Source organism: Prevotella sp. P5-64, from assembly GCF_002251285.1.
Lineage (GTDB): Bacteria > Bacteroidota > Bacteroidia > Bacteroidales > Bacteroidaceae > Prevotella.
This window is the reverse complement of record NZ_NPJK01000042.1, coordinates 57,672-115,342: the sequence shown is the minus strand read 5'-3', so window position 1 is coordinate 115,342 and position 57,671 is coordinate 57,672. Positions and strand designations below refer to the sequence as shown.

General features: G+C 58.6%; 52 protein-coding genes and 1 tRNA gene (2 of these 53 cut by a window edge). 22 read left to right on the top strand and 31 right to left on the bottom strand.

What is annotated here, in order from left to right; all coding sequences use genetic code 11:
- The 3 genes from CIK87_RS08375 to CIK87_RS14480 form a co-directional block, all read right to left on the bottom strand.
- Nucleotides 1-457: the 5' portion of an RNase H family protein gene (locus CIK87_RS08375; protein ID WP_094386808.1), read on the bottom strand. The gene continues 11 nt to the left of window position 1, outside the view; the window shows 457 of its 468 coding nt (coding positions 1-457); its start codon is at nucleotides 455-457; its stop codon lies beyond the left edge, outside the window.
- Between the two features lie 19 nt (nucleotides 458-476).
- Nucleotides 477-2,294, bottom strand: a complete 1,818-nt coding sequence (argS, locus tag CIK87_RS08370) for an arginine--tRNA ligase (protein WP_094386807.1) — start codon at nucleotides 2,292-2,294, stop codon at nucleotides 477-479.
- 297 nt (nucleotides 2,295-2,591) lie between these two features.
- Entirely contained in the window at nucleotides 2,592-2,828 is a 237-nt protein-coding gene (locus CIK87_RS14480; RefSeq protein ID WP_173823495.1) for a hypothetical protein, read from the bottom strand.
- 49 nt (nucleotides 2,829-2,877) lie between these two features.
- Between CIK87_RS14480 and CIK87_RS08360 the strand changes: the two genes are divergently transcribed.
- The 7 genes from CIK87_RS08360 (at nucleotide 2,878) to CIK87_RS08330 (ending at nucleotide 8,906) form a co-directional block, all read left to right on the top strand.
- On the top strand, nucleotides 2,878-3,576 hold the full coding sequence (locus tag CIK87_RS08360) for a DNA alkylation repair protein (RefSeq protein ID WP_173823494.1): 699 nt from the start codon (nucleotides 2,878-2,880) through the stop codon (nucleotides 3,574-3,576).
- Nucleotides 3,563-4,009, top strand: a complete 447-nt coding sequence (locus CIK87_RS08355; RefSeq protein WP_094386805.1) for a GNAT family N-acetyltransferase — start codon at nucleotides 3,563-3,565, stop codon at nucleotides 4,007-4,009. Before CIK87_RS08360 ends, CIK87_RS08355 begins: the two co-directional genes overlap by 14 nt.
- Before the next feature lie 138 nt (nucleotides 4,010-4,147).
- Nucleotides 4,148-5,194, top strand: coding sequence for a carbohydrate porin (locus CIK87_RS08350; protein WP_254046535.1), 1,047 nt, complete (start codon nucleotides 4,148-4,150; stop codon nucleotides 5,192-5,194).
- Between the two features lie 181 nt (nucleotides 5,195-5,375).
- A complete protein-coding gene (locus CIK87_RS08345; RefSeq protein ID WP_094386804.1) occupies nucleotides 5,376-6,641 on the top strand; it encodes a peptidase U32 family protein in 1,266 nt (421 codons plus the stop codon).
- 3 nt (nucleotides 6,642-6,644) lie between these two features.
- On the top strand, nucleotides 6,645-7,067 hold the full coding sequence (locus tag CIK87_RS08340; RefSeq protein WP_022309881.1) for a SufE family protein: 423 nt from the start codon (nucleotides 6,645-6,647) through the stop codon (nucleotides 7,065-7,067).
- Entirely contained in the window at nucleotides 7,064-8,356 is a 1,293-nt protein-coding gene (locus CIK87_RS08335) for a retropepsin-like aspartic protease (protein ID WP_094386803.1), read from the top strand. Before CIK87_RS08340 ends, CIK87_RS08335 begins: the two co-directional genes overlap by 4 nt.
- 10 nt (nucleotides 8,357-8,366) lie before the next feature.
- Complete coding sequence (locus CIK87_RS08330) at nucleotides 8,367-8,906, top strand: RNA methyltransferase (RefSeq protein WP_094386802.1); 540 nt, start codon at nucleotides 8,367-8,369, stop codon at nucleotides 8,904-8,906.
- 42 nt (nucleotides 8,907-8,948) lie between these two features.
- Here the strand turns inward: CIK87_RS08330 and CIK87_RS14025 are convergent, their stop codons facing one another.
- From CIK87_RS14025 to CIK87_RS08310, 5 genes are all read right to left on the bottom strand, one after another.
- A complete protein-coding gene (locus tag CIK87_RS14025; RefSeq protein ID WP_144008154.1) occupies nucleotides 8,949-9,158 on the bottom strand; it encodes a hypothetical protein in 210 nt (69 codons plus the stop codon).
- Between the two features lie 882 nt (nucleotides 9,159-10,040).
- Nucleotides 10,041-10,646 carry a YiiX/YebB-like N1pC/P60 family cysteine hydrolase gene (locus tag CIK87_RS08325; RefSeq protein ID WP_094386801.1) on the bottom strand — a complete coding sequence of 202 codons (606 nt, stop codon included), beginning with the start codon at nucleotides 10,644-10,646 and terminating at the stop codon, nucleotides 10,041-10,043.
- 9 nt (nucleotides 10,647-10,655) lie between these two features.
- Nucleotides 10,656-11,075, bottom strand: a complete 420-nt coding sequence (locus CIK87_RS08320) for a hypothetical protein (protein ID WP_094386800.1) — start codon at nucleotides 11,073-11,075, stop codon at nucleotides 10,656-10,658.
- 67 nt (nucleotides 11,076-11,142) lie between these two features.
- On the bottom strand, nucleotides 11,143-11,781 hold the full coding sequence (locus tag CIK87_RS08315; RefSeq protein ID WP_022310501.1) for a hypothetical protein: 639 nt from the start codon (nucleotides 11,779-11,781) through the stop codon (nucleotides 11,143-11,145).
- Nucleotides 11,782-11,972: 191 nt separating this feature from the next.
- Nucleotides 11,973-13,010 (bottom strand): AraC family transcriptional regulator, encoded by a 1,038-nt coding sequence (locus tag CIK87_RS08310; protein ID WP_158214777.1) that lies wholly within the window; start codon nucleotides 13,008-13,010, stop codon nucleotides 11,973-11,975.
- Between the two features lie 224 nt (nucleotides 13,011-13,234).
- Here CIK87_RS08310 and CIK87_RS08305 point away from each other — a divergent pair, with 224 nt between their 5' ends.
- The 7 genes from CIK87_RS08305 (at nucleotide 13,235) to CIK87_RS08275 (ending at nucleotide 23,094) form a co-directional block, all read left to right on the top strand.
- On the top strand, nucleotides 13,235-15,160 hold the full coding sequence (locus CIK87_RS08305) for an AAA domain-containing protein (RefSeq protein WP_094386798.1): 1,926 nt from the start codon (nucleotides 13,235-13,237) through the stop codon (nucleotides 15,158-15,160).
- The gene (locus tag CIK87_RS08300) at nucleotides 15,157-15,558 is read left to right on the top strand and encodes a hypothetical protein (protein ID WP_094386797.1); all 402 of its coding nucleotides are present in this window, start codon (nucleotides 15,157-15,159) and stop codon (nucleotides 15,556-15,558) included. Before CIK87_RS08305 ends, CIK87_RS08300 begins: the two co-directional genes overlap by 4 nt.
- Nucleotides 15,559-15,565: 7 nt before the next feature.
- Nucleotides 15,566-16,924, top strand: a complete 1,359-nt coding sequence (locus tag CIK87_RS08295) for an MATE family efflux transporter (protein ID WP_094386796.1) — start codon at nucleotides 15,566-15,568, stop codon at nucleotides 16,922-16,924.
- A 145-nt stretch (nucleotides 16,925-17,069) separates the two neighbouring features.
- Nucleotides 17,070-17,822, top strand: a complete 753-nt coding sequence (locus CIK87_RS08290) for a copper homeostasis protein CutC (protein WP_094386795.1) — start codon at nucleotides 17,070-17,072, stop codon at nucleotides 17,820-17,822.
- A 10-nt stretch (nucleotides 17,823-17,832) separates the two neighbouring features.
- The gene (locus tag CIK87_RS08285; RefSeq protein ID WP_094386794.1) at nucleotides 17,833-20,400 is read left to right on the top strand and encodes a transglutaminase family protein; all 2,568 of its coding nucleotides are present in this window, start codon (nucleotides 17,833-17,835) and stop codon (nucleotides 20,398-20,400) included.
- Nucleotides 20,401-20,430: 30 nt separating this feature from the next.
- Nucleotides 20,431-21,714, top strand: a complete 1,284-nt coding sequence (locus CIK87_RS08280; RefSeq protein WP_094386793.1) for a serine dehydratase subunit alpha family protein — start codon at nucleotides 20,431-20,433, stop codon at nucleotides 21,712-21,714.
- Between the two features lie 81 nt (nucleotides 21,715-21,795).
- Complete coding sequence (locus tag CIK87_RS08275) at nucleotides 21,796-23,094, top strand: sialidase family protein (RefSeq protein WP_094386792.1); 1,299 nt, start codon at nucleotides 21,796-21,798, stop codon at nucleotides 23,092-23,094.
- A 147-nt stretch (nucleotides 23,095-23,241) separates the two neighbouring features.
- Here CIK87_RS08275 and CIK87_RS08270 read toward each other — a convergent pair whose 3' ends face one another.
- Nucleotides 23,242-24,216 (bottom strand): alpha/beta hydrolase, encoded by a 975-nt coding sequence (locus tag CIK87_RS08270; protein WP_022310491.1) that lies wholly within the window; start codon nucleotides 24,214-24,216, stop codon nucleotides 23,242-23,244.
- 405 nt (nucleotides 24,217-24,621) lie between these two features.
- On the opposite strand from CIK87_RS08270, the gene CIK87_RS08265 reads away from it, so the two are divergent.
- The 4 genes from CIK87_RS08265 to CIK87_RS08250 are packed head-to-tail and all read left to right on the top strand — an operon-like array spanning nucleotide 24,622 to nucleotide 27,793.
- Nucleotides 24,622-25,227, top strand: coding sequence for an FKBP-type peptidyl-prolyl cis-trans isomerase (locus tag CIK87_RS08265; RefSeq protein ID WP_022310490.1), 606 nt, complete (start codon nucleotides 24,622-24,624; stop codon nucleotides 25,225-25,227).
- Nucleotides 25,228-25,264: 37 nt separating this feature from the next.
- Nucleotides 25,265-26,137: an FKBP-type peptidyl-prolyl cis-trans isomerase gene (locus tag CIK87_RS08260; protein ID WP_022310489.1), complete on the top strand. Its 873-nt coding sequence runs from the start codon at nucleotides 25,265-25,267 to the stop codon at nucleotides 26,135-26,137.
- A gap of 11 nt (nucleotides 26,138-26,148) precedes the next feature.
- The gene (locus tag CIK87_RS08255; RefSeq protein ID WP_094386791.1) at nucleotides 26,149-27,066 is read left to right on the top strand and encodes an FKBP-type peptidyl-prolyl cis-trans isomerase; all 918 of its coding nucleotides are present in this window, start codon (nucleotides 26,149-26,151) and stop codon (nucleotides 27,064-27,066) included.
- A gap of 37 nt (nucleotides 27,067-27,103) precedes the next feature.
- Nucleotides 27,104-27,793, top strand: coding sequence for an NAD-dependent deacylase (locus CIK87_RS08250; protein WP_094386790.1), 690 nt, complete (start codon nucleotides 27,104-27,106; stop codon nucleotides 27,791-27,793).
- Nucleotides 27,794-27,953: 160 nt separating this feature from the next.
- On the opposite strand, the gene CIK87_RS08245 is transcribed toward CIK87_RS08250, so the two are convergent.
- The 22 genes from CIK87_RS08245 to CIK87_RS08140 form a co-directional block, all read right to left on the bottom strand.
- Nucleotides 27,954-28,700 (bottom strand): RDD family protein, encoded by a 747-nt coding sequence (locus CIK87_RS08245; RefSeq protein WP_158216223.1) that lies wholly within the window; start codon nucleotides 28,698-28,700, stop codon nucleotides 27,954-27,956.
- 1 nt (nucleotide 28,701) lies between these two features.
- Nucleotides 28,702-30,009 (bottom strand): DUF58 domain-containing protein, encoded by a 1,308-nt coding sequence (locus CIK87_RS08240; protein WP_094386788.1) that lies wholly within the window; start codon nucleotides 30,007-30,009, stop codon nucleotides 28,702-28,704.
- A gap of 11 nt (nucleotides 30,010-30,020) precedes the next feature.
- Nucleotides 30,021-30,986 (bottom strand): MoxR family ATPase, encoded by a 966-nt coding sequence (locus tag CIK87_RS08235; RefSeq protein ID WP_094386787.1) that lies wholly within the window; start codon nucleotides 30,984-30,986, stop codon nucleotides 30,021-30,023.
- A gap of 13 nt (nucleotides 30,987-30,999) precedes the next feature.
- Nucleotides 31,000-32,328, bottom strand: coding sequence for a DUF4350 domain-containing protein (locus CIK87_RS08230; RefSeq protein ID WP_094386786.1), 1,329 nt, complete (start codon nucleotides 32,326-32,328; stop codon nucleotides 31,000-31,002).
- Nucleotides 32,325-32,957, bottom strand: coding sequence for a DUF4129 domain-containing protein (locus tag CIK87_RS08225; protein WP_094386785.1), 633 nt, complete (start codon nucleotides 32,955-32,957; stop codon nucleotides 32,325-32,327). The genes CIK87_RS08230 and CIK87_RS08225 overlap by 4 nt, the downstream gene beginning before the upstream one ends.
- Nucleotides 32,958-32,982: 25 nt before the next feature.
- Complete coding sequence (locus CIK87_RS08220; protein ID WP_094386784.1) at nucleotides 32,983-34,005, bottom strand: hypothetical protein; 1,023 nt, start codon at nucleotides 34,003-34,005, stop codon at nucleotides 32,983-32,985.
- Nucleotides 34,002-34,970 carry a stage II sporulation protein M gene (locus CIK87_RS08215; protein ID WP_022310480.1) on the bottom strand — a complete coding sequence of 323 codons (969 nt, stop codon included), beginning with the start codon at nucleotides 34,968-34,970 and terminating at the stop codon, nucleotides 34,002-34,004. Before CIK87_RS08215 ends, CIK87_RS08220 begins: the two co-directional genes overlap by 4 nt.
- 87 nt (nucleotides 34,971-35,057) lie before the next feature.
- Nucleotides 35,058-36,389: a serine hydrolase gene (locus tag CIK87_RS08210; protein WP_254046534.1), complete on the bottom strand. Its 1,332-nt coding sequence runs from the start codon at nucleotides 36,387-36,389 to the stop codon at nucleotides 35,058-35,060.
- Between the two features lie 61 nt (nucleotides 36,390-36,450).
- Complete coding sequence (locus CIK87_RS08205; RefSeq protein ID WP_094386783.1) at nucleotides 36,451-37,074, bottom strand: flavodoxin family protein; 624 nt, start codon at nucleotides 37,072-37,074, stop codon at nucleotides 36,451-36,453.
- A gap of 148 nt (nucleotides 37,075-37,222) precedes the next feature.
- Entirely contained in the window at nucleotides 37,223-37,624 is a 402-nt protein-coding gene (locus CIK87_RS08200; RefSeq protein ID WP_094386782.1) for a helix-turn-helix domain-containing protein, read from the bottom strand.
- Between the two features lie 4 nt (nucleotides 37,625-37,628).
- Nucleotides 37,629-38,003, bottom strand: a complete 375-nt coding sequence (locus CIK87_RS08195; protein ID WP_094386781.1) for a cupin domain-containing protein — start codon at nucleotides 38,001-38,003, stop codon at nucleotides 37,629-37,631.
- 194 nt (nucleotides 38,004-38,197) lie between these two features.
- On the bottom strand, nucleotides 38,198-39,088 hold the full coding sequence (locus CIK87_RS08190; protein ID WP_094386780.1) for an AraC family transcriptional regulator: 891 nt from the start codon (nucleotides 39,086-39,088) through the stop codon (nucleotides 38,198-38,200).
- Nucleotides 39,088-40,848, bottom strand: a complete 1,761-nt coding sequence (locus tag CIK87_RS08185) for a 1-deoxy-D-xylulose-5-phosphate synthase (RefSeq protein ID WP_094386779.1) — start codon at nucleotides 40,846-40,848, stop codon at nucleotides 39,088-39,090. The genes CIK87_RS08190 and CIK87_RS08185 overlap by 1 nt, the downstream gene beginning before the upstream one ends.
- 170 nt (nucleotides 40,849-41,018) lie before the next feature.
- Nucleotides 41,019-41,089, bottom strand: a tRNA-Gln gene (locus CIK87_RS08180).
- A gap of 446 nt (nucleotides 41,090-41,535) precedes the next feature.
- Nucleotides 41,536-41,892: a DUF1893 domain-containing protein gene (locus tag CIK87_RS08175; protein WP_094386778.1), complete on the bottom strand. Its 357-nt coding sequence runs from the start codon at nucleotides 41,890-41,892 to the stop codon at nucleotides 41,536-41,538.
- Nucleotides 41,893-42,199: 307 nt separating this feature from the next.
- A complete protein-coding gene (locus CIK87_RS08170; RefSeq protein ID WP_254046533.1) occupies nucleotides 42,200-43,489 on the bottom strand; it encodes a phosphatase PAP2 family protein in 1,290 nt (429 codons plus the stop codon).
- A 200-nt stretch (nucleotides 43,490-43,689) separates the two neighbouring features.
- Entirely contained in the window at nucleotides 43,690-44,499 is an 810-nt protein-coding gene (locus CIK87_RS08165) for a DUF4886 domain-containing protein (protein WP_094386777.1), read from the bottom strand.
- A gap of 1 nt (nucleotide 44,500) precedes the next feature.
- The gene (locus tag CIK87_RS08160; protein ID WP_094386776.1) at nucleotides 44,501-46,372 is read right to left on the bottom strand and encodes a 4-hydroxy-3-methylbut-2-en-1-yl diphosphate synthase; all 1,872 of its coding nucleotides are present in this window, start codon (nucleotides 46,370-46,372) and stop codon (nucleotides 44,501-44,503) included.
- Nucleotides 46,353-46,862, bottom strand: coding sequence for a 5-(carboxyamino)imidazole ribonucleotide mutase (purE, locus tag CIK87_RS08155; RefSeq protein ID WP_094386775.1), 510 nt, complete (start codon nucleotides 46,860-46,862; stop codon nucleotides 46,353-46,355). Before purE ends, CIK87_RS08160 begins: the two co-directional genes overlap by 20 nt.
- Before the next feature lie 25 nt (nucleotides 46,863-46,887).
- Nucleotides 46,888-47,499, bottom strand: a complete 612-nt coding sequence (locus CIK87_RS08150) for a phosphatase PAP2 family protein (protein WP_022310468.1) — start codon at nucleotides 47,497-47,499, stop codon at nucleotides 46,888-46,890.
- The gene (gene rpoN, locus CIK87_RS08145; protein ID WP_094386774.1) at nucleotides 47,496-48,995 is read right to left on the bottom strand and encodes an RNA polymerase factor sigma-54; all 1,500 of its coding nucleotides are present in this window, start codon (nucleotides 48,993-48,995) and stop codon (nucleotides 47,496-47,498) included. Before rpoN ends, CIK87_RS08150 begins: the two co-directional genes overlap by 4 nt.
- A gap of 15 nt (nucleotides 48,996-49,010) precedes the next feature.
- On the bottom strand, nucleotides 49,011-49,658 hold the full coding sequence (locus CIK87_RS08140) for a hypothetical protein (RefSeq protein ID WP_094386773.1): 648 nt from the start codon (nucleotides 49,656-49,658) through the stop codon (nucleotides 49,011-49,013).
- 250 nt (nucleotides 49,659-49,908) lie between these two features.
- On the opposite strand from CIK87_RS08140, the gene CIK87_RS08135 reads away from it, so the two are divergent.
- From CIK87_RS08135 to CIK87_RS08120, 4 genes are all read left to right on the top strand, one after another.
- Nucleotides 49,909-52,143, top strand: a complete 2,235-nt coding sequence (locus CIK87_RS08135) for a GH92 family glycosyl hydrolase (RefSeq protein WP_254046062.1) — start codon at nucleotides 49,909-49,911, stop codon at nucleotides 52,141-52,143.
- Between the two features lie 94 nt (nucleotides 52,144-52,237).
- Entirely contained in the window at nucleotides 52,238-54,745 is a 2,508-nt protein-coding gene (locus CIK87_RS08130) for a glutaminase domain-containing protein (protein WP_094386771.1), read from the top strand.
- Nucleotides 54,742-57,441 (top strand): alpha-L-rhamnosidase, encoded by a 2,700-nt coding sequence (locus CIK87_RS08125; RefSeq protein WP_094386770.1) that lies wholly within the window; start codon nucleotides 54,742-54,744, stop codon nucleotides 57,439-57,441. The genes CIK87_RS08130 and CIK87_RS08125 overlap by 4 nt, the downstream gene beginning before the upstream one ends.
- A gap of 119 nt (nucleotides 57,442-57,560) precedes the next feature.
- Nucleotides 57,561-57,671 carry the 5' portion of a Bro-N domain-containing protein gene (locus CIK87_RS08120; RefSeq protein WP_094386769.1) on the top strand. The gene runs 726 nt beyond the window's last position, so 111 of the gene's 837 nt are visible here — the first part of the coding sequence; its start codon is at nucleotides 57,561-57,563; the stop codon falls past the right edge of the window.

Sequence of the window (57,671 nt, the reverse complement as noted above, 5' to 3'; positions counted from 1 at the left end):
CGAAATCGGCAGGAATGTCGCCCCACTTGCGGGTCTCCCACTGCATGATGGGCACGGTGACGGTGTGGGTGCGGAGCCAGTTCTCGGCACGCTGGATGATGCGGTAGAGCCCCTCGGTCTGCGCGTTGCGCTCGAGCTTGGTCTTGCACTGCTTCTTGCGCACCCAGAGTATGGCGTTGTAGGAGTCGCTGTAGATTACCCTGTCGCGGATGCCCCGCTGCTCCATCAGCGCCAGGGCGTGTACGATGGCGAGAAACTCTCCGATGTTGTTGGTGCCGTGCATGGGACCGAAGTGGAACACCTGGGCGCCTGTGGCGAGGTCGATGGCCTGGTACTCCATGGGTCCGGGGTTGCCCGAGCAGGCGGCGTCTACCGCCCACGCGTTGGCCACCACTTCGGGCGGAAGCGGCAGCACCGTGTCGTGGCGCCAGTCGGGTGGGTTGGTTACTGCGGTCATAGCCGGCGGTGATATCTGTTTACATGCGCTCGGGCACTTCGATGCCCAGCAGCGCCATACCGTTCTTGAGTATCTTGGCCACGTTGGCAGCGAGCACCAGACGGGCGCTCTTCTGCTCGGCGGTATCGGCATTGAGGATGCTGTAGTCGTGGTAGAACTGGTTGAACTCCTTGGTCAGCTCATAACAGTAGTTGGCTATACCTGCGGGGTTGTAGTTGTTGCCTGCGTCGGCGACAGCCACACCGAAGTCGTTCATCTTCTGCACCAGCTCTATCTCCTTGGCGTTGAGCTCGGTGTCGGCGTCGAGGGCTGCGGGCAGCGCGATACCCTCGGCCTGGGCGCGGCGCATGATGCTGCGTATACGGGCATAGGTGTACTGGATGAAGGGGCCGGTATTGCCGTTGAAGTCAATACTCTCTTCGGGGTTGAAGAGCATATTCTTGCGGGCGTCGACTTTGAGGATGAAGTACTTGAGCGCACCCATGCCCACGATGCGGGCTATCTCCTGGCGCTCCTCTTCGGTCATGTCCTTAAACTTGCCCAGCTCGTCGCTGGTCTGGCGTGCGTCCTTAATCATCTCGGCCACCAGGTCGTCGGCATCGACCACCGTTCCCTCGCGGCTCTTCATCTTGCCGTTGGGCAGCTCTACCATGCCGTAAGAGAAGTGTACGAGGTCCTTGCCCCACTTGAAGCCCAGGCGGTCGAGCAGCAGCGAGAGCACCTGGAAGTGATAGTTCTGCTCGTTGCCCACCACGTAGATCATCTTGTCGATGGGGAAGTCATTGAAGCGCATTTCGGCTGTACCGATGTCCTGGGTCATGTAGACGCTGGTGCCGTCGGAGCGGAGCAGCAGCTTCTGGTCCAGGCCGTCCTGGGTGAGGTCGGCCCACACGCTGCCGTCGTCCTTGCGGAAGAAGAGGCCCTTGGCCAGACCTTCCTCCACCTTCTTCTTGCCCACGAGATAAGTGTTGGACTCGTAGTATATCTTGTCAAAGCCCACGCCCAGTGCCTTGTAGGTCTCGTCGAAACCGGCATAGACCCAGTCGTTCATCTTCTGCCACAGGCTGCGCACCTCGGCGTCGCCCTGTTCCCACTTCACGAGCATCTCGTGGGCTTCCTTGATGAGGGGAGCCTCGGCCTTGGCCTTCTCGGTGGCTGCCTCGTCGTCCATGCCCTCTGCCAGATACTGTGCCTTGAGCTGGGCCACCTCCTCACGGTAGTGCTTGTCGAAGGCCACGTAGTAGTCGCCTATCAGATGGTCGCCCTTCTTGCCGCTGGTCTCCGGCGTCTCGCCGTTGCCCCACTTGAGCCATGCCAGCATGCTCTTGCAGATGTGTATACCGCGGTCGTTTACGATATTGGTCTTCACCACGCGGTTGCCGTTGGCTTCCATAATCTGTGCCAGTGACCATCCCAGCAGGTTATTGCGCACATGGCCCAGGTGGAGAGGCTTGTTGGTATTGGGCGAAGAGTACTCTATCATCACCAGAGGCGACTTCTCGGTCACGGGCTTTTCGCCGAAACGCTCGTCGCCATTGATATCATTGAGCAGAGCCACCCAAGCCTTGGGGGCTACCACCAGGTTGAGGAAACCCTTTACCACGTTGAAACGCGCCACGTCGTCACAGTGGGCAACCAGATATTCGCCTATCTCCTGCGCAGTGTCTTCGGGCTTCTTCTTCGACAGCTTCAGAAAGGGAAAGACCACCAGTGTGAGGTGTCCCTCAAAGTTGGCCTTGGTTTTCTGCAACTGTATCATCGTCTCGGGTACGTCCTGTCCGTAAAGGGCATTGATGGCAGCCTTTACCGACTCGTTTATGCGGTTCTCTATCTTCATGATGTGGATAAATATAGTAATTACATTATTAATAATGGTGCAAAAGTACAAATAAATATCGACACTTGGAGCATAAGAGTCTATAAATCACACATATTTTTGGCTTTCCGAGGCGGCGGGAGCGTCCGTTGCGCCCACCCCGACCTTGCATCGGCTACGGTTGAAGGCACCCCCCGCCGCCACCGAGCCCCCTTCAGACCCCCGCCCGCCGCAGACGGCGCCCATGGCCGTCATCCTCGTTTCCAGGCGGTTGCCTCTTATCCTCTCCTCTGCTGCCGATATCCTATCAGTCATCACCTATAGACTGGTTGCAAACTGTGAAATGTAAAAATCGGGCTCTGAAATCATGCTATACAGCCACGCATCCACTATTTCCCACCACGCAATGACTGCCATGGTCATCTCTCTGCATTTTGTGCCGGATACGCTGCCCATAGCCATAGTCGCCCTCTCCGCCAGCCTGCCCTCCGCCATCCCGTCTGTTCGTGCCGGCACAAAATATGTGGTGACGGTGTGCGTTTTTTCGGTCATCATTCTGCCCGAATTGATTTTTTGTTGTACATTTGTACACCAAACAGTGATTATGACGCCATTATATCCCCGCCTCTTTGCCCTGCGCGACCGGCAGTATGCCGAGTTTCAGGCGCGGCTGGTACCCGGTGTTGCTCCCGACAGCATCATCGGCATACGGGTGCCCTTGCTGCGCGCCTTTGCCAAGGACTTTGCCCGCGAGGCCGACTGCAGCCGCTTCCTCAGCCTGCTGCCCCATCGCTATTACGACGAGAACATGCTGCATGCGCTGCTTCTGTCGCAGTTGAAGGACATGGACGAGTGTGTGGCGAGGGTCGAAGAGTTTCTGCCCTATGTAGACAACTGGGCGGTGTGCGACATCATGTCGCCCAAGGTCTTCGGCCGTCATCCCGCGAGGCTGATGGACAAGGCCGTGGAGTGGAGCCGCTCGCCACATGTCTACACCTGCCGCTTCGGGCTGGCGATGCTGATGACCCACTTCCTCGACAGCCGTTTCAGCCCATCGGTGCTCGACACCGCCGCCGCCGTGGAGAGCGACGAGTATTACGTGAGGATGATGGTGGCATGGTTTTTTGCCACGGCGCTTGCCAAGCAGTGGGATGCCGCCATCCCCTATCTGCAGCAGCGCAGGCTCGGCGTCTGGGTACACAACAAGACCATCCAGAAAGCCTGTGAGAGCTACCGTATCACTGCCGGGCAGAAGGCTGTGCTCAGAACAATGAAAATCACCAAAGCCCATGACCACAAGTAGCGACATATCCCCCGTGGTGGGTAGGCTCGTCGAGCTTACTCCCGATGCCGAAGCCGACATCTCGCGGCTTCTGGCCCAACTCACCGATGAGGCTTCGGCCGACTCTGCCCGTATCTCCGAGATGCTTGCCTTGCCCCACTGCCATCTGCTGGTGGCTCGCGCCGGAGAGCGCATCGTGGGTATGGCGTCGGTGTGTATCTACACCATCCCCACGGGCCGCCGTGCCTGGATAGAGGATGTGGTGGTCGATGCCCGATGGCGTGGCCGCGGCATAGCCACACGCCTGGTGGAGAGCGCCATAGATCAGGCGCGGAGGGTGTCGCCCTGCACGGTGATGCTCACCTCGCGCCCCTCGCGCGTGGCTGCCAACAGGCTCTACCGCCACATGGGCTTCGGCAGCAAGGAGACCAATGTGTATAAAATAGAGGTATAGGCTGTGCCCAGAGAGCCACAACAGCAGCACGGCGGGAGCAGAAAAGTGGGCCGAGGGTGCCGCATCATGCACCGTCGCCACGGCGATGACGGTCGCAGAGAGTCTCTGCCGGGCGTCGTCACAACCTAAGACATGACAATGATGAACAAGACTATCGTGACCCTTATCCTTGCCGTCGCATACTGCGTCGGCGCGCAGCCCCAGAGCTTTGGCGGCTGTTTTACCACCGAGGGGCAGTACGCCGTGAGGGGCTCTGCCAACTGGGTCAACCTCCTCAGACTCGATTTCAGCATGCCGCTGGCCCACGGAGCCGGTTCGATCGAGGCTGCCACCATCCATGCGTTCAAGACCCATGACCCCATCGTCGGCGACTGGCAGACCTTCTCCAATATCGAGACCTCCAATCTCGCCGCAGCCATCGCCGTGCTGGGCTACAGGCACGCGTGGCGCAATGCGAGTCTCTTCGTCGGCGTGCGCAATGTCAACGAAGACTTCTTCACCTCTCCCCTTACATCGCTCTTCACCAACAGCTCGTGCGGCCTCTTCCCCACCATCGCGGCGAGCTATCCTATAGCCAACTATCCCTTCTCTGGCCTCACGCTGTATATGGATGTGGGCAGAGCGGGGTGGTTGTTTCGCAACAGCGTGTACAATGGCGTGGGCCACAATGGCTGGAACCGTCACGACAACCCTTTCCGCCTCAGTCCTGCCCACGATGGCGTCTTCAATATTTCCCAACTGGAGTATGCCTGGCGTGGCGGCCGCTATTATGTGGGCGCTGCCGTCCACACCCGCCGCTTTCCCGTCGACGACGAGGGAGCTATAGCCGATGCCGACGGTTCGCGCAGCGGGGTGAGCTGTGCCTGGTGGGCTTATGGCGAGCAGTCGCTGTGGCGTGAGGGCGGTGGCGATGTCTCCTGCATGGTCCAGCTCTCTGCCAACACCCGTAAGTCCAGCGGTTGCTACCGTTACGGCGAGGTGGGATGTGTCTACACCGACAGCAGCAGCGCCTGCGGACTTTCTGCGCAGTATGCCCGCTTCCATCAGGGTCGCGAGTATTCGGTCGAGGCCACTTGGCGCCGACACATTGACCATCACATCGATGTGCAGCCCGCCCTGCAGTATATCACCAACGACGAGGGCGACCACCTGGTGCTCTCCGCCCGCCTCTACATCAGGTTCTGATGCGGTGGGAGCGCCCCCCGGATGTTTACCAGCCACTTTGGCGGTTATATCATCGTCTCGGAGGCCAAAAAGAGCCAACTCCACGACTTTCAGCAGTTTTTGTCAAGTAACGGAGTGTCTCTGCATAAAAAATAAGTGAACTTATTTTGTTCTGCCCTCGACTTTCAGTAACTTTGCAACCATGAATGCAAAATTATCTGATTTTGAGATTATGGCACCTGTCGGCTCGCGTGAAAGTTTGGTCGCAGCCATACAAGCCGGAGCCAACTCGGTGTATTTCGGCATAGGACAGTTGAACATGCGGTCCCACTCTGCCAATCATTTCACCATAGATGACCTGCGCGACATCGCATCTACGTGCAACAGCCATGGCATCAAGACCTATCTTACCGTCAATACCATCATCTACGACGGCGATATAGACACGATGCACGAGATAGTCGACGCCGCCAAGGAAGCCCACATCTCGGCGGTGATAGCCTCAGATGTGGCGGTGATGACCTATTGCAACCGCATCGGCGTAGAGGTGCATCTCTCCACCCAGCTCAATATCTCCAACATCGAGGCGCTGCGTTTCTATGCCCAGTTTGCCGATGTCGTGGTGCTTGCCCGCGAACTCAATATGGACCAGGTGGTAGCCATCTATCGCCAGATAGAAGAGCAGCACATCTGCGGACCCAAGGGCGAGCTCATACGCATCGAGATGTTCTGCCACGGCGCCCTCTGCATGGCTGTCAGCGGCAAGTGCTACATGAGTCTGCACAACGCCAACCGCTCTGCCAACCGTGGCGAGTGTGTACAGATATGCCGCCGTTCGTATACAGTCACTGACAACGAGACCGGCAACCAGCTCGAGATAGACAACAAGTACATCATGAGCCCCAAGGACCTCAAGACCATACGCTTCATCGACCGCATGATGGAGAGCGGAGTGAGAGTGTTCAAGATTGAGGGCCGAGCCCGTGGCCCAGAGTATGTCTACACCGTGGTGAGCTGCTACCGCGAGGCCATCGGCAGCGTGATAGACGGCACCTTCACCGAGGAGCGCAAGGATGGCTGGGACGAGCGTCTCGCCACCGTCTTCAACCGTGGCTTCTGGGACGGATACTACCAGGGACAGACTCTGGGAGAGTGGAATAAGCACTACGGTTCGGCTGCTACCGAGAAGAAGGTGCTCGTGGGCAAGGTGATGAAGTATTTCTCCAAGCTCAGCGTGGCCGAAGTGGCTGTCGAGGCGACCACCTTCGACCGTGGCGACCGTCTGCTCATCACCGGTCCCACCACTGGTGTGATGTATCTCGACGCTACAGAGATACGCTACGACCTCCACCCGGTAGATACTGCCCAGCAGGGATGGCGCGTGTCTATCCCCGTGAGCGGCAAGGTGCGCCCCAACGACAAGCTGTTCAAGCTCGTCACCGTAAACGAAATCAAGGAAATAAAATAAGACATGACCATCAACCAACAACAAGATGCCATCATCGACGAGTTTGTCGATATGGACGACTGGATGGACCGCTACCAGCTGCTCATCGATATGGGCAACGAACTGGATGCGCTCGACGAACAGTATAAGACCCCCCAGAACCTGATAGACGGATGCCAGAGCCGTGTATGGGTGCAGTGCGACTACCGCGATGGCCGCCTCTATCTCTCTGCCGATAGCGACGCCCTTATCGTCAAGGGTATCATCGCTCTTCTGGTGCAGGTGCTCAGCGGCCATACCCCTCAGGAAATTCTTGATACCGACCTCTACTTTATAGACCGCATCGGTCTGCGCGAACACCTGTCGCCCACGCGCAGCAATGGTCTGCTGGCTATGGTCAAGCAGATTAAGGCTTACGCACTGGCCTACAAGACCAAGGAAGGATGACACACCGACTGACAGCCATCGTCGTCGGCATCGTGTGCAGCCTCTCGGCTTGGGCGCAGAGCGCCGACGAGCGTGCCGCAGCCTGTATAGGCGAGAGCCGGTGGTTCGACCTGCATGATGTCTATGCCGCCGACAGCGCGCAGATGTCGCCTTTCATCCGCCAGTTTGCCCGCACCATGGTCAACCAGATGTTCAACCGTCCGCAGCAGGCCTGCGACGACATCCTCACCCTGGTGCGCGGCTATCAGCAGCAGATGGGTGGCACCAACGCCTGTTCGATGCTGCTCTTGCTCGCCGACAACTACAGCCGCATGGGCGACAATGCACGTGCAGCAGCCACCGTCAGGAGTCTGGCAGACCAGATGGAAGGCAAGGCAGACAGCGCCACCGTAGCCCAGATGCGCGGCAAGGAGCGGCTCTACTCTGCGCTCTCTGCACTGCGTGTCAACGAGACCGACACCGCCAGCCACACGCTGCCCTTCACCTATACCGAGCTCGGCGACACCGCCCAGCAGCTCATGGTGGTCGGCGGCAGCGTCAACGGGCGCAAGGCGGGGCTGATATTCGATACCGGCGCAGCCTACAATGTCATCACCCCCGAGATGGCGCGCCGCTACCGGCTGCGCATCATCGACGCCGACATCCAGGTGAGCGGCACGCGACTCATGGGCGGCAAGATGGCTGTGGCCGACGTGCTCACCATCGGCTCGCTCACCGTGCGCAATGTGGTCTTTGCCGTGCTCGACATGACTGCCGGCAACGAGCGCGCCCGCCGTACCGCACAGCAGATTTCGCTCATCATAGGTCAGCCGCTGCTGCAACTCTTTGGCAGCTACACCATAGACTTTGCCTCACAGCAGATACACCTCACGCATCAGAGCCATCGCTCTGGCGCAGCCCCCAACCTCTTCTTCAACAAGGTGCCTTATGTCGCCGTCACCCGCGACAGCCTGCGCATGGCTATGGCTTTAGACACCGGCGCCGCGACCAGTTCGCTCGACAACGCCTACTACAAGGCGTTCGCCGCCGACGTGGCGCGCGAGGGCAAGTGGGAGCTGGCGGCGACCATGGGCGTCGGGGGCATCAGCTACAACAGCGTCTTCCGCATGCCAGCCGTCGCCCTCAGCATCGGCGACACCCCCTTCACCCTTCACCGTGTGGCGGTGACGGCGCTCTCGCCCCACAACCGTCTTACCCAGGGCTACGGCCGTCTGGGCATCGACTTCATGCGCCAGTGGAGCAGCGTGACCGTCGACAATGTCAACATGACCATCCATTTACAGCACTAACAGCAAGACAATGAGAAAACTACGCACCATAGAGATGGACCGCCTCACGGTCCAGGAGTTCAAACAGGCCGACAAACTGCCCGTTGTGGTGGTCCTCGACAATGTCCGCTCCCTTTACAATGTGGGTTCCGTCTTCCGCAGTTGCGATGCCTTCCGTGTCGAGGCAGTCTACCTCTGCGGCATCACCGCCTGTCCGCCCAACAACGAGATACACAAGACCGCACTGGGTGGCGAGGAGAGTGTAGACTGGCGCTACTTCAGCCGTACCGAAGACGCCGTGGCAGACCTTCATGCGCGCGGATATTATATATATAGTATAGAGCAGGTAGAGCACTCCACCAAGCTCCAACGGCTGGACCTCGCCGCCCACAGCCATCCCGGCTACGCCGTAGTCTTCGGCAACGAGGTCAAGGGAGTGCAGCAGCAGATAGTAGACATGAGCGATGGCTGCCTGGAGATACCCCAGCTGGGCACCAAGCACTCGCTCAACGTGAGCGTCACCGCAGGCATAGTGGTGTGGGAGTTCGCCCGCCAGCTAATCTTGGGTTGAGCAAAGCTCGCCGGACTTCCCACGAAGTCCGGCGAGCTTTTTTTAGCCCCTTTCCCTGCTGTCGGCGACGGTGCAGGAGCGGGCGGTGGCGAGGGCGATGCTGTCCTCACTCCGTGTAGTGGCATTGGCGGGTAGGGTGGTGAGATAGAGGGGCGGTATGGTCACTCCGTTTGTCCGTGCAGCCCATGGCAGCCGCCCCGCAGCCACAGATGGCGGCTCGTGACGGAAGTCACGTGGCCACGTATCGTACAAAACGTGACCACGTGTCAAATGTCACGAGCTCACGTATAAAATGATACGAGCCCGCCAATGCCATCCCCGCGCCCGCCAATGTAAGCCCCGAGGCAGTATTAGCCAAGGGGCGGGAACTCATGTAAACGGTGAAAATCTTGTCATTCATTAAGAGGTGCGGGGAGAGGCGCATTGGAGTTTCCAGGGTATCATGGTAGGACGCGAGAATAATACAAAAAGTTTTGCTCCTTTTCAGGGCTATGCCCTATGCGTCTGCGTGTGGTGGCAGATATTCCCGAGAGCCCGCTCTCGGATATCTGCCAACACCCACCGCCGCGCCTGCCCATTGGCAGGCTGAAAAGGAGTAAAATCAAAAAGCCGCCGTTGGCGGTAAAAAAACCGGCTGTTCGCCGGAACAAAAAGAGTTGTTGTGGGAAGCCCCTCCCCAGCAACCCGAAGCCCCTCCCCAGCCCTCCCCAAGGGGCGGGAGTCCCTACTTGCTGTGTTTGAGGGCGTTTGAGTGGCGCTCCTTCCCCCTTGGGGAAGGCTGGGATGGGGCTTCTATTGGCTGGTACGCACCCCCGGCAACTCTGTAGGAGTTGCGATTACATAGCCCAGGGTAGCGGGCATGGCCCGCTACCCTGGGTAATGCCCCCACTAATATTGCTACTCTGTAAGAGTTGCGCTTAGCCGTAGGCGTTATACTCAGTTGGATAATTCCCCTACATATAGGTGGCGATGGGTTTGCGTTGGGGTAACGCCTTCGGCTAATCGCAATACTTACAGCATTGCTATCTCTTTTTATGTCCTAACCCAGGGTAGAGGTGCTTCGCCCCTCAACCCTGGGCTATGAAATCGCAACTCCTACAGAGTTGCTGCTGCTGATGTCCTCTCAAATGGGCCCTATCTCGAATTCCCTATCCGCAGCAGCAGGTCGTTGGGATAGATGTAGCTCTGCTGGCGGAGGCTTGAGAAGACGGGGCAGGAGTTGGCTTCGAAGACCGTTACGACCATCTCTGTGCAGTAGAGGGCGTCGGGGGTGGTGTGGTCGAAGTCGAAATCGAACTTCACGCCACGTGCCACGAGCGAGTCTACCGTCTGCCTGATGCCCTCTGCACTCACGGGGCATGGGGGCTTGACGGCGTAGATGCAGTAGGAACCATTGTTGCGCAGATACTCCTCGGGCGTCTCGACCACTATCTTCCCCGCTGCCGTCGAGGCATGGGCGAGCCTTACACCACGGGCATCTCTGACGACTATCCCGCAATGCGAGGGAGTGGAGTCGGTAACCTCCCACGATGACGTGCCCGAGAGCGCGCGTACGGCTACCGATTCCCACGAGTCGCCCACACTGAAAAAGATGTCGCCCGTATCAAACGAGGTCGTATCGGGCATCAGGTATGGCGGGCGGTTGACCAGGCACACGCCAACCCAGCCTGCGACGAGTAGTAAAAACAAGGCGCATCCCCATCCCATGAGACCGAGGAAGCGCCTGTCTGATAGTATCATTCCGCAAGGTTAGTTGTTTGTCAATTTCTCGATATTGCATACGGCTATGCCGATGACTCCTGCGAGCATGTAGAGCCAGCTGGCCCAGGCGAGCTTAAACCCCGAGGGCAGCACGTGGGCAAAGAAGAGGCAGAGGACGATGGATATGCCGAAGAAGAAGGATGCGGGTATGCGGCTCATCTTCGCCGTGAGCTTCAGGTTGGTCGACTCGTCGAGGACCACCAGCATGGGCGCCAGGAGGATGAGGGCGGAGAGGAAGCGGGAGAATCCCAGTCCGTCGCCCTCGAAGAGTATCTTCAGTCCGCATACTTTGGTTTTGCCCGCCACATCTACTGCCGAGCAGAAGCCGAAGAGGATGAACATGATGATGGCGATGGCGATGATGAGGGATGCCTTGTATTGCTTGGTGAATTTGACCAGATTGTCCATAATATATATTATTAATGTGTAACACTGTGGCGGGAGGGGTGGGCCTATTCCCGCCGTTGACAACTCTTTATTGGCGCATCACCTCGAGCTTGAAGGTCTTGGCATCGCGGCATCCTTTCTTGATGGCGGCACTACCGAAGTGGATTTTGCTGAACTTGACAGGTGTGCCTGCCTTGACGAGCGAGCATCCGTCGGCCTTCTCGACCTCGATGCTGCCCACAGAGACCTTGTAGACCTGCTTCCCTTCGGCGTCGTAGCCTACGAGATATACCTGCTCGTTGCCGAGGACGTACTTGAGGTCGGTCTTGATGTCAGAGGCAGCCACGGCTTCGCCGTTGACCTGGAACGACGGCTCGAGGTCTGACTTGCTGAAGAAGTCGGTAAACTCGAGCGACAGCGGGGTGGTCACGTCGAACCCACATTCGTCCAGCTTGATGGGCTTGCCGTTGAGCGCCTTTGCGCTTTCCTCTATCTTGACCTTCCAGGTCTCCGTCATCTTCTCAGACTTCTCGATGAGGGCTTTCTTCTCGGCTTCGGTCTTGATGTCTTTGGCTTGTTCCCTCAGTTGCTCCTTCTCCTTTACAAACTGTTCGTACCTGTCGGGGAGCTCACCATACAGGCTGTTGTCTTCTGAGCCGCTTCCCGAACATGCAGACAGGAAGGGCATGCACATGGCGATGAGAGCCATAGTTTTAAGTTTCTTCATAGGTGTTGAGTCTGTTTAGTTATTTATGTGATGTGTAATGGTTGTCGTAAGCGGCGTAGTCTCTACGGTTGCAAAGATAAGCTATGGCGGAGCAAAGACAGTTAACAATCTCTCAATTTATCGTTCACAAAGGATAAACTGAGGTAACAATGCGTAAAAAAATAATTAACAATTTCACAAAGGGCTGATGCTCAGTTGCATCCGTCCTTGCGATATCGGGTGGGTGAAATGCCTTTGAGCTTGGAGAAAACTCGGATAAACGATTGTGAGCTGTTGAAGCCCGAGAGCTCGGCTATCTTCATGATGTTGGCATCGGAGCCGTCGAGCAGGGTACACGCGTACTCGATGCGGGCGCGGTTGACATAGTCATAGAAGCTGCACTCTTCTTCCTTGTTGAAGAACTCGCTGACATAGGTGCGGTTGGTGCCTATGGCGGTGGCTATGTCTGACACCTTGAGATTGGGGTTGAGGAAAATCTGGTCCTTGTCGAAGAGCAGGCTGATGCGCCTGCCTATCTCGGACATCTCGGTCTCGGTGGCGTCGGCGGCGGGCGTGGGGTCGGTGTCCATACCGTCGTAGAGCTCGTCGAGCACCGACTCGTGCTTATACATATTATAAGCTATAAACATCCATAGCACCAGCGAAGAGCTCATATAGAGTATCTCAAACGAATAGCCCGCATGCAGACTGTCGGCTATCCAGAGCGCCAGCATGAGCACAAAGGAGAGGAAGATGGCGCGCAGCCAGTTGAGGTTGATGTTCTCGGTGTAGGAGAAGCGTCGCTTCAGCTCTCTATGGTATCTGGGGATGGCGAAAGCAGCCCAGATGGTATAGCAGAGACCATAGACAAGGGCCTCGAGTATCTCGGCATAGTAGTAGATGATGTCGCGGGTGATGAAGAACAGGACAAAAGGCACGATGAACAGCAGCTCGTGGATGATGATGGTGCGCCGGGTGAGGCTGGCGGGGCTGCACAGCTCGATGAGGGTGAAGGCATAGAGCGGGATGGCTATCACATCAGACGAGGTGATAATCATCCAGTCGGTCTCGTCGAGCTCGGCTATGGGCTTGATGAAGAGGAGGTCCTTGAGGCACTGCATGCCGATGACCAGCATCAAGACGGTGACCAGTCTTGACAACAACTCCTTGTCCTTGCGGTAGAAGAGCCACGCCATCATGAAGTAGAACATGACGCAGAGGCCGTAGATGAAATATATGGCGTACAGCATTAGGTCTATAATTAGTAGGTGATAATCTCTCTGCGCCTCGGACCGGGGCAAGTCTATGGGCGCTGACCGCAAAAATACAAATAAAAATCGAGCCGTCCATTCCTTTTGTCCGATTATTTGTCGGCGGCGGTGCATTTTCCTCTTCCGCCGCGACGGGGCGGGTGGTTACTTTTTCATTCGTTTGTTACTCTGTATAAGCAATTATTTGTAATTTTGCAGCGTATATGACGCAGATATCATCCATACAGGCTCTGGAGCAGCAACGCGTGCTGCTCAGGCTGGAATATGAAACGGAGAAAGAGGAATTTCGCCAGCAGACCGAGGAACGCGGTGTGGCGCGACTGGTGAAGCGTGGCGACGTGTGGCTGCCGCTGCGCGTCGGCAACACCTTTTACAATTCCCTCAACCAACTGGCTGTCGAGGTCTTCCGCACCGACAACCAGGATATCGAGCACAACTTTGAGTATGGCCGCCCCGTCACCTTCTTCCGCATGGTGCCCGACGAGCATCATCCCCGTGAGCACCGTCTGCATTACTTTGACTTCACCGGCGTGGTGAGCTATGTCGACGGCGACCGCATGGTCGTCACCCTGCCCGACAACGGACGGGTGGGCGCCCTGTCGGCTTGCAGCGACAAGGTGGGTGTGCAGCTCTACTTCGACGAGACCAGCTACCGGCTTATGGCCGATGCCCTGGACCGCGTCGTCCATGCCCGCGGCAACCGTCTGGCCTATCTGCGCGACCTCTTCTACAGCCATGCCGCTCCGGCGCGCTTCACCTTCGACGACATCAAGCTGCCCTGGCTCAACGCCACCCAGCAGCACGCCGTCAACGAGGTGCTCAGGGCCAAGGACGTGATGGTGGTGCACGGCCCTCCCGGTACGGGCAAGACCACCACCCTGGTTGAGGCCATCTATGAAGTGCTGCGCCGCGAGAGTCAGGTGCTGGTGTGTGCGCAGAGCAATATGGCTGTCGACTGGATTTCCGAGAAGCTCGTGGACCGTGGCGTCAACGTGCTGCGCATAGGCAATCCCACCCGCGTCAACGACAAGATGCTCGCCTTCACCTATGAGCGCCGCTTCGAGTCGCACCCCGACTATCCGCAGCTCTGGGCTATACGCAAGGCCATCCGCGAACTGCGCCGGCAGCGCCGCCACACCGAGAGCTTCCATCAGAAGATGGACCGGCTGCGTGAGCGTGCCGTCGAGATAGAGATGCGCATCAACGGGCAGCTCTTCGGCGAAGCCCGCGTGATAGCCTCTACCCTCACCGGTGCTGCCAACCGCATCCTGGAGGGTCAGAAGTTTGGCACCCTGTTCATCGACGAGGCTGCCCAAGCCCTCGAAGCCGCCTGCTGGATACCCGCCCGCCGTGTGCAGCGCATCGTCTTTGCCGGCGACCACTGCCAGCTGCCTCCCACGGTGAAGAGTCTGGCTGCCATGCAAGGCGGACTCGGTGTGACGCTCATGGAGCGCATCGTGGGCAATCATCCCGAGGCTGTCACCCTGCTGCAGACCCAGTATCGCATGAACGAGCAGATTATGCGCTTCTCCAGCGACTGGTTCTATAAGGGCCGCGTGGAGTCGGCGCCCGATGTGCGCTTCCGAGGCATCCTCGACTACGACAACCCCATCGAGTGGATTGTGCCCGACACCGCCATCGACGGCGAAGATGCCGACACTGCCTTCCGCGAGCAGTTTGTGGGTGACAACTTCGGTCGCATCAACAAGGGCGAGGCACGCTATACTCTCGACACGCTCCAGGCCTACTTTGACAAGATAGGGCGCCAGCGTGTGCTCGACGAGCGCATCGACGTAGGCATCATCTCGCCCTACCGCGCCCAAGTCCAGTATCTGCGCCAGCTCATCCGTCGTCGCGAGTCGTTCAGACCCTTCCGCCACCTCATCAGTGTCAACACAGTCGATGGCTTCCAGGGTCAGGAACGCGACATCATCCTCATCTCGCTCGTACGCTCCAACGACAGCGGTCAAATCGGCTTTCTGCGCGACCTGCGCCGCATGAATGTCGCCATCACCCGTGCCCGTATGAAGCTCATCATCCTGGGCAACGCCGACACCATGACCCGCCACCCCTTCTACCGTCAGCTCTGGGACTATATACAGACCATCAACCACGACAACCAATCATGATACAAAAGGACTATTATCTGCGAATGATAGAAGAATTTGGCCGCGCGTTGGCCAACTTCATGGAGCGGCGTCATGACGCTGCGCGCCGCGACCGTGAGATGGCCGACCTCTACCGTCAGTATGTGGGCGACTACACCCTGGTGCGCAACCTCTCGCTCGAGGAGACTATGGTCTATGCCCACGACCAGTGGGCTGATGACGAGCGTATCGGCAGACTTGGCATGCTTGCCGAGCTGCTTTATGCCGAGGCCACCTACTGTGCTGTCCCGATCAGTACGCTGCTCTACGACAAGGCCTACCGGCTCTATGACTATGTAGAGACTCATGGCGATACCTACTCGATAGACCGCCATAACAAGATGGAGGCCATTCGCCGTATCTTAAAGGACAAAGGATAACAACAATATGGGTAATACCACCGACATGACCGTAGGGTCTCCTACGCAAGGCATACTCCGCTTTGCGTTACCACTTATTCTGGGATACATACTCCAGCAGATGTATCTCGTAATCGACGCTGCCATCGTGGGGCGGTGGGTCGGCGTGGAAGCGCTTGCCGCCATTGGCGCCAGCTCGTCCATCACCTTTCTTATCATGGGCTTCTGCAACGGCTCGTGCGCGGGATTTGCCATCCCCGTGGCGCAGACCTTCGGTGCGCACGACTACTCCAAGATGCGCGCCTATGTGGCCCACTCGCTGCGCATAGGAGCCGTCATCGCCGTGATACTCACCGTGCTCACCGCGGTTTTCTGCGCCCGCATCCTGCGGGTGGTCAACACCCCCGACGACATCTTCCATGATGCCTACATCTTCCTGCTGCTCACGTTTCTCACCATTCCCTTCACCATAGCCTACAATCTCCTCTCGGGATTTATCCGTGCCTTGGGCAACTCCCGTCAGCCCTTCTACTTCCTCATCGTCTCGTCGATGGTCAATATCGTGCTCGATGTGATACTTATCCTCGGTATGGGCATGGGCGTCGAGGGCGCCGGCATCGCTACGATGCTCTCCCAGGCGCTGGCTGCCGTGCTCTGCTGGGTTTACATCCACCGCACGCTGAAGATGCTTATCCCCCACGGCGACGAGTGGACCTATCACGACAGCATGACCGGACATCTGCTCAACAGCGGTATCCCCATGGGACTGCAGTTCTCCATCACCGGCATAGGCATCATCATGCTCCAGAGCGCCAACAACGCCCTGGGCACCACCTATGTGGCAGCCTTCACCGCGTCTATGCGCATCAAGTATCTCTTCACCTGTGTCTACGAGAACATCGGCGTGGCTATGGCTACCTATTGCGGCCAGAATGTGGGAGCCCGACAGATAGGGCGCATAGCCCGCGGCGTGCGCTCTGCCATGGCCATCATGGCGGTCTATACCGTCTTCACCCTGGCGGTCATCTACCCCTTTGCCGACCAGCTTATGATGCTCTTCGTAGACAGTGGGCAGAGCGAGATAGTGGCTCTGGCTGCCCAGTTTATGCGTATCAACAACTACTTCTTTGTCATCGTTGGACTGCTCTGCATCTTCCGCTACTCCATCCAGGGCATGGGCTTCAGCAATCTGAGCATGCTGAGCGGCGTGATGGAGATGATTGCGCGCAGCGGAGTGAGCCTGTGGCTTGTGCCAGTCTTCCACTTCACCGGAGTGTGCTTCGGCGACCCCACCGCATGGCTCGCCGCCGTGCTCTTCCTTATCCCCGCCTACCTGTGGGTCTACCGCCGACTCAGCCGCACCACTCCGCGCCCCGTCGCCATGTAGCCCATGGGGCGGGGGAGTGCACTGGCGACTCTGCAGCGGGTCCATGAGACGGATATTCAGCCCGCCGTACTTACTTTTTTGGTGATAAGTTTGGTCATAATCACCATTATTACTATCTTTACAACCTCGAAAACTTAAACAGTCTATGTTACGAAAAGATTATACCTTTGAAGTGTGTGCCAACTCAGTTGAGAGTTGTCTCGCAGCCCAACGTGGAGGCGCCGACCGTGTAGAACTCTGCGCCGCCATACCCGAGGGAGGCACTACTCCCTCTTTCGGAGCGATTGCGTACGCCCGCCACAATCTGGATATCAAGCTCAATGTCATCGTGCGTCCTCGTGGCGGCGATTTCCTTTATTCGCCGATTGAGGTAGCCACGCTCCTGGCCGACATCGATACCCTGCGACCGCTCCAGGTCGACGGCATCGTGACGGGAGCCCTCACCGCCGACGGCGATATCGACCTGCGGCTGATGGAGGCGGTCATGGATGCAGCCCAGGGCATCCCTGTCACCTTCCACCGTGCCTTTGACCGATGCCGGAGACCGCAGGAAGCGCTCGAGCAGCTTATCTCCCTGGGCGTGAAGCGCGTGCTCACGTCGGGCCAGCAGCCCACAGCGCTCGAGGGAGCCACCCTGCTGCGACAGCTGGTAGACCAGGCTGCCGGACGCATCATCATCATGCCCGGCTGCGGCGTCTGCGAGACCAATATTGCCCGCATAGCCCAGCTCACGGGTGCCCGGGAGTTCCATTTCTCTGCCCGCGAAGCCGTCAAGAGTTCCATGCGCACCCGCAACAGCGAGGTCAAGATGGGCAGCGATGATATAGACGAATATACAAGGATGGTTACCACCTCGCGACGCGTGGCCGACACCATCTCAGCCCTCTGTGGCCAATAAGACAGTGACTATGACAAGATTACTCATTACCCTGCTCCTGCTCTGCACGATGGGAGCCAAGGCGCAGACCTCACAGACTCTCGCCGACTTCAATGCCCGCAAGGCGGTGCTTACCCATGGACATCTTTTCGACATCTTCCATCGGCCTATGACCGACGGTGAGCGCGACGCCATGCGTTTCCTCTACGCCTACATGCCCGTCAACGACATAGCCGACTACGACGGCGACTTCTTCCTCAACCAGGTGCGCGCCACGCTCAATGTGCGCACCCAGGTGGGTTGGCAGGTGCCCGACGAGGTCTTCCGCCACTTCGTTCTGCCTATCCGTGTCAACAACGAGAACCTCGATACCGCCCGTCTTGTGTTCCAGCGCGAACTTCTTCCACGCGTTCGAGGCCGCCGGCTCTACGACGCCGTGCTCGAAGTCAACCACTGGTGTCATGAGAAGGCCAACTATCAACCGTCCGATGCACGTACGTCGTCGCCACTTGCCACGGTGCGCACCGCCTGGGGCCGTTGTGGCGAAGAGTCCACGCTCCTGGTGGCAGCCCTGCGCTCGGTGGGCATCCCCGCGCGCCAGGTATATACTCCGCGATGGGCACATACCGACGACAATCATGCCTGGGTCGAAGCCTGGGTCGACGGCCGCTGGTATTTCCTTGGTGCCTGCGAGCCCGAACCGGTACTCAACCTGGGCTGGTTCAATGCCCCAGCCAGCCGCGGCATGCTGATGCACACCAAGGTGTTTGGCCGCTACAACGGGCCAGAGGAGGTGATGCGCCGCACAGCCAACTACACCGAAATCAACGTGATAAGCAACTACGCCCCAGCCGCCCCGCTCACTGTCAGGGTCACCGACGCCAAGGGCCGCATTGTCCAGGGCGCGCGCGTGGAATACCGCATATATAATTATGGTGAGTTCTTCCCCGTCTCCATCCAGACCACCGACGCCAAGGGTCAGGTGTCGCTCTCGGCAGGCTACGGCGATATGCTCGTCATAGCCACCCACGGCTCGGCCTATGGCTACAGCCGCGTGAGCTTTGGCCGCGAGCCGATGGTCACCGTTGCCCTCAGCCATAAGATTGGCGAGCGCCACAGCGCCGACATCGACATCACTCCCCCCAAGGAGAATGCGCAGATACCCACCGTCACCCCAGCCCAGCGAGCCGACAACGACCGCCGCTTTGCCATCGAAGACTCCATCCGCGCCGCCTACCGCGCCACCTTCATGCAGGGTGTGGGCGACCAAGCCACCCGCTGGGGCGACCGGGCCCGTTCATTCATGGTCAAGGCCGAAGGCAACTGGCGCACCATCCACTCCTTCCTCGCCGCAGCCGACGAGAGCGAACAGATGGCGCGTGCCCTCGACCTGCTCTCTACCCTCACCGACAAGGACTTGCGCGATGTCAACCCCGAGGTGCTCACCGACGCGCTCTCCCTTACTCCTGCCGACGCCTCGGTATTCCATGTACTGGCGCCGCGCGTGTCGCAAGAGTGGCTCACCCCCTACCGCAGCGTGCTTGCCTGTGCCCTGCGCCCCGTCTTGGGCTCGCGCTGGGGCGATGTCGACGCCACGATCGCCTTCTGCCGCGACAGCATCACCCGATGCGACACCCTCGCCACCTCGGGTACCTTCACCACCCCCGTCGGTGTGCTGCGCTCGCGTCTTGCCGACCTGCGCTCGCTCAAGGTCTTCTTCACCGCCCTCTGCCGTACCCAGGGCATCGAGGCTTGGGTCGACGGCGTCACCGGCAATGTCTACTACCGTCGGGGCGATGCCACGATGTCGGTCAACTTCGACTCTGCCGCCCCCGCCGTCACCGCCACCACGCCCCTTACCCTCTCCTTTACTCCACAGCGTCATCTCGACGACCCCGAATACTATACCCATTTCACGCTGAGCCGTTACCAGAGCGACGGCACCTTCGGTCTGCTCAACTATGATGAAGGTGCGCGCTGGTCCAAGCTCTTTGCCCAAGGCTGCCAGGTCGAGCCAGGCTACTATCTGCTCACCACGGGCACCCGACTTGCCAACGGCAGCGTCAAGGCCCATATCGACTTCTTCCCCGTAGCCCACAAGCCCGTGAGCCAGGCACTCACCGTGAGAGAGGCCACCAACGAGGTGAGCGTCATCGGTTCGGTCAACTCCGAGGGACGCTTCCGCCTGGCTGCCACAGGTGCCGAGACGAGCATACTCCTTACCGCCGGACGCGGCTACTTTGTAGTGGGCGTGCTCGGAGTGGGTCAGGAGCCCACCAATCATGCCCTCCGCGACATCGCCCAGCGACGTAGCGAGTTCGAGGCATGGGGCCGCACCATCGTGCTGCTCTTCGCCAGCGATGCCGAGTACCAGAAGTACCTCAAGTCGCCCATCCCCGGACTGCCCTCGACGGTGGTCATGGGCGTAGACACCGACGGCCAGATAGCCGCCGACCTGCGCCAGCGCATGCGGCTTGCCGACACAGCGCCGCTGCCCCTCTTTGTCATCGGCGACACCTTCAACCGCGTGGTCTTCGAGAGCCATGGCTACACCATCGGCATGGGCGACCAGCTGCTCAAGACCATCCGCGGACTGTAATCCAACTATACGACAACAAATACAAACATTATGATAGACAATAGTGTAAGAGAGAAGATACTGGCACTCATGGCGCGCGAAGTGGTGCCGGCAGTGGGCTGCACCGAGCCCATGGCAGTAGCCCTGTGTGTGGCTCGTGCCACAGAGATACTGGGCCGCGAGCCCGAGCGCATCACGCTCTTTCTGAGTTCCAATATCCTGAAAAACGCCATGGGCGTAGGTATTCCCGGAACGGGCATGATAGGTCTGCCCATAGCCGTGGCGCTGGGAGCCCTCATCGGCAAGTCTGAGTATCAGCTCGAGGTGCTCAAGGACCTCACCCCCGCCACCCTGGAGCGAGGCAAGCAGTATCTCGCCGGCGACCACATCAACATACAGCTCAAGCAGGGCGAGTGCGACAAGCTCTATATCGAAGCCATCTGCGAGACGACGGGCAACCACGCCACAGCCATCATCGAGGGAGGCCATACCGCCATCGTCTTCGAGGAGCGCAACGGCGAGGTCATCACCGACCGCCGCACCAGGCGTGGCGACGAGGCCGAAGACGAGGCTGTCAAGCTCAATATGAAGCTCGTCTACGAGTTTGCCCTTACCGCCCCCATCGACGAGTTGCAGTTTATCCTCAAGACCCGCGACCTCAACATGCGCGCAGCCGAAGAGTCCATCAAGGGCAACTACGGCCACTGTCTGGGCAAGACCATGGACCGTCCTCTGAGCCATGGTATCTTTGGCAACACCATGTTCTCGCACATCATATCCAAGACTGCGCTGGCGTGCGATGCACGTATGGGAGGCGCCATGATACCCGTGATGAGCAACAGCGGTTCGGGCAACCAGGGCATCTGTGCCACCAACCCCGTGGTAGTCTTTGCCCAGGAAAACGAGAATACCGAGGAAGAGCTTATCCGCGCCCTCACGCTCAGCCACCTCACGGCTATCTACATCAAGCAGAGCCTGGGCAGACTCAGCGCCCTCTGCGGATGCGTGGTGGCGAGCATCGGCTCCAGCTGTGGCATCACCTACCTCATGGGAGGCAGCTACGACGACCTCTGCCATGCCGTCAAGAACATGATAGCCAACCTTACGGGCATGATATGCGACGGCGCCAAGCCCAGTTGCTCACTCAAGATATGTTCGGGCGTATCGACAGCCCTGCTCTCAGCCCTGCTGGCGCGCGAGGGCAAGTTTGTGACCAGCGCCGAGGGCATCATCGACTCCGACGTAGACCGCTCCATACGCAACCTTACCAGCATAGGCAAGGAGGCGATGTGTGCCACCGACGACATGGTGCTCCGCATCATGACCGGCAAGTAGTCTCTCCCCCTCGGGGGCGGCACCGCAGCCGCCCCCGATATCCGAACATCTATTATTGCTAATCTCTAAACCACACCCTTTATGAAGAAGATACTCTCTGCCATCGGCATGCTGCTACTGGCACTCTCTGCCTATGCCGACGGCACCATACTGTTCAGTACAGCCCAGGGCGGCATCGATGTTGCGCCTTACCGCATCCCGGGCATTACCTGTGGCTATGGCGGACGCCTCATTGCGAGCGTGGGCCGTCTGGTCTGCGGCACCGACCCAGGCTTCGGACGCGTAGACTGTGTGGTCAAGATAAGCACCGACAATGGCGCCACATGGAGCGAGCGTGAGATAGAAGCGGCGGAGGGCGATGCCTCGCTCATCAACAATGTCAAGACGCCTATGGCGGCTGCTTATGGCGACCCTGCCATCGTGATGGACCGCGAGAGCCATGAGGTGCTCATGATGGCTGTGGCGGGCTGCACCGTCTATGGCTACGCCAGCACCAACCGTCATAACCCCAACCTCATAGCAGCCATACGTAGCATGGATGGAGGCCTGACCTGGCAGCAGCCGATAGAGCAGACCGAGGCGATATATGGCCTGTTTGACCAGACCCACCCCATAGATGCAGCCTTCGTGGGTGGAGGCAAGATATTCCAGAGCCGGGTGGTCAAGGTGGGCCGCTACTACCGCATCTACGCAGCCCTCACCGCCCGCCCCAAGGGCAACCGCGTCATCTACTCTGATGACTTCGGACGCACATGGGCTGCCCTCGGCGGACCCTCGGCGCTGCCCGTGCCCGACGGCGACGAGGCCAAGTGTGAGGAACTGCCCGACGGGCGCGTCGTCATCACCAGCCGCACGGCGGGAGGCCGGTGGTTCAACCTCTTCACCTACGACGATGTCAAGACAGGCAGCGGCAGATGGGACGAGCAGACCAAGGCCACGATGAGCGGCATGGCGCTCACGCCCAGCACCAACCCCACCAATGGCGAGATGCTCATCGTGCCGGCAGTGCGCACCAGCGACGGCAAGCCCGTGCACGTGATGCTGCAGTCGGTGCCCACGGGCACGGGCCGCAACAACGTGAGCATATTCTACAAGGAACTTGCCGATGCCTCTGATATGCGCGACGTGCGCGCACTGGCCGAGGGCTGGGACGGCTATTATCAGGTCAGCCCCACTGTGTCGATGTACAGCAGCATGGACCTCCAGGCCGACCACCGCATAGCCTTCTTCTACGAAGAGACACTCACGCGGTGGGGCTCCAAGCCAATCCCGTCAGCACCAGTTTTCCCAAGGGTGAGGGCGAGCACAACTACGACGGCTGCGAGAATGTCTACAAGTCGCTCGCGCTCGAGACCATCACCGCCGGGAAGTACCGCGTGAGATAACCCATCGTCGGGCGTAGCCCGGCAGCCCCATACGCAGAAACAGGAACTCGTTGCATGTCCTCTGGAGGATGTGCAACGAGTTCCTGTTTCTGTATCTGCCCCATTCGGGGCTGTATCTGCCGTCGGGCCGTGGCGCCGCCGGTCAGCGTATGTACTGGTCTACGAAGAGTCTTACCCTCCTGGCATACTCCTGAGGATGGTCGCGGAAACTCATGGCGTGTATAGAGCCCCGCGCTATCCACATCTGCTTGGGTTCGGGCTTGGCGTCGTAGAGCCGCTGCATCATGGCAAAGGGCACATAGGTGTCGCGGTCGCCATGGATGAAGAGCATGGGCTTGTGGCAGCGCGCCACCTGGCGCAGCGGAGATGCCTCGCCAAACGACCAGCCGTAGCGCAGCTTGCACTGCAGACTGGTGGTATAGAGCAGCGGGAAGGCAGGCAGGTGGAACTGGCTGGCGAGCTCGTGCTCGAACTCGTCCCACACGCTGGTATAGCCACAGTCTTCGACGAAGCACTTGACATAGTCGGGCAGACGCTCGCCAGAGACACACATCACCGTGGCGGCGCCCATCGAGATGCCGTGGAGCACCATCGCCGTGCCCTCGGTGCCGCCCCAGAGGCTGTCGGCCACCGCCATCCAGCGCATCACGTCGAGCCGGTCTTTCCATCCCATCTGCACGCCTTCGCCCTCGCTCTTGCCGTGGGCATGGAGGTCGGGCAGCAGTATGTTGTAGCCCATGTGGTGGTATATCGACGCCACGTGCATCATGCCCATGCCGTTGTCGCGATAGCCGTGAACGAGCACCGCCACCCTGCGGCTGGGCTCGCTGGCGTTGATGTAGGTGGCATGGTGGCGCTCGCCCGTGGGCATCAGCACCACGGTGTCGTGCAGCGCATGACTATGTTTCAGACTGTCAGCCCAGGGCCGCAACTGCGGACTCTCGCTGATGATATTGTCCAGTCGCCAGGGCAGATTGTGACCGTGGCGCATCTTGGGGAAGAGCGAGTAGTCGAGCATATAGGCGCCGGCAAGTGCCAGCACCACCACGATGACTACGGTGGCTATGCCTATGCCCCATCCCCATCGGCGCAGACGCCGTGCAAGTAGGTTGTCCATAGAATACAAGTATATATACGACTGCAAATTTACGAAAACATCCTCACAATGACCGCATCTGCCGCCCAAAAAGTTTGCCGATGCCACCGTCGTGACCACCATTGGCGGCTCGTAACATAAGTCACGAGCCCACGTATCGGAAGGCACGAGCCCTCGTATCATAAGTCACGTGTCCACGTATCGTATGTTACGAGCCCGCCCACGCCATCGCCACGGCTCTATGCGTGGCGATGGCCCTGCCGGATGGCATCATTTTCGACCCCACAGCGCCACCGCCCACGGTGGTCGCGCCGTGGGGCCTTATATATAATAAGGTATTGTAAACAAAAAATAACGACAATTCGGCTGACACTAAACATTTTTTTGTTAACTTTGCACGAGATTATACTAAAGACTATACAATAAATGGATAAAGTAAGTTATGCTTTAGGTCTCGGCATAGGCCGCCAGCTCACCGACATGGGAGCCAAAGACCTGAATATCGATGATTTTGCACAGGCCATCAAGGACGTGCTTGCAGGTGGTGAGGTGAAACTCTCTGACGCGGAGGCGCAGACCATCGTGCGCAATTTCTTTGACGAGCAGGAGAAGAAGCAGCGTGCCGCTGCTGCCGAGCGCTTCAAGGAGAACAAGACCAAGGGTGAAGCCTATCTCAAGGCCAATGCTGCCAAGGAGGGTGTGGTCACTCTGCCTTCGGGTCTGCAGTACCAGGTACTCAAAGAGGGTAACGGCCGTCAGCCCAAGGCTACCGACCAGGTGCGCTGCCACTATGAGGGTATGCTCATCGACGGTACCATGTTCGACAGTTCTGTACAGCGCGGCGAGCCTGCCGTATTCGGTCTCAACCAGGTTATCGCAGGCTGGACCGAGGGTGTGCAGCTCATGAAGGAAGGCGCCAAGTATCGCTTCTTCATCCCCTACAATCTGGGTTATGGCGAGCGCGGTGCCGGCCAGTCCATCCCTCCCTTCTCGGCACTCGTCTTCGATGTAGAACTCATCGACGTGCTCTAATCTTAAAAGAACAATCAAAATCAAATCTCTTATAAGAATGAAAAAGTTTTCAATTGTAGCCGTTTTGGCTATCATGGCCGTTGCCTTTACCGGTTGCGGCAACTCTGCTCCAAAAGCAAACCTGAAGAACGATGTGGACACCCTGACCTATGCCATGGGTATGCTCCAGTCTCAGGGTCTGAAGGACTATCTCGTAGGCCGTATGGGTATGGACACAACCTATATGGACGAGTTCTTCCGTGGTCTTAACGACGGTGCCAACGCTGGCGACGACAAGGCCAAGGCTGCCTACTATGCCGGTATCCAAATCGGTCAGCAGGTTGCCAACAACATGATTAAGGGCATCAACCACGAAGTGTATGGCGAAGACTCTACCAAGAGCATCTCTCTGAAGAACTTCCTCGCCGGTTTCATCGCTTCTACCGCCGGTCAGAAGACCCTCTTCACCGACATGGAGGCTCAGGTAAAGGTTCAGACCCTGATGCCCATCGTTCGCAGCAAGCGCCTGATGAAGGAGTATGCTCCCAACAAGGAGGCTGGCGAAAAGTTTATGGCTGAGAACAAGAAGAAGGCTGGCGTGGTATGTCTGCCTTCAGGTGTACAGTACAAGGTCATCAAGGAAGGTAACGGCCCTCTGCCCAAGGACACCAGCATGGTCAACGTGCAGTATGAGGGCAAGACCATCGACGGCAAGGTATTCGACTCTTCTTATCAGCGCAAGCAGCCTGCCAAGTTCCGTGCCAACCAGGTTATCAAGGGTTGGACCGAGGCTCTCACCCACATGCCTGTAGGTTCGGTATGGGAGGTTTACATTCCCCAGAACCTGGCTTACGCCGACCAGGAGTCTGGCCCCATCAAGCCCTTCTCTGCCCTGATTTTCAAGATTGAGTTGCTGAGCATTGAGAAGTAATCACGACACTCATGAAAAGACTTATATTGTTAGCACTCGTCGTCATGGCGGGTGCTACTTTTAATTTAGCCCTGGCCGACAAGAAGAAAAAGAAGGAGGCCAAGCCCGCCGCCGTGGCTGTGGTGCGTACCCTCAACACCGGCGCCGACTCGCTGAGCTATGCCGCCGGACGCTATGTGACCCAGGGGCTGGAGAGATATCTGCAGCAGGAGTATCAGGTAGACACCGCCTATATGCACGACGTGCTCACAGGTTTCGACTATGCCGCCTCGCGACAGAGCGACCCGCAGTATCGTGCCTACAACGCCGGCTGCCAGCTGGCGCGTATGCTCTTTGCCCGCATCGTACCCACCCTGCAGGACGAGTTTGCCGCCTCTAAGGACAGCATCAACCTCGACCTGCTCGCAGCCGGTTTCCGCGACGCCCTCGCCGGCGACACCACGCTGATGGCTGGTCATGCCGCCTTCAACTACTTTGAAGCGCGCGTGCGCGCCGACCGCGAGGCTGCCGAGGCGCAGTACAAGACTGCCAACGAGAAGTGGCTCGCCGACAACAAGACCCGCGAAGGCGTGAAGACCACCGCCTCGGGTCTGCAGTACAAGGTCGTGAAGCAGGGCACAGGTGCCATTCCCACCAAGGACGACAAGGTAGAGGTGAAGTATGAAGGCAAGCTCATCGACGGCACCGTCTTTGACAGCAGCTACAAGCGCAATCCGTCGACCGTCGAACTGGGTGTGAACCAGGTCATCAAGGGATGGACCGAGGCGCTGTGCATGATGCCTGTAGGCAGCGAGTGGGAACTCTACATCCCCGCCGGACTGGCTTACGGTGCCCATGCCAACGGCCCCATCAAGGGCAACTCGACCCTGATATTCAGCCTCCAGCTGGTGGGTATCAAGGACAAGGCCCAGGATAAAGACAACAAATAAGTCGCGGCGCTCTGCCGTGACGCAGACCTATAGAGCAATGAAGAAGATAGTGTTTCTTACCGGTGCCGGCATGTCGGTAGAGAGCGGTTTCAAGACCTTTCGCGGCAACGATGGGCTCTGGGAGAATTACCCCGTAGAGCAGGTGGCGTCGCACGAAGGATGGGAAGCAGACCCTACGCTCGTCACCAATTTCTATAATATGCTCAGACAGAAACTCTATTCGGCGCAGCCCAATGAGGGCCACCGCATCATCAGCAGTCTGGAGCACGATTACGACGTCACGGTGGTTACCCAGAATGTCGACGACCTGCACGAGCGTGCGGGCTCGAGCCATGTCATCCATCTCCACGGCGAACTGGCTAAGGTATGCTCGAGCCGCGACCCTTACAATGAGGCTTACATAGAGACCCTCGATGCCGACCACGCTGTGGTGAAGCCCGGCACACTCGCCGGCGACGGCAGTCTGCTGCGTCCCTTCATCGTGTTCTTCGGTGAGAGCGTGCCTATGATTGAGCCCGCTGCCGAGGCGATGAGTCAGGCAGACATTGTGGTGGTCATCGGCACCTCGCTCAATGTCTATCCTGCCGCCGGACTGCTCTACTATGCGCCTGCCCATGCTCCTATCTATCTGATAGACCCCAACGGGGTGAACACAGACATGAGCCGCGTGACCCATCTGCCCTACGGGGCGTCTGAGGGCATGCGCCGGCTCAAGGAACTGCTGTAGGCACCGTCTGCCATAAACGATAACGAGAGTATCCATATCTGCTGCACTCGAGCGGATATGGATACTCTCGTTTTCTATAGATGCCCCGAGGGCCATGACGGTGGCGCGGGGCTACACCTTATTATATATATAGGGGCATGACGCCTCCTGCCGCGCCAGCCTAAATCACCTGGAGGGCGAAGTGCTGATAGTCGTGGGCGACGGTGCGCAGCAGGTCGGTGGCGTCCATCCCGGGCTCGCGCTTGATGTCGAGCATGCGCTCTATCTTGGTTGCGAGCTGCTCTACCTGCTCGTCGCTGTAGACCACCTGGTCGTCGAGTATGTGGTTGACCACGTCTATCTGCCCCAAGGACAACTGCTGCACCTCGGGGTAAAGGGGCTTGTAGTCGGAGCGGGCATAGGAGAACTCGGAGAGCGTGAAGTGCATCTGGTCGGTACGTGGGGTGCGTATCACCATGGTTCCCGCCGCCAGGTCGCCCAACCGCTGGTTGCGGCGGGTGCAGATGATGGCGATGATGCCTATGTTCATGAGGTAGACGTCTATGAGCAGAAACAGCCAGCGCAGCAGGATGGCTCCCAAGGTGGGCGCCGAGCCGTCGACCATCACCACCCGCGTCTTCATGATCATCTTGCCTAAGGTGCGGCCGTCCAGAAAGAACTCGCAGATGACCGAATAGAAGAGGATGGGCGATAGGAGCAGCAGGATGTATAACACTCTGAACAGAGAGTCGCCGAGGCCAAGCGGGTCAAGCAACCAATTGTACTTGTCGAAGGCGGTCCAGAGCGCAAAGAAATACACGCCGATGACGATGTAGTCTATGATGCGCGCCACCAGCCTTTCGGCGACACCGGCGGGAGTCTGCGTGAGGCTCACGAACTGAGAGGTAATGATATCCGAGGTCTTCATGTCACCAGTTGTTGTGTTTGATTTCCAGATACTTATTGATAACATCGACCGAGAGCCGCTCGGGGGTGGTGCGCAGACCGAGTATGCCGTGGCGGTTGAGTCGGGTCATGATGACCAGCTGCTCGCGCTCCATCTGTTCGGCCACGACATGGGTATAGTGGTCTTCCACGCTCCGGGGTGTGGTGGCGAGGTATTCGTGGAGCTCGTTGTTCTCGAAGTAGACCACCAGCAGTCGGTGCCGACGCGCCAACTGGCAGAGGTAGGGCAGCTGGCGGTCGAGGCTCTGGGCGTTGCTGAAGTTGGTATAGAGGATGAGCAGCGAGCGCTTGGTAAGGTGCTTCTCGACGCCCTCGACCAGGGCAGAGTAGTCGGTCTCTCCGAAGTCGGTATGTACGGCATAGAGGCTCTCCTGGATGCGCTCCATCTGCGAGGGGCGGTTGGAGGGCGGCAGAAGGGTGTCCATACGCTCGTTGAAGGCGATGAGTCCGGCGCGGTCTTCACGGTGTATCGCCACATAGGACAGCACCAGCGAGGCATTGATGGCATAGTCGAGCAGGGTCATGCCCCGGAAGGAGCGCTGCATCACTCTGCCCTTGTCGACGAGGCTCATCACCTGCTGGGAGCGCTCCGCCTGATAGACATTGACCATGAGCTGATGGCGGCGGGCCGATGCCTTCCAGTTGATGGTACGGAACTCGTCGCCGGCGACATAGTCCTTAATCTGCTCAAACTCTGTATTGTTGCCCGCACGGCGTATGCGCTTGATGCCCATATCGCGCAGCCGGTTGCTGATGGCAAGCAGTTCGTACTGGCGCAACTGCAGGTAGGAGGGGTAGACCTTGACGTCGGTGGGGGTGCCACAACTGTAGCGGCGCTGCACCAGCCCGAGCATCGTGGTGGCAAAGACGCGGATAAGGCCAAACCCGTAGACGCCACGCTCCACGGGCCGCAGTCTGTAGGTGACGGTGGCTCCGCCATGGGCTGCCACCTTGAGGGCAAACGCCACGTCGCGACGCTGGAAGACAAAGGGTATCTCGTCGGTCACCGTCAGCGCCACGCCGAAGGGATAACGGCTGGCGATGTGGATGTCTACCTCGTTGTCGTCGCCGTTGGAGAAGCGCTCGGCGCAGGTTCGCTCGGCGCTGATGGCCCTCCAGAGCCACAGAGCCGCAGTCTCGGCCAGTACCGCCAGCACCAGTGCCAGTGTGAGCAGCCGCCCCAGACTGTAGAGGGGCAGCCACACGTAGCCCATGGCGGTCACCATGACCACCACGCCAAGCATCAGGTAAAAGCGGGAGGTAAGAAACATGCTGTCGATGGTTATTGCGGTACTTCGACCTTGTCTATCAATCGCTGGGCGACCTGAAGGGGAGTGTAGCCCTGCATCTCGGCTTCGGCGGTGAGCAACAGGCGGTGGTGCATCACAAAGGGCGCCACGGTCTTGATATCGTCGGGGGTGACAAAGTCGCGCTCCTGCAAGAGGGCGTAGGCTTTGGCCGACGACAGGATAGCCACGGCTGCACGCGGCGAGGCTCCCAGATAGACGGCTTTGCTGTGGCGGGTTGTGTCCACAATCTCGGCGATGTAGCGCAGCAGCGAGGCTTCGACGCGCACCTGCTGGGCGGCGTCGCGCAGCGTGGTGAGGTCGGCGGGGGTGAGCAGCGGCTCGAGCCGGTCTACCCTCGTGAAGGCTGCCGATGCCTGGTGGCGCAACAGGATTTCCACCTCTTCGTCTGTGGAGGGATAGTCCATCGTTATCTTCATCAGAAAGCGGTCCAACTGGGCTTCCGGCAACTTGTAGGTGCCCTCTTGTTCCACCGGGTTCTGCGTCGCGATGATGGTAAAGACATCGCTCATCGCGCGGGGCGTACCGTCGACGGTCACCTGCCGCTCCTCCATCACCTCGAAGAGGGCTGCCTGGGTCTTGGCGGGAGCTCGGTTAATCTCGTCGGCCAGCACCACGTCGGCGAAGACAGGTCCGGGGTGGAAGTCGAAGTCTCCGGTCTTCATGTTGTAGACCGTGGTGCCCAGCACGTCGCTCGGCATGAGGTCGGGGGTAAACTGCACGCGCGAGAAGCGGGCGTCGATGAGTTGGGCCATGACTCGGGCCAGCAGGGTCTTTGCCACGCCGGGCACGCCCTCAATCAGCACGTGTCCGCGGGCTATCACGCTGGTCAGCAAGAGGTCGGTGGCTTGTGTCTGGCCCACTATGATTTGCGCAATGCTGTCTCGCAGCGCCTGTATCTTGGTGGTGCAGGGTGTGGGGATGGTTGATAGTTCTTCCATATTTATCTCTGTGTTATAGGTTCTTGATGATACGGTTCATCTGACCAATGAGACGCACCATATCGTCATCGCGGATGGCGAGCTGGTCATCGCGGATGGCGTGGAGTTCATCCAGGAGCGCGCCGAGGTCATAGATAGACACGTGGGAGGCATCGCTGAGAGCGCGCACATGGTCTTGCCGATTATGGCGGTCATTGAGGTCAATGTCGAGGGTATTGCGGACCTGGTCGGCGAGCATGCCAAACTTCTTGAGTACCAGGTCGGAGTTGTCGTGATGCTCATAGTAGAGTTTGCCGATAAGTCTGACAAACTCCATGTCATGGTTCTTCTTTTCGGGGATGATGGGGATGACGCGCTGACGGCGTCGGGCGGTGAAGATGATAAAGACCAGCGCGCCCGCGATTATCGTGTAATAAGCCCAGCGCAACGGTGGCTGCGAGAGGATGTAGGACAGCGGCGAGGCGTTGTGCTTGTCGGCGTCGGCGCCTATCACTGCACCGCCTTTCATCGAGGCGTCGAGTCTTACCACGGGCTTATCGGCGAGGGTGTTCATCAGGCGCATCACATAGGGCTGGGTGGAAGGAGAGATGATGCCGAAATTGGTAAACAGCAATGGCGTTGTCACCACGACGAGACGGCCTCTGCCATACTCTACCATAACTGCCTTGTAGTCGTTGTCAGGTTTGTACTCGTCGTCATAGTAGGGGCTGACGCAATGGCTCAGGATGTAATAGCGGCGATGGACTGCAGCTGCAGAATCGATATTGACCACACCGGCGAGGAGCGTTTTGTATATGCGGTAGTCGGCATCGGGATAGTCGATGCAACGAGGAAGGCGGTGGCGTTTGGTGCCATGGGCGTCCTTGTAGACCGCCCGATAGTGGAGGGTGTCATAGAGGTCGTCGCTGTTATGGGCGAGCTTGTTTTTTATTTCATTGTAAAAGAAGTTGGCGTAGGTAATGCACTGGAGACCAAAAGCCTTGTCGGCGTTGCTGTCTTCGTAGATGTCTACGCCCACCAGCATCACGGTAGAGCCTCTGTCGAGCAGCCGCTTGATATCGGTGATGTTGGCATCGGTGAGCTTGCCGTCGCGGGCCACTATCAGCACATTGTTACTGCCGCTGTCGGCTACGGTTTCGCGCAGCGTGGCTCCCGTAGCCTTATACCCCCGAGGCATAGTCTGCACCATCACGCTGTCGAAGACGAAGCAGCCTAACGGGTTCTTGTCTTCGTGGGCAAAGGTGGGTGTCCACACGAAGCGCGAGGGTCTGATGAGCAGTATGGCGAAGAGACCCACGACCAGGATGACTATCCCCACGATGTAGCGCGTGGTGATTTTCATGCCTCACCTCCTTCCTCGCAGTCGGCGGGACAGATGGCGCGCTGATAGCGCATGGCTTCGTCTACCTGCTCACGACCACAGTCGTAGCCGCCATAACGCACCCTGAGAAAGAGCGTGACCAGACGACGCATATCGACCGTCCCCACCTCGCGGGCATACTGCATTGGCGCCTTGGACTTGCGCCATTTTATGCGTTGGGCGTCATTCAGCCACCGCAGAGTCTGCAGATAGACGAGTCTGACGGCAGCCCGATGGTCGTTGCGGTCCAAGGCACGGCGGATGAGGGCATCGAAGTCGATGCCGTAGATATTGTCCTCGGTCACCTCGTAGTCTATGGCACTGCCCTTGTTGCTGCGGGCAAAGAGCGAGGGATGTCTGATGACGATGAAGAGTGCGATGGCCACCGCGATGACTATGGCGATGACAATCCAGAGCCCCTGGTTGCTGTCAGCGAGTGTCACCCACGAGAAAAATCGTGAAAGATACTCCTGCAACTGCTTCCCCAGCCATTCCCAGAACGATATATCGCTCTGCAGCAGTTCGCTGCCATAGTTGTAGCTGCCGTCTTCTCGCCAGCGCGCCATGATAGCCGTGTCGGTTACGAGTGTGTCTATGGGAAGGGTTGCCATCAGTAGAATTATGGAGGGTTATGCGTCAGATGATATCTGTCTTGTCGCTCTCGTCGTCGGTGTCTTTGTCCTCAGCCGATGGGCTTGTGGAAGCCTCGCCACCGAGGTTCTCAAACTCGTCGACAGTCTTGGTCATCGACACGCCGTCTACCTTCTCGGCGGCATGACCGTAGTAGAACGCCAGACCCACATGGAGCAGCGCGTAGCCCACAAACATGCCATAGAGGGCGAGGATGGCTGAGAGGTAGTTGATGAGGGTAAACCAGAAGGACGAGGTAAACTGCAGAGAAGAGGTCCCTTGGTCTACTCCCGCTATCGCCTGGATGATGGCGAGTATGTAGAACGGCATACTCAGGGCTGTACTTACCAGCGAGCAGATGAGGTAGAGTATTATGACGAGCCCTATCAGTCCTAACAGTACGCGGTAACCGTAGCGCATGGCCTGCTTGAAGGCGCCCGTTACGGTCTGACCGCCCAGGATGTAGGCTGGACCAGACAGGAAGAGAGGTACAACCGCCACTGCCATCGCTATAACCAGCACGAGGGCTACGCCTATCCAGGGAGTGCTGACTGTCGACGCCAGTCCCACCACTATAGCGAAAACTACTATCAATAAAATGCCGAAGGCGGCTATCAGGAAATAGAGGTTCACCATCTTGCGGATGTTCTGCCACACCGTAGGCTTGATGTCGGCATAGGTGATCCCTTTGAGCCTGTCGGGGCGAGCCCAGTATTGCTGCATGAGCGTGTAGACCACACCTGCGAGCACTACTGATGCCAGAAACGACACGAGGATGGTAAGCATATAATTGGTACCGAGGCTGAGCATGCCCAATTCACTTTCGCCCATCGCCTCCATCTTCATGACTTGCCCTAAGGTAGACATGTAGCACAATGCACCCACTGCGCAGAGTGGCAGGATGAACGCGGTGAGGAAGCGGAACAGGGTGCGGAAGTTCTCGCTCACGAAGTCGAACGTGGCAGACAGGTTCTCTGAGAATGTACGGCGTGCATAGAGGTCTACACGTGGGCGTTGGAATTGTTTCATAAGTCTTTATTTGTTGATTTGTTAAACAATGTGCGTGGGTAAATGATGTAGTAGAAGACGACAAACGCCGCCGAGAGCAGGATGACCGTCAGCCTTATCGCGTCGGGTATATGTGTGTGGCGGGTGATGTAACTCTCCACAAATCCGGCTATCACAAAGATGGGCACCGTGCCCACCACTATCTTCAAGCCTCGCTTGACGCCCCGCCGAAACGACTCTATCCGGCTGTAGGTGCCGGGGAAGAGCCAGCCGTTGCCCATGGCTATTCCGGCAGAGCCCGCCACGATGATGGCAGACAGCTCGAGCGTGCCGTGGAGCATCACGGTGAGTATGGATTTCCACAACAGCCCGTTCTGGGCGAAGAACGCCTCGAAGCAGCCAAACATTACGCCGTTGTTGAACAAGTGGAAGGCGGTGAAAAAGCTGGTAAAGATACCCTCGAGATAGATGACAAACGCCACATAGATATTGTTGGCGGTAATCGTACTAAACATGGAGCTTTCGGAACCAGAGGCGTAGATGGCAAAGGGCTCTCCCCGCTTGATGTTCGTTATCGTCATGTCCATATAGCTGTCGCCCAGGATGTAGCGGCAGAACTCTGGCACCGCCATCTGTGACACCACGCCTATGGCTGTGCTCACGATGAATATTATAGCCGACAATGCCAGCAGCCGGCGTGCATCATACATCACCAGAGGCACCTCCTGCGTCCAGAATGTGATGATGCGTTTGCGCTTCTCACGCTTGTTGCGGTAGATGGCATTGTGGAGCACCACCGCCAGATTGTTGAGATACCCGGTAATGCGCGATGTGGGGTAGTGGGTCTGGGCAAATGCCAGGTCTGAGGTCACGCGGATGTACGCCGCCGATATGTCGTCGGGCGTCTCGATGGTCAGCCGGTCCAGCATAGCCTCTATCTGCTGCCATTCTTTGATGTTCTGGCGTATAAAGAGTATCTCCTTCATCCGTGTTTACCTTATATATTATATATATGGTGGCAAATGTAATAAAAAAAAGAGAACCACACAATATTTGCGGTTCTCTTTCTCATATTATTTTCTTGGTTCAAACAGATTGCGACGCGGGAAGGTGGGGCCGTACTTCTGTCGCAGCCGCTCAAAGAGCGCCATGGTGTCGTGGGAGAAGGCGTGGCCCTTCCAGGTACTGGTGTTGGTGATGAAGACCCAACATTCGCCGTCGGGATAGCGCAGCACAAGCGCACTGGTGCCCACGAGCGACCCCGTGCGCACCCAGGGGCTATTGCGCGGGGTGCGGTTCCAGCCCAGCGAGTAGTCGTGGTCGGGCATCTCGCGCGTCATGTCGGCCACCGACTTGCTGCTGATGACGTCGGGCAATACCTTGCAGCCGTCTATCGCTGCCACAAGGCGGCAGAGTTCGGCTGCCGACCCGCACCAGGCACCCGCACCCGCCAGGCGGGGGATGTCGTTCTCGCCGTAGCACTTCTCGACCAGCCGCCCGCTGTTGTTGAACTCATAGGTGGGCTCGCAGGTCAGGTGCATATAGTATCGGCACTCGTTGGGACGGCGGTCCTTGTAGTAGTTGCCCGCGATGTGGAAGTCATAACACCCCGCAGGCTCCAGCACATGGCGCTGCATAAACTGCTCATAACTCATGCCCGAGCGGCGGGCTATAATCTCGGAGAGCAGCATATAGCCCAGATTGCTGTAATGACGGGCAGTACCGGGGGTGAAGCCCAGACGCCGCCGCAGCACGATGCGGAGCAGCGTGCGATGGTCGGGAGGCGTGGCCAGACGGTTCTGCATCATGATATAACGTGTCGAGAACATCGGGTCACCGGCGTAGTTGGTGAAGCCGCCCTTGTGGCGCAGCAGGTCTTCGACAGTAATGTCAAAGTGGCGCTTGTCGCGGATGACGTTGGTATAGGCGGTGTCGGAGAGTATGCCTTTAGGACCGAACACGTGGTCGCTGAGGCGCAGTCGGCCCATGTCGCGCAGTTTCATTATGCCCACGGCGGTGACGAGTTTCGACACCGACGCCATGCGCATGATGTGGCTGGGCTGCATGGCCACTCCCTCGTCGGCCTTGCCAAACCCGCGGGCGTAGACGAGCGAGTCGTTGCGGGAGATGGCGAGCTGGGCGCCGTTGATTTCCCATCGGCGCAGATAGCGGGCTATGACCGAGTCCATCTCTTCAAATTCGGCACCGCCGGCATTCTCGTTGGTGAGATGCTCGTTGAGTCTGTATCTGCGGTCTACCAGCGTGTCGGCGTCCTTGTGGTGGCTGCTGCACGAGCACGAGCATCGGCAGATGGCGGCGATGATGACTATGATGATGGTGAGGCATCCGCCACAGGTAAGCCTTACCCGTGTGCGGTATTCTTTCCTTATCCTGTATTTCTTCATGTGTGATGACGGCGCTTTCATCCCCTCGCAGAGTCGTGGGGATGACGTGAGGTCTGGTGGGTTATCTGATAAAATTCATCGGCTCCCAGTCCTCGCGTTCGGGGCGCGGGGTGGTGTCGGTGCCGTTGATTTTCTTCAGCAGCCAAGCCATGTTGTTGGCCAGCGTACGCATGGTCTGCATACCCTCGATGTCCATCTGCGACTCGCCGGCATCGCGTCCGTAGGCGATATTCCAGTACTGCGATGTCACGATGGGCATGTTGCACATCTGGAAGGGCATGAGCATGGTCTGGTAGGCTGCGGTGGCTCCGCCGCGACGGCAGCAGACCACAGCGGCGGCAGGCTTGTCCTTGAACATGGCGCCTCCGGCATAGAGCATGCGCTGCTGCAGACACAGCAGTTGGCCCGAGGGCTGGCCCCAATATACGGGCGAACCCACGATGATGGCGTCACACTGCTCCATCTTGCCGATGACCTCGTTGGTCACATCGTCGTCGAAGATGCAACGGTTGTCGCCCTGCTGCTTGCACTTGCCACAGGCTATGCAGCCGCGTACGGGGCGTGTGCCCACCCATACGATTTCGCTCTCGATGCCTTGCACTTTCAGTTGCCGGGCCACCTCGCACAGCGCGGTGTATGTATTGCCCTCCCGGCGGGGGCTTCCGTTGATTAGTAATACCTTCATCGTTGTCTTCCTTTATGGCTGCCGTGGCAGGCATGGACACAGCCCTTGCCGCCTGGCCCTTCCACCAGGTTATGTTTATAAGTAATGTGCTACAAAATTACGCAAAAAAATACGCAATCGTCAACAGCACGCCCAGATTTTTCTCAAATTAAGCCATGGCTGTCTCCTTGCCCTCTCTGTGGCGAGCCCGGTCGCTGATGATGTCAGCCATATTCTCCTTGGCCCAGTCGATGAGGCTGTTGACCACGGGCAGAAACGACATGCTGCGCTCCGTGAGACTGTACTCTACCCTCGGCGGCACTTCGGCATAGACTTTACGGCTCACGAAGCCGTCTTCTTCGAGCATGCGAAGCGTCTGGGTGAGCGATTTCTGTGAGATGTCGGGCAGCAGACGCTGTAGTTGCTTAAAACGCAACGACTCCCTGTGCTGTAGAGTATACAGCACAAGGAGTGACCACTTGTCGCCCACACGCGCGAGTACGTTGCGGATGGGGCAGTCGGGGAATAGGGCGTCTCTTGTGTCTTGTAAGATTTCCTGTTCGTTTGCCATTATGTTATTGTTTCGTATCGATGATGTTGGCATCGTCCATGAAGCTGGTGATAGGCTTGGCTTCATACTGGATGCACATCATGACCATGTCTTTGTCACTGTTGTTGCGCAAGGCTCTTACACCTGCGGGCGACACGCGGATGATGCTGCCTTCGCCCACCTGGTTCTTCTCGCCGTCGACCTCGTATTCGCCTTCGCCCGAGATGATGACATAGAGCTCTTCGTGGGTCTTGTGTGAATGGAAGAAGGGTGCATCCTCGCCGGCAGCCAGTCGCTGCAGTGAGCACTGGGCCCCGGTCAGCCCGAGTTCGTCGCCCAGGAATATCTTGCCTTCTACATTGTTCCAACCATTGAGGTTCTTGATTGCGTAATTTGCCATAATTCTACTTGTTTTGATGAATGATTACTGTTATTGTATCTTTGATGCTGCAAAGTTACTAACAGTCTCGTTGTCATGCAAGTAGGCACCTCCAGGTGGGCTGGTTACGCCAAGGTTACCAATGGCTGTATGAGCCGGTTACGCCGATGGCGTTAACGTAGTTTAACCCGTAGCCCGGCTGTTGTCCTCTGCGCTTATGCCGACCGTCGGTATTCCGACGGAGTCTTGCCCGTCTGCGACTTGAAGAACCTCACGAAGTGCTGGGGGTACTCAAAGCCCAGTTCCTGACTCACCTGGCTGATGCTGAGTTCCTCGTCGGCGAGCAGTTGTTTGGCGGCGCGCAGCAGCCGGTCGTTGATGAAGTCGCGGGCAGTGCGTCCGGTCTCGGTCTTGACCAGTTCGCCGAAGTATTTGGTCGAGTAGCAGCACTTGTCGGCGAAGTATGCCACAGAGGGCAGCCCCTCCCGTCGTGCCTTGTCGGCTATATAGCGGTCCAGCAGGTCGGTAAACTTCTTCACCACGGTATGGTTGATTTCCTCGCGGGTGACAAACTGGCGGTCGTAGAAGCGCAGACAGTAGTTGAGCAGCAGTTCGATGTTGCTCACTATCAGTTCGCGCGAGTGCTTGTCGATGCCACGCTCCAGTTCTTGCTGTATCATCGCGAGGACACCTCGGTAGATTTCTATTTCACCACACGAGAGATGCAGGGCTTCGTTGCTGGTGTAGTCGAAGAACTCGTAGCGCCCGATATTCTTGCCGAGCTGAGTGCGGTTGAGCAGGTCGGGGTGGAAGAGCAGCGCCGTCCACTTGGGCACGGGCACTTCGGGGTTGGGCTCCACATGGATAGACTGGCCGGGGGCAAAACTGGTTACCGTCATTTCGTCGAAGTCGTACTCCGTACGGCCGTAGGACAGCCGGCAGCCCTTGTTCTCCTTCAGGAAGAGCGCGTAGAGACCGTAGTGACACATGTGCTCTTCGAGTTTCACCTCGCGGTCAAACCTCACCACCGTCACCAGCGGATGCAGAGTCGGCACGCCGTAGTGGTCGTTGAACTCCTGAACCGTACTGAACCTTATCTCTTCCATTATCCTATCACTCTGACGATGTCTTCCACTATCTGCGTGTCGAGCAGACGGTTGTCGGCCATGAGCTGTTGCGCATCGTAGCGGTCGTAGAGCCCTTTCTTCACACCGCCCACCATCACCTTCATGTCCGAGGTGCCGTAGTATGCGGCGATGCGCTCTCCGAAACCGCCGTCACGGCATCCGTCTTCGAGGGTGACCACCAGACGGTGGTCGGGTTTCAGGCTGTCGAGCGTCTCGGCGTCTACCTCGTTCAGGTAGCGCGGGTTGATGAGTGTGGCGTCGATGCCCTGCTCTGCCAGCAGCGCTCTCACCGCCTCGCCCTTCTGGTAGAACGAGCCCGCGGCTATGATGGCCACCGTCGAGCCGCGATGTGTCACGCGGTACGATGCCCTGTAGCCATAGTCTTCATCGACCGGAGCGTCGCTATGCACCACTCCACCTGTGGGCACACGCAGGGCGATGGGCTTGCGGTCCTGACGGATGGCCCAGGCGAGCATGGCAAAGTATTCCTCGCAGGTGGTGGGAGCGAGATAGATGAGCCCCGGTATGCTGCAGAGCATCGGGATGTCGAAGAGGCAGATGTGGGTGATGTCGTTCATCGACCTTATGCCGCCGCCCATCACATTGATGACGGCGGGGTTGGCGTTGATGCAGAGGTCTTGGGCTATCTGGTCGTAGGTACGCTGGATAAAGGTGCTGTAGACCGTCCACACGGGATGCAGACCGCCCTTAGCCATGCCCGAAATCATCGCTGCAGCCTGTTCTTCGGCTATGCCCATGTCTATGTGCTGCTTGCCGGCCTCGCGGCGCTTCTCGGGCGTGAAGCCTCCTGCTGCCGGGGTGCCCGCAGTCACGGCGATGAGCGTGCTGTCGCGTTTCATCTCGCGCAGCATCCAGTCGCTGAAGAGCGCTTCATAGGTTTCCACGGCGGGAGCAGCCGGCCGGCTTCCGTCTTCACGGTTGAAGGGAGCGCCCCAGTGCCATGCCTCCTTGTTCTCGACGGCGGGGGCGAAGCCGTGACCCTTCTCGGTGTGTATGTGTACCACGGTGGGGCGGTCGGTGTCCTTGACGCTGGCAAAGACCTTGATGAGCTGCTCCACGTCATTGCCTTCCTCCAGATAGTGATAGTCGAAGCCCCATGCCTTGAACCAGTTGTGCTGGCACTCGCCGTGGCTCTCGCGCAGGGCACGCAGGTTCTTGTAGATACCACCATGGTTTTCGGCTATCGACATCTCGTTGTCGTTGACCACGATGATGATGCCGGTGCCGAGTTCGGAGGCTTCGTCGAGGCCTTCAAAGGCTTCGCCGCCCGAGAGCGACCCGTCGCCGATGATGGCTATGATGTTTTCGTGGGAGCCACGTATGTCGCGCACCTTCTGCAGTCCGGTGGCCAGACTGATGGATGTAGAGGTGTGGCCCACCTCGAAGTTGTCGTACTCGGGGCACTCGGTGGGCGAGGAGTAGCCGCTGATGGCGTTCATGTCGTCGAGGTCGCCCAGGAATCCGGCGGCACGGCCCGTGAGCACCTTGTGGGGATAGCACTGGTGGCTCACGTCGAAGACAAACTTGTCTGCGGGTGCGTCAAACACGTAGTGCAGCGCCACGGTGGCCTCGACAAATCCGAGGTTGGGGCCTATGTGTCCGCCGTGCTTGCTCACACGGTTCAATACTGCTTCGCGGGTTTCAGAGGCCACGGTCTTGAGGGCCTCCAGGTCCAGCTGTTTCAAGTCGGCTGGCGACTTTATCTTCTCTATGTACATAATTGTAAAAAACGTGTTGATGGTCTACGGTGCAAAGTTACGCACTATAGGCACAGAAGGCCATACCCTGAAATCAGAGAAAATTACCATAATTCCGCTTTGTAGCGCGGCGTCGCTGTCTATAATGGAAGAAGCGTCGGAATCTCACGATATCCGACGCTTCATGCAAGTTGTTCTAGGCGGATTCGAACCACCACAAACAGAACCAAAACCTGTTGTGCTACCATTACACCATAGAACAATCTGGGATGCAAAATTACCAAATTAATTGGCAATAGCCAAATTTTGAGGCTGTTTTTTTAATTTTTCCTTACATTTTGTCCACCGTGGGCAGTGTCTCCGCTGCTTGCAACGGTGAGGCCGGGAGACGCCGAATGGGCAGCGGCGGGCAGGGTGACCACTCGCCTGTCCAAGGCGATGAACCGCAGCCGGTTGGAGACCCCCTTGGCGGTCGCGCTGGGTCACTTGGCTGGCTCGTAACGGATGATACGTGGGCTCGTGACTTATGATACGCGGGCTCGTGCCGTAAGGTACGTAGGCTCGTGACTTATGATACGAACCGGCAGAGGTCATCAGCAGCTCGGCAGGGTTCATCAGCAACTCGCCAAAGGTGGTCAGCAGACTTGCAGAGGTGGTCAGCAGACTTGCGGTGGTGGCTGCGGGCTGCGCGGGGGTGGTGGCGGCGGGTCAGCGATTGTCGTCGAGCGTCTCGCCCATACGCTCCCATATCTTGAGAAAGTCGTGGTGGCTCACCTTGTGTACCGCCGTGACCTTGATGCCGGCGGCGTGGAGCGTGTCGTAAGCCTGCTCGCTGATGTAGTCGGCATAGACCTCTACCACTCCGCCCTCCTTCATGGCTTGGGCGGCGGTGTGTCCGGCAGCGGCTATGGCTACCTTGGCGTCGAGCAGCAGCTCGGGCTCATTGTCAAGGATGTGATACAGTGTGCGCACGCCGTGACCCTCATAGGTCGCCACGCGACCCTCATGAAGGATGACAAGCGACAGGTGGTCGGCATGCAGTCTGTCTATAAGTTGGTTCATCATAGGGCAGTTTCCTTTCTTCTTTAGGGTTAATAGTGCCGAGCAGACAAAACATATCGGCTTCTTTTGCAAAAATAAGAAGAAAAAACGATACTGCCCTCGTCTTTGGGCAAAAAGTTGCGAATAATTTTTGCCCCATCGGCTGTTGGTGTAGGGGATGGGGCTGGTGGCGCCGCGACGGGCGCGTGGGCTGTGGTGACGGGCGCTGGGGCTGTGATGCAGGGCGCTGGGGCTGTGACGGAGGGCGTTGGCGTTGCTATGCAGGGAGCGTGGGCTGTCGCACAGGGCGTTGTGGCTGTGGCGACGGTGCTTAGATGGCTACGGCAAACGACAGTCCGGCAGCCAGGGTGCTCATCCACTCGCGCGAACCGCGGCTGTGGGAGGGCAGCAGGTTGTAGTCGACGAAGAAACGGGCGTTGTAATGGTCGGTGGCGCGGTAGGTGGCTGAGACGCCGGTTCCGAAGGTGGCGCTGTCGCGGGTGCCTATGTTCATGCTCTTGAGTCTGAGCCGCGGGTAGTGTACATAGCCCGCCAGCGCCTTGGTGCCTATCTGCCAGCGCGGGGTGAGGGGCAGCGAGAAGTAGGCTCCGGCATAGCCCGAGACGGCATCGAAGGTGTGGTCTTCTGCCACGTTGCCGTCGGTGATAATCTGGGTGTTGGTCACGGTGACGCGTCCGCCCACGCCCACATAGGGTGTGAAGAAGTAGGCACCCTCGACGCCTGCGGTCGAGCCTGCCGAGGTGCGGAACTCGTGCTGCTCGTCGATGTCGTACTTGCTCAGCGGTATGTTCATGCCCACGTAGATGCCGAGGAACGATGGGCGTCGCATCATGTCGAGGGTATAGGCTGTGGAGTGGTGGGTGATGCCGTGGTCGCGGAAGAGGCGGTCGGCCACCCAGTAGCCCAGTTCGGTAGAGATGATGCCGATGCCTGCGCCAGTGAGGACGTCGCTCAGCCAGTGCTTGTTGTTGACCACGCGCATGAGTCCGGTGGTGGTAGCCACCGAGTAGGCTCCGATGCCCACCCACGGGCTCAGATGGCCGTACTCCTTGCTGAGCATGGTGGCGGTCATGAAGGCTGTGGCGGTGTGGCCCGAGGGGAAGGAGTGGTTGTCGCTGCCGTCGGGGCGCTCTACCTTGGACGTGAGTTTGATGCTCTCGACCACGCTGCCCATGATGGCTGCCGAGAGTGCGCCCGACGCCATCATGCGTCCCCACGAACTGCGGCTCTCTACGCCGGCGGTCTTGAGGCCTATCATCACCAGACCCGGCAGAAACTGCATGCCGTCGTCTACATGGTTGCGATACTCGGGCAGATAGTCATGGCGCAGTCCGCGGAAGTGGGCATCCTGGCCCTTGACCAGCAGTCCGGCTGCCACGAGGGGCACTCCGATGTAGGTCATCTGGTAGAGTCGGGTCGAGGTGAGGCGGTCTATGCGTGGCATGGGCTGCGCGGTGGAGTCGGGGGCGGTGAGGGCGAGAGCCGGGGTGGCGGCGAGGGTGTCGGGGACGGTCTGGGCAGAGGCTTGGGCGGCTGCCATGAGTGCCACGAGTACAACAAGAGTCCTCAGACGGAGGACCAGAGAGCGATGCTGCATCATACGGGTTATGATCCTAAATATTGTCTTTCTATAATAACGCCGGATGAGGCTATATATTATAATAAGGTGTGGGTTTCTTTCTGCAGCGGTAGGGAAGGCAGGCGCGGCGGTGGCTGTGGCGTATAAAAAAGCGGTGGAAACAGGCCCTGCTGTCAGGGACACTGTCTCCACCTATGGAACCAAAGGTAAAATGGTCGGTATCAGCGCTTGATGTCGCGCATAGCCTGATGAGCCATCTTCTGGCAGAGCAGAGCCGTCTGGGCATCGACGCTCTCAGGATGATAAGAGTTGCCTACCACCTTGCGGCCGGTAAGAAATTCGCACCAGGTGCAGGCTGCGGTGTAGCGTCCATAAGCCTTGTTGAGGTGGAAGCCGTCGCGGCAGAGCACATCGCCCATCTTGCCGCGCGCCTTCTGCACCGACATGCCCACAGGGATGATGCGGCTTATGCCCACGCGAGGCAGCTGGTCGGCCATGGTAAGGCAGATGTTGTTGTACATCAACTGCTGGTCGTTGCGGTAGAACCGGAATGCGTGGTGGTGGCTGTCTTTGGCGTAGGCCCAGGTCATGTGCCATACTATCTCGACCTGCTTGTTGGGGCAGATGGCGAGCACGTGGTCCTTGAGCCGCTGCAGATTGGCGTAGGTGTAGGGCAGCCCCGAGAAGTGGCTGGCCTGCTGGAGCGAGATGATGTCCCACTGTTCGTCGGCGATGATGTCGTCGAGCGCCACGTGGTGGCGTGTCACGGTCTTGCCTCCGACAATCTTGCGGTAACGATACTCGGGCTTTCCGGTCTGTGCGTTGCTCCAGTGGCGGTCTATCGAGCAGCCGCCGATATAGGCGTTGCCGATGACCAGACTGTCGCCTTGGGCGGCAGCCAACTCGTAGAGGTACTGCTCAATGGCGTCCTCGGAGAAGCTGTTGCCGATGGCGAGCACCTTGATCACTCGGGCTGCGTCGGCAGAGACTACGGCCATCAACAGAAGGATGGCCCACATCAGACGTTTCATGCTATTCTTGATTTTGGTTGTTAAGTTGGTCTTTGCGAATGAGAGCGAGCAGATGGTCGACAGCCTGCTCCTCGGGTATGTTTTTCTCGACACACTCCTGGCGTCGGTAGAGCGACACGCGGTTGACGCCGGCTCCTACATATCCGTAGTCGGCATCGGCCATCTCTCCGGGTCCGTTGACGATGCAGCCCATGATGCCAATCTTGAGCCCCTTCATGTCGCGGGTGGCCTCCTTGATGCGGGCTATGGTGGCGCGCAGGTCGTAGAGGGTGCGCCCGCAGCCCGGGCAGGAGATATACTCGGTCTTGCTGACGCGCAGACGCGCAGCCTGGAGTATGGCAAAGGCGGTGGCGGCAATGTCGTCGTCGGCAATGGTGCCCTCGTTCATGAGCCAGAGTCCGTCGGTGAGTCCGTCAATCATGAGCGCGCCCATGTCGGCAGCGGCGGCGAGCTGGAAGGCAGCCTTGTCGTCGGTGTGGTACATCTGGGCGAAGACTACAGGATTGGTGACTCCGGCAGCCATCATCTCATGCACCAGCGCACGCTGGTCGCCGGTGGGGTTGGCATGGTGGGTCATAGCCACGACGACCACCTCGGGATGGGCCTTGAGGCAGGCGATATACTCATCGGCGGGGGTGCCATACTGGAGCACGAGAAACTTGACCCGGCTCGTGTCCATGCCGATGAAGGGCATGGCGTGGGTGGGGTATATGGGGCAGACGCGCTCCAGACCTGCCTCGCGCAGGGCGGGCAGAGCGTTGAAGTCGGCGATGTACATCTGCTCGGGGTCTATCTGCCCGGGCATGGTGCTGCCGATGTAGATGTAGTCGGGGCGCTGGTCGGCGTCGGCAGACTGGGGCACCACGCTGGTGATGACCACGGGCACATGGGCGGCGCCGACATTGGCAGCAGCCACGGTGGTGCGGCGCGACGGGTGGAGCCAGTCGAAGCCAGGGGCCTCGGCAGCGGGGATGAGGCGGTGGCCGGCGCGGGCGGTGAAGTGGTCGACCAGCTCTCGGGCCACGGGTATCTCAGCCTCGGGCTCCTCGGAGAGCGACACGCGGATGGTGTCGCCGATGCCGTCGGCAAGGAGGGCTCCGATGCCCACGGCACTCTTGATGCGGCCGTCCTCGCCCTCACCCGCCTCGGTCACTCCGAGGTGGAGAGGGTAGTGCATGTCTTCGCGGTCGAGCTGTGCCACGAGCAGTCGCACAGACTGGACCATCACCACGGTGTTGGACGCCTTGATGGAGATGACCACGTCGTCGAAGTGCTCCCTCTTGCAGATGCGCAAGAACTCCATACAACTCTCGACGATACCCTCGGGCGTGTCGCCGTAGCGGTTGCGGATGCGGTCGCTCAACGAACCGTGGTTGACGCCGATGCGTATGGCTGTGTGGTGCTCCCGGCAGATGTTGAGGAAGGGCACGAAGCGGTCTTCTATCTTCTGCAGCTCCTGGGCGTACTCCTCGTCGGTGTACTCCTGATGCACAAACTTGCGGGCCGGGTCGACGTAGTTGCCGGGGTTGATGCGCACCTTCTCGGCATAGAGCGCGGCGACGTCGGCTACATGCGGGTTGAAGTGGATGTCGGCCACGAGCGGCGTCTTGTAGCCGTCGGCGCGTATGCCGGCATTGATGTTCTTGAGGTTCTCGGCTTCGCGCGAGCCTTGTGTGGTAAGACGCACCAGCTCTCCGCCTGCCTCGATGATGCGCTCGGCCTGAGCTACGCTGGAAGCGGTGTCATTGGTGTTGGTGGTGGTCATCGACTGGATGCGGATAGGGTTGTCGCCTCCCATGTCGATGGAACCTATGTGTACCACTGACGACTGGCGTCGGCGGTAGTTGAACAAATCAGTTGCACTTGTACTCATAGTCCTTGATTTCTGCCAGTTCCTTATTGGCCTTCTCTATCTTGGCGCCGAGTCCGGCTTTCCAGTCGGCCACGACCTGTGCCACGCGCTCGTCGCTGAGAGCAATCATCTCGGCGGCAAGTATGGCAGCGTTCTGTGCGGCATTGACTCCTACTGTGGCCACGGGTATGCCTGGGGGCATCTGGATAATGCTCAGCATGGCATCGAGTCCGTCGAGCATGCCCTTGATGGGCACTCCGATGACGGGCAGAGTGGTCGAGGCGGCAATCACTCCGGGCAGGGCTGCCGCCATGCCTGCTGCAGCGATGATGACGCGTATGCCCCGCTCCTTGGCTCCGCGTGCGAATGCCTCTACGGCGTCGGGGGTGCGATGTGCCGAGAGCGCGTTGACCTCAAAGGGAATCTCATGGTCGTTGAGCCACTTGCAGGCTTTCTCCATTACGGGCAGGTCGCTGGTGCTGCCCATGATAATGCTAATGATTGGTTTCATAATATGTATGTTTATGATATGCAGTTCAGATGATAACAATAAAGCCGATTAACAGTCCGATGCCATAGCCGGCAAGCACCTGGCCGAGGGTGTGCTGGTGGAGGATGATGCGGCTGGAGCCCACCATGCCCGAGACGAGCAGGGTGAAGCAGAGCCACCACACGGGGTTGAAGGCAAAGAGCATCGAGAACGCCATGAGCGCTCCCGTGACGCCACCGATGGCGGCGGTATGGGTGGAAATCTTCCACCACACGTTGACGATGGCGCACACTATCTGGATGAGCAGTGCCGCCATGAGGATGCGCGCCATAAAGCTGGGGATGCGCAGCCGCGTCATGAGGTAATAGCAGGCGAAGTAGCAGAAGATGGAAACGGCGTAGGGCACCATGCGGCGCTCCTTGACGCCTATCTGCAGCGGCGTCCAGCCCTGATAACGGTGGTAGAGGTGGATGAGCAGCGTAGGCACGAGGATGGTAAACAGATAGACCATGCCCAGTACCAGCAGTTTGTATGCCCAGGGGAGTAGCCCGAGATAACTGAAAACAAACAGGGCTACCAGTCCCACGATGGGAAGGTAGAAAGGAGTGAAGATGGCGCTCATCACGCGCGCCGCAATGATTATCTTTTTCGTGTTCATCGTCTAAGTCGTGCTACGGGAATGCCCAGTCGGTCTCTGTATTTGGCTATGGTGCGCCGCGCCACGGGAAATCCCAGTTCCTTCATCTTCTCTGCCAGTGTGTCGTCGCTCAACGGGGCGCGCTTGTCTTCCTTGTCGATGAGCTCCTGCAGCGCCACGAGCAGCCGGCGGGTAGATGTCTTCTTGCCATTGCTGCCCACATAGCCGTCGGAGAAGAAGAACTTGAGCGGGTGGATGCCCCACTGGGTCTGCATGTACTTGGCGTTGGCCACGCGGGAGACGGTAGAGATGTCGAGTCCGGTGACGGTGGCGATATCCTTAAGTATCATGGGTCGCAGGTCGCTCTCGTCGCCGTCGAGGAAATACTGTCGCTGCCAGTCGATGATGGCCTGTGTGACCAGAGTGAGCGTCTGTCGCCGCTGCTCTACTGCGCGGATAAATCCGCGTGCCTTGTCTATCTTCTCTTTGGCAAAGAGAATGGCCTCTTTGGCGTTGCGGTTGAGTCCGTCCTTGTTGCGCTTGTAGGTGTCGACCATGTCGAGAAACTCTCGGCTCACGCAGAGCTGCGGGATGTCGCCGTCGTTGAAGGTGAAGCTGATGTGACCGTCGTCAGAGGTTTCGACGATGATGTCGGGGGTTATCTGCTGCCACTTGCCGTTGGCAGTGCCGTCGTAGGCCACGCCGGGCTTGGGGTTGAGCTTGGACAACTGGGCGCGTAGGGCTTCGGCCTGGACGTCGCTGAGCTGCAGACTCTGCTGTATCTTGTCCCACTGGTTGTGGGTGAAGGCTCTGTAGTACTGTGTGATGACGCGCCGCATGAGCTGCTTGGTCTGCGACTCCTCACGGCGGTTGATCTGGATGAGCAGACACTCCTGCAGCGAGCGTGCGCCTACGCCAGCAGGGTCGAAAGTCTGCAGAATGGCGAGCATACGTTCAATCTCGCTCTCGGCAACGTCGATATTGTTGTAGATGGCGAGCTCGTCGCAGATGGTGCTGATATCCTTGTGGAGCAGGCCGTCGGACTCGAGCGAACCGATGAGGTATTCGAGTATGGCGCGCTCGGTATCGGTGAGCTGTAGCTCCATCATCTGCTCCTTGAGCTGGTCGTAGAACGAGGGGATGTCGGCTTCGTACTGTGCAGGTTCGGCAGAGGCTGTGCCCTGGTGGTATCCGTCGGCGGGCGAGACCTCGTCGTCGTTGTCGCCCAACTGCTCGAGGGCGCTGTCGAGGGCGTCTTTGCGCTCCTGGCGCTCATTCTGCTCGTCAAAGGTCTCTGCGGTGTCGTCGTTGTCGAGCTGGTTGTCGCTATGGGTCAGGTCGTCGGCGTCGTCAACACGCTCGAGGGCGGGGTTGTCGTTGAGCTCGGTGTTGACGTGCTCTGCCATTTCTGCGGCGGGCATCTCAAGCATTTTGACCAGCATCATCTGCTGCTGGGTGAGGCGCTGCTGCTGGATGAGGCGCTGCTGCTGTTCCTGTATTAAACGTTGCTCGTTCATAACCTGAAGTCTGACTTACTTGAAATAGTCCTTCACCTGTGCGGCAAAGGACGCAAGAGGGTTGGGGTCGTCGTTGCCGAAGCGGTTCCATATCGCCTTGCACGCCTCGTAGAGCGCGCCTTCGGTATCGGTAGTTCTATTAAGGTAGGGGTCGAATCCCTGGAATATATCCATCACCTGGCATACCTCGGCGGGGGTGATGCCGATGAGCTGTGCCAGCTCGACGATCTCGGGCGTCTCGGGCACCATGGTGATGGGCACCAGCCTGAAGTAGAGGTCGAGCACCAGCACCAGCGCGAGGGGAATAAGGGTAGTGCCGTCGATGGGCTTGAAGTCGTTCTCCCACGACATGCCGCTCACCTCGACGCCCTGATAGAACTCGCTGGCAAGCCCGAATCCATTCATGCGCCGCAGCAGGTTGACCTCCTTGCGCAACCGAGCGGGGTGGGTTGCGTACTTGTCCCAAAGCTGCTGGATGACCGGGGCGTCAATCTGACGCAGGCGGAACATCTGGGCGCGCAGCACGCGTGGCTCGATATGCAGCTCGAGGGCCAACTGCACCAATCCACGTGAATATAGCGCCTTTACACCTACGGGTTTGCGCAGGTAGAGCTGCATCAGCAGCAACCAGTAGTCGTCCGACCAAGATACATTCTTTGCCATATACCTTATGATTATAAGTGCAAAGTTAGTGTAAACCGCAGAGAAATACAAAATAAAACCCGTTTATTTTCTCTCTTGTTGCGCTGTCGTCGTCATGATGGTTGGCGCGATGGAGATTGCCCCCAGGTGTGAAATCGAGAAAGAAACGGCCCGTGGGGGAAAAAATGGAGCAGATTGTTTTGTATTCTCTGCGGTTTGCATTACCTTTGTAGCAAAGATATATAATATGTATAAGAAGACGATATTAGCTATGGCGCTGCTTGCCATGTCGGTGATCTCGACACAGGCACAGAAGCAACCGGTAGATTATGTCGATCCGTTTATCGGAACGACCAATTTCAGTGTGTGTAACCCTGGCGCCATCCGGCCTCACGGCTTGATGTCTGTGGTTCCGTTCAATGTGATGGGGTCCGACCTCAATGTCTACGACAAGGACGCCCGCTGGTGGTCTACGCCCTATGTGCATGAGAACAAGTACTTCACCGGCTTTGCCCATGTCACCCTGAGCGGTGTGGGCTGCCCCGAGATGGGTTCTCTGCTGCTGATGCCCACGCAGGGCAAGCTGGATGTAGACTACCGCAACTATGGCTCCGAGTACCGTAACGAACAGGCTACGCCGGGCTACTACTCCAACGAGCTCACCAAGTATGGCATCAAGTGTGAGGTCACTGCCACCGACCGCTCTTCCATTGAGCGCTTTACCTTCAAGAAGGGCGAGGCCCATCTGCTCATGAACGTCGGCGACGGCCTCACCAACGAGGTGGGAGGAAGCATCCGCCGGGTTTCGGATACCGAGATAGAAGGCATGCGACTGTTGGGAACATTCTGCTACAACCCTCAAGCCGTGTTCCCCATGTACTTCGTGATGCGCGTGAACAAGGCGCCGCGCGAGGCAGGCTTCTGGAAGAAGCAGCCGCCTATGACCGGCGTCGAGGCACAGTGGGACCCAGACAACGGAAAGTACAAGATATACCGTAACTATAAGCGTGAGCTCGCCGGCAATGAGGTGGGCTACTATTTCAGCTACGACGCCGAAGAGGGCGAGCAGGTTGAGGTTCAGATAGGCGTCAGCTTCGTGTCTATTGCCAACGCCCGCGAAAATCTGGACCACGAGCAGCAAGGTTTCCAGTTTGACAAGGTTCGCGCAGAAGCACGCAAGCGTTGGGCCGAAACCCTCAACACCATTACCGTTGAGGGCGGAACCGAGGCACAGCGCCGCGTGTTCTATACCGCTCTCTACCACACCCAGATACATCCCAATATCCTCCAGGACGTCAACGGCGAATACCCCGAGATGGAGAACGGACGCATAGGACGTACCGACCGCACCCGCTACACGGTCTTCTCGCTCTGGGATACGTATCGCAACCTGCACCAGCTGGAGACTCTGCTCTATCCCGAGCGACAGACCGACATGGTGCGCTCGATGATAGACATGTATAAGGAGTGGGGATGGATGCCGAAGTGGGAGTTGTTCGGACGGGAGACATGGACCATGGAAGGCGATCCGTCGATACCGGTCATTACCGATACCTGGCTCAAAGGTTTGCGCGACTTCGACATCGAGACAGCCTACAAGGCGTTCCGCGCCAGTGCCACGCTGCCCGGCAAGGACAACCGCATGCGTCCCGACATCGACGACTATATCGCCAAAGGCTACGTGCCTCTCGGCGCCTTTGCCCAGGACAACTCGGGAGACAACTCGGTGTCGCACGCCCTCGAATACTATATCGCCGACTATGCCTTGAGCAATCTGGCGACAGCCTTGGGCAAGAAGGACGATGCCGCCCTGTTCTACAAGCGTTCACTCGGCTACAAGAACTATTACGACAAGAAGTTTGGAACCCTGCGTCCACGCCACGCCGACGGCTCTTGGCTCACCCCGTTTGACCCCAAGGACGGCGCCGACTTCTCCAACGCTCCCGGATTCCACGAGGGCTCGGCCTGGAACTACACCTTCTACGTGCCCCACGATGTGAAGGGACTGGCACGCCTCATGGGTGGCGAGAAGGCTTTTGTCAACAAACTGCAGCGGGTGTTTGACGAGAATCTCTATGACCCTGCCAACGAGCCCGATATCGCCTATCCCTACCTGTTCAGCTACTTCAAAGGCCAAGAGTGGCGCACGCAGAAAGAGGTGGCACGCCTGCTCGACAAGTATTACAAGGCCACGCCCGACGGTATTCCCGGCAACGAAGACTGCGGCACCATGTCGTCGTGGGCCATCTTCTCGATGATGGGTCTCTACCCCGACTGCCCCGGCCAGCCCTACTACACCCTCACTACGCCCGTTTTCGACCGTGTGACGCTGCATCTCGACAAGCGTTACTATCCCCAGGGCGACATAGTTATCGAAGCCAACCGCGACCTTGACGGTCAGAAATTTATCAGCAGCATGTCGCTCGGTGGCAAGAAACTCAGCCGCTACCGCATCTCTCACGACGAGCTGACCCGTGGCCGCCACCTGGTCTTCAACCTCAAATAAGAAACTTATCACAAAGTTTGTAGAAACCGGCACCTGCATCAGGGCGATTTCTACAGACTTTATCATTACTACACGTTATCTCTATACCATTATCATGAAACAGAAATCAATGCTATTGGTGGCGCTTCTCGCCACATTCTTGGTTTACGCCAAGGCCGACAACTTCTATGAGCCCTATCGCCAGACAGCGCTGCGCCTGCCTGCCGTTCCGCTCATCACCAATGACCCTTACTTCACCCTCTGGTCGCCCTACGACCACCTCAACGATGGTAACATCACCCACTGGTCGCCCCGACAGAAGCCCCTCGAGGGTCTGTTGCGCGTAGACGGACAGGTATACCGCTTCATGGGAGCCCCGGGCAAGAAGCTGCTCGACGTGGTGGCGCCCAATGCCGAAGACGCCGAATGGGAGGGCCGCTACACCACCGACACTCCTGCCGACGGATGGCAGAAGCCCGGCTTCGACGACACCGCATGGAAGCAGGGCAAGGCCGCCTTTGGCACCAAGGAAAACCTCACCATGCGCACGCTCTGGACCGGCGACGGCAGCAATATCTACATACGCCGCACCGTCACGCTCACTGCCGACCAGCTCGCCCGCGACCTCTATGTCATCTGGTCGCACGATGACGATGGCGCCCTCTTCATCAACGGCACCCAGGTGCGCAGCGAGAAGGGCTATAGAGACGGCGCCCGCATCGCGCTCACTGCCGACATGAAGCGGCTGCTGCACGAGGGCGAAAACCTCATTGCCATGCACGGACACAATGGCACCAAGGGCGCACTGGCCGACTTCGGCCTCTACTGCGACGCTGCCCCCGTGCTCAAGGAGATACGCCAGGCGCGCCAGACCTCTGTCAGCGTGCTCGCCACCAGCACCTACTACACCTTCGAGTGCGGCCCCGTCAAACTCGACGTGGTCTTCACCTCGCCCATGCTCTACGACGACCTCGAGCTGCTTTCCACCCCAGTGGGATACATCTCCTACCGCGTGGCAGCCACCGACGGCAAGACCCACGATGTGCAGTTCTTCATGGGCGCCGACCCCATGGTGGCCAAGTTCAAGAAGCCCCAGCCCACGCGGTCTACCTTTGAGACCCACAATGGCGTGAACTATGTCAAGACAGGCACCATAAACCAAGCCATCCTTGCCACCAAGGGCGACGGAGTGTGCATCGACTGGGGCTACTTCTACATGCCCGCCGTCAATGGTACCGTGAGCCTGGGCGAGAGCACCGCCATGATGACCGCCTTCATACGCAAAGGTGCCCTGCTCGCGACCCAGACCGAGATGATAAGCCGCAAGAGCTACGATGTGCCCACCCTCGCCTATATGCGCAACCTGGGTCAGGTCTCTACTGCCGAGAGCTACATGATGATAGGCTACGACGAGATTTTCGACATCGAGTATATGTTCCACCGTTACAAGGGCTACTGGGCACGTGACGGCCGCACCACCATCTTTGACGCCTTCGACCGTTATCATAGAGACTATCAGAATATCATGGAGCGCAGCCGCCTGCTCGACAAGCGCATCTACGACGACGCCCTCGCCGCAGGCAACGTGCACTACGCCGAGCTGCTCTCTGCCTCCTACCGCCATGTCATGGCAGCCCACAAGCTCTTTGAAGACAACGACGGCAACCTGCTCTTCTTCTCCAAGGAGAACGCGTCCAACGGCTGTGTCAACACCGTCGACCTCACCTATCCCTCAGCCCCCCTCTTCCTGATATACAATCCCGAACTGGTCAAGGCCATGATGACCAGCATCTTCGAGTATAGCCGCAGCGGCCGGTGGGACAAGCCCTTTGCCGCCCACGACCTGGGCACCTATCCCATAGCCAACGGCCAGGTATACGGAGCCGACATGCCGCTCGAGGAGGCTGGCAATATGCTCACCCTCGCCGCCGAAATCTCGCGCATCGAGGGCAACACAGCCTACGCCGACCGCTACTGGGACATCATCACCACCTGGGCCGACTATCTGGTAGAACACGGACTCGACCCCGCCAACCAGCTCTGCACCGACGACTTCGCCGGACACTGGGCACACAACGCCAATCTGGCGCTCAAGGCCATCATGGGTGTGGCCGGTTATGCCAAGATGGCAGAGATACGTGGCAATGCCGACGTGGCCAAGCGCTACATGGCCAAGGCCCGCGAGATGGGCAAGCAGTGGGAGCAGATGGCGCGCGAGGGCGACCACTACCGGCTCGCCTACGACCGCGAAGGCACCTGGAGCCAGAAGTACAACATCGTGTGGGACAAGATGTGGGGCACCCATATCTTCTCGGACAAGGTGATGGACCGCGAGTTCAAGTATTATCTCACCAAGCAGAACAAGTATGGCTTGCCGCTCGACTGTCGTAAGGACTACACCAAGAGCGACTGGATCATGTGGCTCGCGGGTATGGCCCCCAACGCCAAGACCTTCGAGGCACTCATGGAGCCTGTCTACACCTATGTCAACGAGACGCCCACACGCGTGCCCATCAGTGACTGGCACAACACCAAGACGGGACGCCAGCAGGGATTTAAGGCCCGCTCGGTTATCGGTGGCTACTGGATGAAAGTGTTGATGGACAACAACAAGAAGAAATGAAATACACATTCCTATCATTGACCCTATTGGTGGCTACGGCGATGTCCGGAGCCACCAATGCCGTTGCTGCCCCCGCCAAGGGCAAGCCCGCTGTGGCGGTGACAGCCACCCGCGTCGAGGGGCTCGACCACGCCGAGGGCATAGACTGCCCCCGACCACGCTTCAGCTGGCAGCTTGATGCCTCTGTGCCCAACGTCAAGCAGACGGCTTACCGCATACGCGTGGCATCGTCGCCACAGCTGCTGCGCAAGGGCAAAGCTGACCTCTGGGACTCTGGCCGTCAGCCGTCTGACCGCCAGCTCTACATCGACTATGCAGGACAGCCGCTCGCCAGCGGCACCCGCTACTACTACCAGATAGAGAGCCAGACCACAGCCGGCAGCGCCGTGAGCCGCGTGGGCAACTGGCTCACTGGCCTGATGGACCGCACCGAGTGGCGTGCCCTGTGGATAGGTGGCAGCTTCGACTCTGATGTCGAGGCGCCCAAGGACCGACGCACCCGCATCAACGCCCGCTATCTGCGCCGCGACTTCAGCATCGCGGGGCGCGTAAGGAGCGCCGTGCTCTACATCAGCGGACTGGGACTCTACGAAGCCTACATCAACGGACACCGCATAGGCACGCAGGTGCTTGCCCCCGGACCCACCAACTACGACCGCGAGGTGATGTACAATACCTTTGATGTGACCCGCGAGGTCAGGCGCGGAGCCAACGCCATAGGCGTGGTGCTGGGCAACGGCCGCTTCATGGCCATGCGCAACCCCGGCATGCGCGGCTTCGGGCTGCCACGGCTCCTGGCCCAGCTCGTGGTGACCACCACCGACGGCCGCCAGACGGTGATCGCCACCGACACCTCGTGGCGCATGATGGCCGACGGCCCCATACAGACCAACAACGAGTTTGACGGCGAGCGTTACGACGCCACCCGCGAGATGCCGGGCTGGAGCCTCGCCGGATATGACGACAGCCGCTGGCGGCAAGCCGAGCGCGTCAAGACTCCGGCGCCCGTGGTGCGCGCACAGATCAACCCCAACATCGAGGTGATGGACAGCGTGGCGCCACGCTCCATCTACCGTACTGCCGACGGCCGCTATATCATGGATATGGGGCAGAACATGGTGGGAAGGCTGCGCATCAGACTGCGCGGCGACGAGGGCGACACGCTGCGGCTGCGCTTTGCCGAGCGCATGAAGGACCGCGACTCGCTCTTCATGCTCAATCTGCGCACGGCGCTCGTCACCGACACCTACGTGAGCGCCCACAAGGCTGCTACCTGGGAGCCGAGGTTTACCCTCCACGGCTTCAGGTTTGTCGAGCTGAGCGGCTTCAAGCGCCAGCCATCGCTTGCCGACATCCAGGGGCGGGTGGTCTACGACCGCATGGCCACCACCGGCACCTTCGACACCTCTGACCCCACCATCAACGCCGTCTACCACTGCGCCGTCTGGGGCATTCGCGGCAACTACCGTGGCATACCCACCGATTGTCCGCAGCGCGACGAGCGGCTGGGATGGCTCGGCGACCACGCCACAGGGTCTTATGGCGCCAGTTATATCTACGACGCCCACCAGCTCTACGCCAAATGGGTGCGCGACATCACGCTTACGCAGCGTGCCGACAGTGTGGTGAGCGACATCGCACCGCGCTACTGGAGCGTATACAGTGACAATGTGACCTGGCCCATGGCGTGGTACACCGTGGCAGCGATGCTCGACGAGCAGTATGGTGACTCGCAGCCCCTCCGCGAGGCCTATGAGCCGATGAAGAAGTTCATGCTGCACCTCAAAAACCGTTACGATGACCACGGCATCATCACCCGCGATGTCTACGGAGACTGGTGTCTGCCGCCCGAAAGCCCCGAACTCATACACTCCAAGGACTCTACACGCATCACCCGCGGACCCGTGCTCGCCACGGCAGCCTACTACCGGCTGTGCCGGCTCATGGAGCGCTTTGCCGGGATAGCGGGCAAGACCGCTGATGTGGCGCTGTGGCAGGAGATGGGTAGGGAGACGCGCGAGGCGTTCAACCGCCGCTTCTACCATGCCGACAAGGGCTGGTATGACAACAACACGGTGACCGCCAACATCCTGGCGCTGCGCTGGGGGCTGGTGCCCGAGGGCGAGGCCGATAGAGTGTTTGGCCAGGTGGTAGCCAAGATGACCGCCGCCGGCACTCCCCATATCTCTACCGGTGTGCTGGGCACGCAGGAGATCATGCGCGGACTCACCGACTACGGGCGTGGCGACATAGCCTACACCCTCGCCACCAACCGCACCTATCCCAGTTGGGGATTCATGACCGACCACGGAGCCACCACCATCTGGGAACTGTGGAACGGCGACACCGCCAACCCACGCATGAACTCGGGCAACCATATCATGCTCCTGGGCGACCTCGTCATCTGGTACTACCAGTATCTGGCGGGCATTGGTCAGACCAACGACAGCCGCGGCTACAGCCACATACGTCTGCAGCCCCGCATCCCAGAGGGTCTGAGCCATGTCAATGCCACCCACCGCTCGCCCTATGGTCTCATAGAGAGCCGCTGGCGTAGAGACGGCAATATGCTGCACTGGCAGTTTACCATCCCTGCCAATACTACTGCCGAAGTGTGCATCCCCCAGCGTGGAGGCACCTACGACACGCGCCACTATGGTTCGGGCACCTATGAGGTAAGCACCGCCATCAGGTAGGGCGATAGACCGTCAAAGGGGGCACAAGCTCAATAACCACAATTACCCCAAAATCGGTCATTAGGGCTTGCTTAGAGAAGATAACATTGATTGACAATATGATAATGAAATAGAATAATATGACGAAGAAGGAATCTCTTCAACTATTTGAAGAAAAGAAGGTGCGCACTGTATGGGACGATAAGGAGGAAAAATGGTATTTCTCCATTGTGGATGTATGCGGTGTGCTG

Bases quoted from the DNA above. Each gene is read 5' to 3' on its own strand.
- argS (WP_094386807.1), bottom strand. From the start codon at position 2,294: ATGAAGATAGAGAACCGCATAAACGAGTCGGTAAAGGCTGCCATCAAT.
- CIK87_RS14480 (WP_173823495.1), bottom strand. From the start codon at position 2,828: ATGATGACCGAAAAAACGCACACCGTCACCACATATTTTGTGCCGGCA.
- CIK87_RS08360 (WP_173823494.1), top strand. From the start codon at position 2,878: ATGACGCCATTATATCCCCGCCTCTTTGCCCTGCGCGACCGGCAGTAT.
- CIK87_RS08355 (WP_094386805.1), top strand. From the start codon at position 3,563: ATGACCACAAGTAGCGACATATCCCCCGTGGTGGGTAGGCTCGTCGAG.
- CIK87_RS08350 (WP_254046535.1), top strand. From the start codon at position 4,148: ATGATGAACAAGACTATCGTGACCCTTATCCTTGCCGTCGCATACTGC.
- CIK87_RS08345 (WP_094386804.1), top strand. From the start codon at position 5,376: ATGAATGCAAAATTATCTGATTTTGAGATTATGGCACCTGTCGGCTCG.
- CIK87_RS08340 (WP_022309881.1), top strand. From the start codon at position 6,645: ATGACCATCAACCAACAACAAGATGCCATCATCGACGAGTTTGTCGAT.
- CIK87_RS08335 (WP_094386803.1), top strand. From the start codon at position 7,064: ATGACACACCGACTGACAGCCATCGTCGTCGGCATCGTGTGCAGCCTC.
- CIK87_RS08330 (WP_094386802.1), top strand. From the start codon at position 8,367: ATGAGAAAACTACGCACCATAGAGATGGACCGCCTCACGGTCCAGGAG.
- CIK87_RS08325 (WP_094386801.1), bottom strand. From the start codon at position 10,646: ATGATACTATCAGACAGGCGCTTCCTCGGTCTCATGGGATGGGGATGC.
- CIK87_RS08320 (WP_094386800.1), bottom strand. From the start codon at position 11,075: ATGGACAATCTGGTCAAATTCACCAAGCAATACAAGGCATCCCTCATC.
- CIK87_RS08315 (WP_022310501.1), bottom strand. From the start codon at position 11,781: ATGAAGAAACTTAAAACTATGGCTCTCATCGCCATGTGCATGCCCTTC.
- CIK87_RS08310 (WP_158214777.1), bottom strand. From the start codon at position 13,010: ATGCTGTACGCCATATATTTCATCTACGGCCTCTGCGTCATGTTCTAC.
- CIK87_RS08305 (WP_094386798.1), top strand. From the start codon at position 13,235: ATGACGCAGATATCATCCATACAGGCTCTGGAGCAGCAACGCGTGCTG.
- CIK87_RS08300 (WP_094386797.1), top strand. From the start codon at position 15,157: ATGATACAAAAGGACTATTATCTGCGAATGATAGAAGAATTTGGCCGC.
- CIK87_RS08295 (WP_094386796.1), top strand. From the start codon at position 15,566: ATGGGTAATACCACCGACATGACCGTAGGGTCTCCTACGCAAGGCATA.
- CIK87_RS08290 (WP_094386795.1), top strand. From the start codon at position 17,070: ATGTTACGAAAAGATTATACCTTTGAAGTGTGTGCCAACTCAGTTGAG.
- CIK87_RS08285 (WP_094386794.1), top strand. From the start codon at position 17,833: ATGACAAGATTACTCATTACCCTGCTCCTGCTCTGCACGATGGGAGCC.
- CIK87_RS08280 (WP_094386793.1), top strand. From the start codon at position 20,431: ATGATAGACAATAGTGTAAGAGAGAAGATACTGGCACTCATGGCGCGC.
- CIK87_RS08275 (WP_094386792.1), top strand. From the start codon at position 21,796: ATGAAGAAGATACTCTCTGCCATCGGCATGCTGCTACTGGCACTCTCT.
- CIK87_RS08270 (WP_022310491.1), bottom strand. From the start codon at position 24,216: ATGGACAACCTACTTGCACGGCGTCTGCGCCGATGGGGATGGGGCATA.
- CIK87_RS08265 (WP_022310490.1), top strand. From the start codon at position 24,622: ATGGATAAAGTAAGTTATGCTTTAGGTCTCGGCATAGGCCGCCAGCTC.
- CIK87_RS08260 (WP_022310489.1), top strand. From the start codon at position 25,265: ATGAAAAAGTTTTCAATTGTAGCCGTTTTGGCTATCATGGCCGTTGCC.
- CIK87_RS08255 (WP_094386791.1), top strand. From the start codon at position 26,149: ATGAAAAGACTTATATTGTTAGCACTCGTCGTCATGGCGGGTGCTACT.
- CIK87_RS08250 (WP_094386790.1), top strand. From the start codon at position 27,104: ATGAAGAAGATAGTGTTTCTTACCGGTGCCGGCATGTCGGTAGAGAGC.
- CIK87_RS08245 (WP_158216223.1), bottom strand. From the start codon at position 28,700: ATGAAGACCTCGGATATCATTACCTCTCAGTTCGTGAGCCTCACGCAG.
- CIK87_RS08240 (WP_094386788.1), bottom strand. From the start codon at position 30,009: ATGTTTCTTACCTCCCGCTTTTACCTGATGCTTGGCGTGGTGGTCATG.
- CIK87_RS08235 (WP_094386787.1), bottom strand. From the start codon at position 30,986: ATGGAAGAACTATCAACCATCCCCACACCCTGCACCACCAAGATACAG.
- CIK87_RS08230 (WP_094386786.1), bottom strand. From the start codon at position 32,328: ATGAAAATCACCACGCGCTACATCGTGGGGATAGTCATCCTGGTCGTG.
- CIK87_RS08225 (WP_094386785.1), bottom strand. From the start codon at position 32,957: ATGGCAACCCTTCCCATAGACACACTCGTAACCGACACGGCTATCATG.
- CIK87_RS08220 (WP_094386784.1), bottom strand. From the start codon at position 34,005: ATGAAACAATTCCAACGCCCACGTGTAGACCTCTATGCACGCCGTACA.
- CIK87_RS08215 (WP_022310480.1), bottom strand. From the start codon at position 34,970: ATGAAGGAGATACTCTTTATACGCCAGAACATCAAAGAATGGCAGCAG.
- CIK87_RS08210 (WP_254046534.1), bottom strand. From the start codon at position 36,389: ATGAAGAAATACAGGATAAGGAAAGAATACCGCACACGGGTAAGGCTT.
- CIK87_RS08205 (WP_094386783.1), bottom strand. From the start codon at position 37,074: ATGAAGGTATTACTAATCAACGGAAGCCCCCGCCGGGAGGGCAATACA.
- CIK87_RS08200 (WP_094386782.1), bottom strand. From the start codon at position 37,624: ATGGCAAACGAACAGGAAATCTTACAAGACACAAGAGACGCCCTATTC.
- CIK87_RS08195 (WP_094386781.1), bottom strand. From the start codon at position 38,003: ATGGCAAATTACGCAATCAAGAACCTCAATGGTTGGAACAATGTAGAA.
- CIK87_RS08190 (WP_094386780.1), bottom strand. From the start codon at position 39,088: ATGGAAGAGATAAGGTTCAGTACGGTTCAGGAGTTCAACGACCACTAC.
- CIK87_RS08185 (WP_094386779.1), bottom strand. From the start codon at position 40,848: ATGTACATAGAGAAGATAAAGTCGCCAGCCGACTTGAAACAGCTGGAC.
- CIK87_RS08175 (WP_094386778.1), bottom strand. From the start codon at position 41,892: ATGATGAACCAACTTATAGACAGACTGCATGCCGACCACCTGTCGCTT.
- CIK87_RS08170 (WP_254046533.1), bottom strand. From the start codon at position 43,489: ATGATGCAGCATCGCTCTCTGGTCCTCCGTCTGAGGACTCTTGTTGTA.
- CIK87_RS08165 (WP_094386777.1), bottom strand. From the start codon at position 44,499: ATGAAACGTCTGATGTGGGCCATCCTTCTGTTGATGGCCGTAGTCTCT.
- CIK87_RS08160 (WP_094386776.1), bottom strand. From the start codon at position 46,372: ATGAGTACAAGTGCAACTGATTTGTTCAACTACCGCCGACGCCAGTCG.
- purE (WP_094386775.1), bottom strand. From the start codon at position 46,862: ATGAAACCAATCATTAGCATTATCATGGGCAGCACCAGCGACCTGCCC.
- CIK87_RS08150 (WP_022310468.1), bottom strand. From the start codon at position 47,499: ATGAACACGAAAAAGATAATCATTGCGGCGCGCGTGATGAGCGCCATC.
- rpoN (WP_094386774.1), bottom strand. From the start codon at position 48,995: ATGAACGAGCAACGTTTAATACAGGAACAGCAGCAGCGCCTCATCCAG.
- CIK87_RS08140 (WP_094386773.1), bottom strand. From the start codon at position 49,658: ATGGCAAAGAATGTATCTTGGTCGGACGACTACTGGTTGCTGCTGATG.
- CIK87_RS08135 (WP_254046062.1), top strand. From the start codon at position 49,909: ATGGCGCTGCTTGCCATGTCGGTGATCTCGACACAGGCACAGAAGCAA.
- CIK87_RS08130 (WP_094386771.1), top strand. From the start codon at position 52,238: ATGAAACAGAAATCAATGCTATTGGTGGCGCTTCTCGCCACATTCTTG.
- CIK87_RS08125 (WP_094386770.1), top strand. From the start codon at position 54,742: ATGAAATACACATTCCTATCATTGACCCTATTGGTGGCTACGGCGATG.